The organism is Bradyrhizobium lupini, from assembly GCF_040939785.1.
In the GTDB taxonomy this organism is placed as follows: Bacteria; Pseudomonadota; Alphaproteobacteria; order Rhizobiales; family Xanthobacteraceae; genus Bradyrhizobium; species Bradyrhizobium canariense_D.
This window is the reverse complement of sequence record NZ_CP162553.1, coordinates 2,494,156-2,551,826: the sequence shown is the minus strand read 5'-3', so window position 1 is coordinate 2,551,826 and position 57,671 is coordinate 2,494,156. Positions and strand designations below refer to the sequence as shown.

General features: G+C 57.6%; 47 protein-coding genes and 8 pseudogenes (1 of these 55 running past the window's edge). 40 read left to right on the top strand and 15 right to left on the bottom strand.

Translation table 11 applies throughout. The annotated features are described in order from the left end of the window. Both istA and istB read left to right on the top strand, forming a co-directional pair. Window positions 1-423: the end of an IS21 family transposase gene (istA, locus tag AB3L03_RS12220; RefSeq protein ID WP_368508674.1), read on the top strand. The gene continues 828 nt to the left of window position 1, outside the view; 423 of the gene's 1,251 nt are visible here — the last part of the coding sequence; its start codon lies beyond the left edge, outside the window; the stop codon is at window positions 421-423. 49 nt (window positions 424-472) lie between these two features. Continuing rightward, entirely contained in the window at window positions 473-1,282 is an 810-nt protein-coding gene (gene istB / locus AB3L03_RS12215) for an IS21-like element helper ATPase IstB (RefSeq protein ID WP_368508673.1), read from the top strand. A gap of 150 nt (window positions 1,283-1,432) precedes the next feature. On the opposite strand, the pseudogene AB3L03_RS12210 reads toward istB, so the two are convergent. Next, a pseudogene (locus AB3L03_RS12210) lies at window positions 1,433-1,674 on the bottom strand (LLM class flavin-dependent oxidoreductase); the annotation flags it as partial. A 9-nt stretch (window positions 1,675-1,683) separates the two neighbouring features. Between AB3L03_RS12210 and AB3L03_RS12205 the strand changes: the two are divergent. Further along, window positions 1,684-3,006: pseudogene (locus AB3L03_RS12205) on the top strand (tyrosine-type recombinase/integrase). Here AB3L03_RS12205 and AB3L03_RS12200 read toward each other — a convergent pair. From AB3L03_RS12200 to AB3L03_RS12190, 3 genes are all read right to left on the bottom strand, one after another. After that, window positions 2,887-3,246 carry a hypothetical protein gene (locus AB3L03_RS12200; protein WP_368509143.1) on the bottom strand — a complete coding sequence of 120 codons (360 nt, stop codon included), beginning with the start codon at window positions 3,244-3,246 and terminating at the stop codon, window positions 2,887-2,889. The pseudogene AB3L03_RS12205 and the gene AB3L03_RS12200 overlap by 120 nt on opposite strands. Before the next feature lie 522 nt (window positions 3,247-3,768). After that, window positions 3,769-4,074 (bottom strand): hypothetical protein, encoded by a 306-nt coding sequence (locus tag AB3L03_RS12195; protein WP_368508672.1) that lies wholly within the window; start codon window positions 4,072-4,074, stop codon window positions 3,769-3,771. A gap of 88 nt (window positions 4,075-4,162) precedes the next feature. Then, on the bottom strand, window positions 4,163-4,312 hold the full coding sequence (locus tag AB3L03_RS12190) for a hypothetical protein (RefSeq protein WP_368509142.1): 150 nt from the start codon (window positions 4,310-4,312) through the stop codon (window positions 4,163-4,165). Between AB3L03_RS12190 and AB3L03_RS12185 the strand changes: the two are divergent. From AB3L03_RS12185 to AB3L03_RS12170, 4 genes and pseudogenes are all read left to right on the top strand, one after another. Next, a pseudogene (locus tag AB3L03_RS12185) lies at window positions 4,260-5,054 on the top strand (NtaA/DmoA family FMN-dependent monooxygenase). The gene AB3L03_RS12190 and the pseudogene AB3L03_RS12185 overlap by 53 nt on opposite strands. A 216-nt stretch (window positions 5,055-5,270) precedes the next feature. Beyond that, window positions 5,271-5,501, top strand: a complete 231-nt coding sequence (locus AB3L03_RS12180; protein WP_368508671.1) for an NUDIX hydrolase N-terminal domain-containing protein — start codon at window positions 5,271-5,273, stop codon at window positions 5,499-5,501. A gap of 11 nt (window positions 5,502-5,512) precedes the next feature. Further along, the gene (locus tag AB3L03_RS12175) at window positions 5,513-5,893 is read left to right on the top strand and encodes an NUDIX domain-containing protein (protein WP_368508670.1); all 381 of its coding nucleotides are present in this window, start codon (window positions 5,513-5,515) and stop codon (window positions 5,891-5,893) included. Window positions 5,894-6,090: 197 nt separating this feature from the next. Beyond that, window positions 6,091-6,528 (top strand): hypothetical protein, encoded by a 438-nt coding sequence (locus AB3L03_RS12170; protein WP_368508669.1) that lies wholly within the window; start codon window positions 6,091-6,093, stop codon window positions 6,526-6,528. 1,266 nt (window positions 6,529-7,794) lie between these two features. Here AB3L03_RS12170 and AB3L03_RS12165 read toward each other — a convergent pair. From AB3L03_RS12165 to AB3L03_RS12135, 7 genes are all read right to left on the bottom strand, one after another. Further along, window positions 7,795-8,691: a hypothetical protein gene (locus AB3L03_RS12165; protein ID WP_368508668.1), complete on the bottom strand. Its 897-nt coding sequence runs from the start codon at window positions 8,689-8,691 to the stop codon at window positions 7,795-7,797. Window positions 8,692-8,963: 272 nt separating this feature from the next. After that, entirely contained in the window at window positions 8,964-9,635 is a 672-nt protein-coding gene (locus tag AB3L03_RS12160) for a hypothetical protein (RefSeq protein WP_368508667.1), read from the bottom strand. A gap of 117 nt (window positions 9,636-9,752) precedes the next feature. Further along, window positions 9,753-10,373 (bottom strand): DEAD/DEAH box helicase family protein, encoded by a 621-nt coding sequence (locus AB3L03_RS12155; RefSeq protein ID WP_368508666.1) that lies wholly within the window; start codon window positions 10,371-10,373, stop codon window positions 9,753-9,755. 320 nt (window positions 10,374-10,693) lie between these two features. After that, window positions 10,694-10,921 carry a hypothetical protein gene (locus tag AB3L03_RS12150; RefSeq protein ID WP_368508665.1) on the bottom strand — a complete coding sequence of 76 codons (228 nt, stop codon included), beginning with the start codon at window positions 10,919-10,921 and terminating at the stop codon, window positions 10,694-10,696. Between the two features lie 614 nt (window positions 10,922-11,535). Then, window positions 11,536-12,099 (bottom strand): hypothetical protein, encoded by a 564-nt coding sequence (locus AB3L03_RS12145; RefSeq protein ID WP_368508664.1) that lies wholly within the window; start codon window positions 12,097-12,099, stop codon window positions 11,536-11,538. Next, complete coding sequence (locus AB3L03_RS12140) at window positions 12,096-12,932, bottom strand: AAA family ATPase (RefSeq protein ID WP_368508663.1); 837 nt, start codon at window positions 12,930-12,932, stop codon at window positions 12,096-12,098. The genes AB3L03_RS12145 and AB3L03_RS12140 overlap by 4 nt, the downstream gene beginning before the upstream one ends. Further along, on the bottom strand, window positions 12,910-13,806 hold the full coding sequence (locus AB3L03_RS12135; protein WP_368508662.1) for a hypothetical protein: 897 nt from the start codon (window positions 13,804-13,806) through the stop codon (window positions 12,910-12,912). The genes AB3L03_RS12140 and AB3L03_RS12135 overlap by 23 nt, the downstream gene beginning before the upstream one ends. A 234-nt stretch (window positions 13,807-14,040) precedes the next feature. Between AB3L03_RS12135 and AB3L03_RS12130 the strand changes: the two are divergent. Both AB3L03_RS12130 and AB3L03_RS12125 read left to right on the top strand, forming a co-directional pair. Next, window positions 14,041-14,328, top strand: a pseudogene (locus tag AB3L03_RS12130) (thermonuclease family protein); the annotation flags it as partial. A 67-nt stretch (window positions 14,329-14,395) separates the two neighbouring features. Further along, a complete protein-coding gene (locus AB3L03_RS12125; protein ID WP_368509141.1) occupies window positions 14,396-14,794 on the top strand; it encodes a hypothetical protein in 399 nt (132 codons plus the stop codon). A gap of 721 nt (window positions 14,795-15,515) precedes the next feature. Here the strand turns inward: AB3L03_RS12125 and AB3L03_RS12120 are convergent. Both AB3L03_RS12120 and AB3L03_RS12115 read right to left on the bottom strand, forming a co-directional pair. Further along, window positions 15,516-17,633: a DEAD/DEAH box helicase gene (locus AB3L03_RS12120; RefSeq protein WP_368508661.1), complete on the bottom strand. Its 2,118-nt coding sequence runs from the start codon at window positions 17,631-17,633 to the stop codon at window positions 15,516-15,518. Next, window positions 17,630-18,553, bottom strand: a complete 924-nt coding sequence (locus tag AB3L03_RS12115; RefSeq protein WP_085348224.1) for a DUF1837 domain-containing protein — start codon at window positions 18,551-18,553, stop codon at window positions 17,630-17,632. Before AB3L03_RS12115 ends, AB3L03_RS12120 begins: the two co-directional genes overlap by 4 nt. A gap of 790 nt (window positions 18,554-19,343) precedes the next feature. On the opposite strand from AB3L03_RS12115, the gene AB3L03_RS12110 reads away from it, so the two are divergent. The 10 genes and pseudogenes from AB3L03_RS12110 (at window position 19,344) to AB3L03_RS12065 (ending at window position 30,915) form a co-directional block, all read left to right on the top strand. Further along, the gene (locus AB3L03_RS12110) at window positions 19,344-20,315 is read left to right on the top strand and encodes a D-2-hydroxyacid dehydrogenase (RefSeq protein ID WP_368508660.1); all 972 of its coding nucleotides are present in this window, start codon (window positions 19,344-19,346) and stop codon (window positions 20,313-20,315) included. A gap of 1,606 nt (window positions 20,316-21,921) precedes the next feature. Beyond that, window positions 21,922-23,262 (top strand): annotated as a pseudogene (locus AB3L03_RS12105) (IS5 family transposase). A 32-nt stretch (window positions 23,263-23,294) separates the two neighbouring features. Further along, on the top strand, window positions 23,295-23,729 hold the full coding sequence (locus tag AB3L03_RS12100; RefSeq protein ID WP_368508659.1) for a hypothetical protein: 435 nt from the start codon (window positions 23,295-23,297) through the stop codon (window positions 23,727-23,729). 918 nt (window positions 23,730-24,647) lie between these two features. Continuing rightward, entirely contained in the window at window positions 24,648-25,019 is a 372-nt protein-coding gene (locus AB3L03_RS12095) for a RidA family protein (RefSeq protein WP_085349028.1), read from the top strand. Between the two features lie 145 nt (window positions 25,020-25,164). Further along, entirely contained in the window at window positions 25,165-25,365 is a 201-nt protein-coding gene (locus tag AB3L03_RS12090) for a hypothetical protein (protein ID WP_240543936.1), read from the top strand. A 22-nt stretch (window positions 25,366-25,387) separates the two neighbouring features. Next, window positions 25,388-26,155, top strand: coding sequence for an extracellular solute-binding protein (locus AB3L03_RS12085; RefSeq protein WP_368508658.1), 768 nt, complete (start codon window positions 25,388-25,390; stop codon window positions 26,153-26,155). Between the two features lie 356 nt (window positions 26,156-26,511). Continuing rightward, window positions 26,512-27,606 carry an ABC transporter ATP-binding protein gene (locus tag AB3L03_RS12080; protein WP_085349065.1) on the top strand — a complete coding sequence of 365 codons (1,095 nt, stop codon included), beginning with the start codon at window positions 26,512-26,514 and terminating at the stop codon, window positions 27,604-27,606. 106 nt (window positions 27,607-27,712) lie between these two features. Then, window positions 27,713-28,756: an ABC transporter substrate-binding protein gene (locus AB3L03_RS12075; RefSeq protein WP_368508657.1), complete on the top strand. Its 1,044-nt coding sequence runs from the start codon at window positions 27,713-27,715 to the stop codon at window positions 28,754-28,756. Between the two features lie 75 nt (window positions 28,757-28,831). Continuing rightward, the gene (locus AB3L03_RS12070; protein WP_368508656.1) at window positions 28,832-30,079 is read left to right on the top strand and encodes an ABC transporter permease; all 1,248 of its coding nucleotides are present in this window, start codon (window positions 28,832-28,834) and stop codon (window positions 30,077-30,079) included. Window positions 30,080-30,084: 5 nt separating this feature from the next. Beyond that, the gene (locus AB3L03_RS12065) at window positions 30,085-30,915 is read left to right on the top strand and encodes an ABC transporter permease (protein ID WP_085349026.1); all 831 of its coding nucleotides are present in this window, start codon (window positions 30,085-30,087) and stop codon (window positions 30,913-30,915) included. A gap of 508 nt (window positions 30,916-31,423) precedes the next feature. On the opposite strand, the gene AB3L03_RS12060 is transcribed toward AB3L03_RS12065, so the two are convergent. Then, window positions 31,424-33,349: an MBL fold metallo-hydrolase gene (locus AB3L03_RS12060; protein WP_368508655.1), complete on the bottom strand. Its 1,926-nt coding sequence runs from the start codon at window positions 33,347-33,349 to the stop codon at window positions 31,424-31,426. Between the two features lie 542 nt (window positions 33,350-33,891). Here AB3L03_RS12060 and AB3L03_RS12055 point away from each other — a divergent pair. The 5 genes and pseudogenes from AB3L03_RS12055 to AB3L03_RS12035 all read left to right on the top strand — a co-directional run. Then, a pseudogene (locus AB3L03_RS12055) lies at window positions 33,892-34,741 on the top strand (acyl-CoA dehydrogenase family protein); the annotation flags it as partial. Window positions 34,742-35,000: 259 nt separating this feature from the next. Further along, window positions 35,001-35,270, top strand: coding sequence for an SDR family NAD(P)-dependent oxidoreductase (locus AB3L03_RS12050; protein WP_368508654.1), 270 nt, complete (start codon window positions 35,001-35,003; stop codon window positions 35,268-35,270). Beyond that, a complete protein-coding gene (locus AB3L03_RS12045) occupies window positions 35,267-35,464 on the top strand; it encodes an SDR family NAD(P)-dependent oxidoreductase (RefSeq protein ID WP_198959213.1) in 198 nt (65 codons plus the stop codon). Before AB3L03_RS12050 ends, AB3L03_RS12045 begins: the two co-directional genes overlap by 4 nt. Before the next feature lie 391 nt (window positions 35,465-35,855). Then, complete coding sequence (locus AB3L03_RS12040) at window positions 35,856-37,409, top strand: AMP-binding protein (RefSeq protein WP_368508653.1); 1,554 nt, start codon at window positions 35,856-35,858, stop codon at window positions 37,407-37,409. Window positions 37,410-37,706: 297 nt separating this feature from the next. Continuing rightward, window positions 37,707-38,579 (top strand): SDR family NAD(P)-dependent oxidoreductase, encoded by an 873-nt coding sequence (locus AB3L03_RS12035; RefSeq protein ID WP_085349064.1) that lies wholly within the window; start codon window positions 37,707-37,709, stop codon window positions 38,577-38,579. 595 nt (window positions 38,580-39,174) lie between these two features. On the opposite strand, the gene AB3L03_RS12030 is transcribed toward AB3L03_RS12035, so the two are convergent. Next, window positions 39,175-39,357: a hypothetical protein gene (locus AB3L03_RS12030; RefSeq protein ID WP_368508652.1), complete on the bottom strand. Its 183-nt coding sequence runs from the start codon at window positions 39,355-39,357 to the stop codon at window positions 39,175-39,177. Window positions 39,358-40,154: 797 nt separating this feature from the next. Between AB3L03_RS12030 and AB3L03_RS12025 the strand changes: the two genes are divergently transcribed. The 16 genes and pseudogenes from AB3L03_RS12025 to AB3L03_RS11950 all read left to right on the top strand — a co-directional run bounded on the left by AB3L03_RS12025 (window position 40,155) and on the right by AB3L03_RS11950 (window position 57,094). Further along, complete coding sequence (locus tag AB3L03_RS12025; RefSeq protein ID WP_085349020.1) at window positions 40,155-41,039, top strand: acyl-CoA thioesterase II; 885 nt, start codon at window positions 40,155-40,157, stop codon at window positions 41,037-41,039. A 386-nt stretch (window positions 41,040-41,425) separates the two neighbouring features. Next, window positions 41,426-42,790, top strand: a pseudogene (locus AB3L03_RS12020) (3-hydroxyacyl-CoA dehydrogenase NAD-binding domain-containing protein); the annotation flags it as partial. A gap of 20 nt (window positions 42,791-42,810) precedes the next feature. Beyond that, window positions 42,811-43,316, top strand: a pseudogene (locus AB3L03_RS12015) (transposase); the annotation flags it as partial. A gap of 920 nt (window positions 43,317-44,236) precedes the next feature. After that, entirely contained in the window at window positions 44,237-45,811 is a 1,575-nt protein-coding gene (locus AB3L03_RS12010; protein WP_368508651.1) for an ABC transporter substrate-binding protein, read from the top strand. A 19-nt stretch (window positions 45,812-45,830) separates the two neighbouring features. Continuing rightward, the gene (locus tag AB3L03_RS12005) at window positions 45,831-47,081 is read left to right on the top strand and encodes a serine hydrolase domain-containing protein (protein WP_368508650.1); all 1,251 of its coding nucleotides are present in this window, start codon (window positions 45,831-45,833) and stop codon (window positions 47,079-47,081) included. Window positions 47,082-47,151: 70 nt separating this feature from the next. Then, entirely contained in the window at window positions 47,152-48,093 is a 942-nt protein-coding gene (locus tag AB3L03_RS12000; protein WP_368508649.1) for an ABC transporter permease, read from the top strand. A gap of 41 nt (window positions 48,094-48,134) precedes the next feature. Beyond that, window positions 48,135-48,968, top strand: a complete 834-nt coding sequence (locus AB3L03_RS11995) for an ABC transporter permease (RefSeq protein WP_240543934.1) — start codon at window positions 48,135-48,137, stop codon at window positions 48,966-48,968. A gap of 8 nt (window positions 48,969-48,976) precedes the next feature. After that, complete coding sequence (locus AB3L03_RS11990) at window positions 48,977-49,990, top strand: ABC transporter ATP-binding protein (RefSeq protein ID WP_085349014.1); 1,014 nt, start codon at window positions 48,977-48,979, stop codon at window positions 49,988-49,990. Next, window positions 49,987-50,988 carry an ABC transporter ATP-binding protein gene (locus AB3L03_RS11985; RefSeq protein ID WP_085349013.1) on the top strand — a complete coding sequence of 334 codons (1,002 nt, stop codon included), beginning with the start codon at window positions 49,987-49,989 and terminating at the stop codon, window positions 50,986-50,988. The genes AB3L03_RS11990 and AB3L03_RS11985 overlap by 4 nt, the downstream gene beginning before the upstream one ends. A gap of 369 nt (window positions 50,989-51,357) precedes the next feature. Beyond that, window positions 51,358-51,630, top strand: a complete 273-nt coding sequence (locus tag AB3L03_RS11980; RefSeq protein WP_368508648.1) for an SDR family oxidoreductase — start codon at window positions 51,358-51,360, stop codon at window positions 51,628-51,630. A 45-nt stretch (window positions 51,631-51,675) separates the two neighbouring features. Continuing rightward, the gene (locus AB3L03_RS11975) at window positions 51,676-51,948 is read left to right on the top strand and encodes an SDR family oxidoreductase (protein WP_085349011.1); all 273 of its coding nucleotides are present in this window, start codon (window positions 51,676-51,678) and stop codon (window positions 51,946-51,948) included. 908 nt (window positions 51,949-52,856) lie between these two features. Beyond that, window positions 52,857-53,732, top strand: coding sequence for an ectoine/hydroxyectoine ABC transporter substrate-binding protein EhuB (gene ehuB / locus AB3L03_RS11970; protein ID WP_368508647.1), 876 nt, complete (start codon window positions 52,857-52,859; stop codon window positions 53,730-53,732). A 240-nt stretch (window positions 53,733-53,972) separates the two neighbouring features. Next, window positions 53,973-54,758 (top strand): ectoine/hydroxyectoine ABC transporter ATP-binding protein EhuA, encoded by a 786-nt coding sequence (gene ehuA / locus AB3L03_RS11965; protein ID WP_368508646.1) that lies wholly within the window; start codon window positions 53,973-53,975, stop codon window positions 54,756-54,758. Between the two features lies 1 nt (window position 54,759). After that, window positions 54,760-55,416, top strand: coding sequence for an ectoine/hydroxyectoine ABC transporter permease subunit EhuC (gene ehuC, locus AB3L03_RS11960; RefSeq protein WP_085349008.1), 657 nt, complete (start codon window positions 54,760-54,762; stop codon window positions 55,414-55,416). Between the two features lies 1 nt (window position 55,417). Then, window positions 55,418-56,101 (top strand): ectoine/hydroxyectoine ABC transporter permease subunit EhuD, encoded by a 684-nt coding sequence (gene ehuD / locus AB3L03_RS11955; RefSeq protein ID WP_368508645.1) that lies wholly within the window; start codon window positions 55,418-55,420, stop codon window positions 56,099-56,101. A gap of 105 nt (window positions 56,102-56,206) precedes the next feature. Beyond that, complete coding sequence (locus AB3L03_RS11950; protein WP_085349006.1) at window positions 56,207-57,094, top strand: polysaccharide deacetylase; 888 nt, start codon at window positions 56,207-56,209, stop codon at window positions 57,092-57,094. The last annotated feature ends 577 nt before the right edge of the window (window positions 57,095-57,671 follow it).

Below are 57,671 nucleotides of genomic sequence, written 5' to 3'. Positions count from 1 at the left end.
ACCGGCGAAGCACCGATCATCCGCTTCGCACGAGACGAGGCCCACCGGTTAAAACCGCTCGGCGGGCGGCCCTCGTTCGGATCATTGCGCGAGCTAACCCGGATCGTCGGCAATGATTGTGCCATCGAGATCGACACCAACAGTTACTCGGTACCGTGGCGCCTTATTGGTGAGCGGGTCGCGGTGACCGTCGCGGCCGGCGAGGTGCGGATCCGCCATGGCGTGCACCAGGTCGCGGTTCACGAGCAATCGAAGGGGCGCCGGCTGCGGATCGTCGATCCGATCCATCTCGATGGTGTTGCCGGGCGCAATGGCGCGGTCCGCCGCCCGGAGATCGCAGCGGCGGTGCAGGAATCGTCTCCCCCGCATTCATTGTTGCGTCCGCTTGCCGAATACGAAGCCGTGATCGGGGGAAGCTTCTGATGACGCGCGCAAAGAAGGCAACCGAAGCACCGACTGATCCCTTGATGCCATGCTGGCGCGATTGCAGCTCTCCGGCATCCGCGATCAGCTTGATAGTTTGCTCGACGAGGCTGCGCGCGCGAACCTGTCGGCGCGTGAGACGCTGATCCTGCTGTGCGAACGTGAGATCGCGCGCAAGGATCATCGTCGCATCGATATGGCGCTGAAGCTTGCACACTTCCCGGCCGTAAAGGAGCTCGCAGGCTTCGACTTCGAGGCGCAGCCCTCGATCGATCCCAAGCAGATCCGCGACTTGGCCGCGTCACGTTGGATCGCCAACGGCGAGAATGTGCTGCTGCTCGGCCCGCCGGGCGTCGGTAAGACGCACTTGTCGATCGCACTCGGGCGAGAAGCGATCCTGGCCGGTTACACCGTGCAGTTCACCACGGCGACGACGCTCGTCGCGGGCCTGGCCAAGGCGCATGGCGAGCGGCGCCTGGACGAGAAGCTGCTCGCGCTGGCGAAGCCAAAGCTGCTTATCGTTGACGAGCTCGGCTATCTGCCGCTGGAGCCGGACGCCGCGCATCTGTTCTTCCAACTGGTCAGCTGCCGTTACGAAAGCGGTGCCATGCTGATCACGTCGAACCGCAGCGTTGCCGAATGGGGCACCGTGTTCGCCGATCCCGTGGTCGCCACCGCGATCCTCGACCGGCTCCTGCACCACAGCCACGTGCTGACGATCCGCGGCGACAGCTACCGGCTCCGCGCCAAACGGAAGAGCGGCCTCATCAAGGCGCCGCCCGCCGGTGACGGCCCTCCGGTCGGCTCCGCCTCCCTCCGTCCCGTCACCGGCGGAAACAACCATCAAACGACATCATGAAACCGAGGGTGGGGGCAGTTCTTCATGACGCAAAGGGGGCAGTTCCGGATGGCGTTTGACATAAATGCCCCTCGCTTACGCCTTAGCCGTCCAGCGACCAATGAAAGCGACCCGATAGGCTTCTGTTGCGTCATCGTCCAATCAGTGTTGTCAGGCCAATTTTGCCATCGTCTGAATGGCGTTGGAGAAGATGCTGGCCGGCCGGCTCAGGCCGTAATGATCGCGCAGCGTTGTGCCCGTGTAGTCGTGACGGAACAGGCCGCGCTTGCGCAGAATGGGCACGACCTGCTCGGCGAAGATGTCGAACCCGCCGGGCAGCCAGGCGGCATGACGTTGAAACCATCGGCTGCGCCGTTCTCGAACCAGGTCTGGATGTTGTCGGCGATCTTCTCAGAGCCGAAGTGACGACAAACTACCTGAGGCTCACTGACGCGGCGATACGTGCAGCCACGCTGCCACCCGTCAAGTCGCAGTTCTATCTGCACGACACAGAGCAGCCGGGGCTTGCCATCAGGATGCGCGCGACTGGCGGGCGGACTGGGTCTTTCTGTTTACGAAGCCTGGGACGAGAGGCACCCAACGCAAGACGCTGGACGCATGGCCCAAGTTCAATGAGAAGGACGCGCGCAAGGCCGCTACCGTCGCCGCCCGCCGAGGTAGTCATTGGGGTCGATCCGAACGAGCCCAAACGCGAGGCAAAGCGGCAACAGCTGGCAGACAGGCAGTGCACCACGCTGGCGCCCCTGATCATTGAAGATGGCCCCTACGAAACGTCCCTGACTGGACGCTAGGTCGTCAATTGGAGACCGTCAATGTCGGCGTCGCGATGCGGTCTCAAAGATCACTTCGATCTCGCCATCGGCGAGTTGACGCGACGGCAAATCATGGCGGCGGTGGACAGGATCGCCAAGACCGGTAAGCGCGGCGCAGCCAAGGACGTGCGCAAGCACACGCACACCTTCCTCGAATGGGGCGTCGGCGAGCGTTACGTGGAGCACAACGTACTCGCCGGCTATCGCGCGTCCAAGGAAACCCGTGCGCAGAGAGTTGCGCGCCGAACGAAGGGCCGCGCGCTGACCGATGAGGAGATCATCAAGGTCTGGCACGCATCCGGCAAGCTCGGGGCTTTTGGGCAATTAGCGCGCATGTGCCTACTCGGTGGCCCGCGTCGCAGCGAGCCAACCATCATCGAATGGCAAAAGCACATCATGGATGACCGCATCACCTTCGATGCGGCATGGACCAAGATGGGCCTGCACCACCATGTGCCGCGCACCCACTCGTGACGAGGTGCTCGCGGCCGCGAAACATTTCCAGTGCGCGACGTCCGACTATGTCTTCCCGTCACCGAAGACCGGCGGCCAGATGTCGGGCTTCACCTAGATGGTCAAGCGTCTGATCAAGGAGGCGGATATTGCCAAGTTCACCATGCATGACCTAAGGCGGAGCTTGCGAACCATCATGTCTCGTTGCGGCTACGACAACGAAATCCAGCGGCTGTGTGTGGGGCAAATGCCGCGTGGAATCGATCAGTTTACAATCACGACGAACAGTGGATCATCCGCAAGATGGCGTTCGAAGCGGCTCATGACTACATCGCGCAGTTAGTCGGCGCGGAACGGGTCGGTAAGGTGGTGCGGCTGCAGCGGACGAATCCGCTCGACCCCATCAAGGCCGAGCTGCTCGGCCGTCTCCGCGAGCATTATGCGGCTGGGGCGGCTTAGTGGTCTTGGCCAAATAATCGCGCGCCGCATCGACACGATAAAGCGGGCGGCCATAGACGTAGCGCCGTTCAGCGGGTGGTTCGGATCACCCCGCCACTGCTCCAGTGCTCCAGCCGTGCGCCGGATAACGGCGGCCGCCTCTAGTCCCGTTAAATTGGAGCTGGCCGGCAGCGCATCGATATCGAACGTCTCGGGCGGCGGCACGCCACGATTTTTGCGACGCCACTTTGTGGCAGGCATCTCGGCTCCAAAGGCCGGGCGCTTGAGGCCTCCCGAAAACAGGCACGATTCGTCCTATTTGTACGCCACACCTACCCAGCAGCCATACCTGCGCCCTCGATTTCTATATTGCTGCTGAGGTCTGCGATCTTATTGCCTCAAACCGAATCCGGGTTTGGGGCGGAGGCATGAACGGTGAAAACGAAAAGCTTCCGACCGAGGCGAGTGGAACGCCGAGTAGTGGTGAGATGCCGGAATTTGGATGGAGAGGCAGCGCCGCTCGTGCAGCTGCTCGACGAAGAACGCGAGGAGCAGATGTACCAAGCCTAGCTTACCTCGAGCAGCACACGCGTTTCATCCCGCGGGAGTTCGTAATGCTCACGGGATTGGAGCTTCGGAACTCGATGACGCTATGTAGGTCGTCTTCTGGCAAGAGTATAGATCGATCGCGTCCTCTAGCTGAAGCGGCCAAAGCCACGGCCGGCATGACGCGCAAAGTTGGAAAAGAAGCCTGCGAAGCCATCTGTCCTACGTGGCTTCACTTCAACGGATTGCGGGCTCGTCGATCAGATGGGGGATATAAGCGCGAGCCAAACATAACGTCAGTTGTTCTCCGCGGGTGCTGAGCCGGTCGATCCACTCCCTTTGCATTGCGTTGAAACCGGTCGGATCCAAATGAGCGTCCACCAGGTCGGAAAGTGGGGTCGGCCGGTTTTTGTCAAGTTGGCCGAGATAGGCGAAAATGAAGTGCTTGATCTGCCCGGAGCGCTGCGCCTCGTGTAGGTGGATCGAGGCATTCTGCGCGCGGTCGAACAGCGCGCCGAAGACGCTCGACATCCGCGCGAGCATGGACTGGCTCGGAGGGTCCTGCCGCAGGCCTTGCCCGCCGAACCGCAGATGATCGTGTCGACGGACGTCACGTTCATCCGGAGATCTTTCAGGACAGGGCGGCGCAGGCGGCGATGATGCGGTCGCAGGCGCGGGTGAGGTCCTCGAGCGAGGAGGCGTAGGAAATGCGGATATAGGGAGAGGCCATGAAGCCGCTTCCGAGTACGACGGCTACGGTGAATGCGTCGAGCAGGTACATGGCGAAATCCGTGTCGGTTTCGATCACCTTGCCGCCCGGTGTGCGCTTGCCGATAACACCGGAAGCGGACGGCGATCTGCTGTCAGCCCCGTATTATCAGAAGATCGGGCGGCTGCTGGAGGAAGGGCGCTTCGATCTTCTGTTCATTGCCGACATCCTTGCAATTCGGGACACGCTGGGCGGCAGCCTCGACAGCCAGCTTCGCTACCGCGCGCTGCGGCTCGATCCGCTGGTGTTGCTCTCGATCATCGCGGGCGCGACGAAACATCTCGGTCTCGGCGCGACCATTTCGACAACCTACGCCCAGCCCTATGTACTGGCGCGGGCGCTCGCAACGCTCGGTCATCTCTGCGGCGGCCGCGCCGCCTGGAACATCGTCACCTCGTTTCAGGAGGCGGAGGCCCGCAATTTCGGCCTGACCGAGCAGCTCTCATGCGAGGAGCGCTATGAGCGTGCCGACGAATTTCTCGAGGTGGTGACCAAGCTGTGGAACTCGTAGGAGGATGGTGCGCTGGTCCGAGATCGCCAGAGGCCGCTGTTCGCCGACCCTCCGCGGGTGCACCGGACTGATCATTCCGGCAAGTGGTTCAATGTGCGCGGCCCCCTCAATGTCAGCCGGCCCCCGCAAGGACGTCCGGTCTTCATCCAGGCCGGCGCTTCAGATCGTGGCCGCGATTTCGCTGCGCGATGGGCCGAGATCATCTTCGTGACGCCGGACCTGACCGATGAGGCCCCCTCTTGAGTCTACCAATTTGGCGTTGCCAATGGTGCGCACGCTATATGCGCCTTCGCTGAAAAACGGCGCGTTTCCCTCTGAGGTGGCTGAAATAGTGCTGTTCGTCCTGGAATCCCCGCGGACTTCGACCAAATCCTCAAGCGTATTGCACGAGATGGCATGTGCTTTCGTCTTTAGCCATCGTTTGTTAGGATCTCATCGTAATAGAAATGGAGTGGCACTATGGAGCCTCAGTGGCTTACGTATGGCAAAAGGTTGCAAGCTATTGCCTCTAGCGGGCTTCATTTTGCGCGAGATCAGTTCGATCGACAACGATACGAGGAAATTGCTCTCATAGCCAATGAGATGCTTGCCAAATTGGGAAACGTTCCCATCGAGAGGATAGAGGGACTCATCTCCGATTTCGCGCGCGGCTATGCGACCCGAAAGTTGATGTGCGCGGAGCGATCGTAGAGGGGAACAAGGTGCTTCTGGTGCGCGAGAAGAGCGACGGCCTTTGGGCCTTGCCCGGCGGCTTTGCCGAGATTGGCCTTTCTGCGGCCCGCAACATTGAAAAGGAATTGTACGAAGAAGCTGGATTGAAAGTGTCTGTTTCCCGTCTCTATGGTGTCCGACACAAAGCCAACGCCTCATATTCGCCTGATGTCCGTGAATTTTACAAGATGTTCTTCCTTTGCGACCAGCTCCCGGGTCAGAAGGTGCAGCCGACATTGGAGACGAGCGAGGCGCTCTTTTTTCCAAGAGATCAGTTGCCGGCCCTATCGCGAGGCAGGACAATCGAGAGTGACGTTGACGCGGCTTTCGCGTTCGCAACTGACATGAACAGGCCTGCGTTTTTCGATTGAGAACGCAAGCTGGATGTTGGTGTGAAAGCTAGCGCCGCAGGGGCGCCTGGTCTTCATGCAGACCGGGGCTTCCGATCGCGGGCGTAACTTCGCCGCGCGATGGGCCGAGGTCATCTTCGTGACGCTCGGCCTCATCGATGTCGCTGTAGAATTCCGCAACGACTTGCGCGCTCGCGCGGTCCGTTTCGGCCGCGACGGTGATACAGTCAAGGTGTTGCCCGCCATCGTCCGGTCATGGGCACACGGAGAAGCAGGCCAAGCCGCTACGCGACCAGCTCCACGAATTTTCGCATCCACAGTCCGGTCTCTCGACCTTGTCCTATCATCTCGGCTTTGATCTCTCGCGCTTCCCGCAGGACGAGGTCCTGCCTGAGAATCTCGATGTTCCCGGCCTCGAAGGGCACTACCGTGAGGTCGCCGAACTGACGCGGCGCTCAGGCTTAAGCGTTGCTGAGCTAGGACAGCGCTACGGCGCGGGGAGGACGATTAGCGGCTTTGCCGGCAGGCCCAGCACGGTGGCTGATCGCATGCAGGAGTGGTTCGAGGCGGGGCCTTGCGACGGCTTCATGTTGCAGGTCCCATATCTTCCAGGCGACTTGGAGGAGCTGGTCCACAGCCTAGTGCCGGAGCTGTAACATCGAGGACTGTTCCGCACTGAATACGACGGCTCGGCGTTGCGCGATTCGGTCAGCTTGCACCGGCCAGCGGGCTGAGGTCGCCCATACCCGGCTATGCGCTTCACGCACTCCCACCATACACAGCTCAATACGGCGTGAAAAAACGTGCGTGCGACCGGCAAGTCATTGAATGCTCAACGCGCATATAACTCTCCATCAGTGGCTGGTCAGCGTCCACTCAGGCAACAAGCGCAGGAGATAGGGTGTTGCGCCTCCTCGCAACCAAAGAACAAGCCCCTGAAAACGTGCTTTTTTCGAGGGTTTTTTCGTTCTCCGAATTTCAGCGGAAAATTTCTTTCGTGAAGCGTCTGGAAGCGGCAGCGAAAGTCGCAGCGCCAGGTTGGCGAGGTGCGACGGGGCGCTATGACTCAATTGCGATCGTAGGCTGATGGCGAAGGCCGCAACTCACTTCAGGTCACGCTCGCCTATATGCATGTTGGCGATGATCCTGACGGACATCGCATGACGCGGCACCTGCGGATCCCAGGCCGTCATCGCCATTGCAAACGAAGCGGGGCTTAGCGTTCATCGCTGTCCGAGGCTGGTGGCCGCTTGCAACCGAAAAAAAGTGGGCGGCGAGCTACTTATCTTGTCCTCTCTTTTAGCCGGTCCGTGACTACGGCGCACAGAATATCCGCGTCTTGGCGCCGACACTCCCTGCGGCAGCTATCGTCGTTTGTAACAGGTGGTTCAACTGGAGAGTCTCTGGTGCCGGCTTGTCGCTGCGTAGGCCATCATACAAGGTCTTAGCCGAGAGCATGTTGCCCAGAACAAGCCAGATCTCACGCGTTGTCAGTGGATTCATTTAGCGTTGCCCAGGCACCCGCCGCAGTCTCCGAAACCGGCTTACGAATCCTCTTTCGAACGGTGAGCTTAACCCTGTTGTCGCCTGAAAACTTGTGCGCGCGATTCCACAAATTGATATTGCCTGGCTTTTGCAAGGAATAGGTTGAAAAAAGAGCCATGTTCTTCTGAGCCTGAGCGCATACTTCCTGTACGGCAGAGGCAGAAAATTCGCGAAACTTGTCTGACGCGTTTGCATGCACAAGGACGACTCGACGATTGGACCAAAATGAAATCTGCGCTTTCCTTGCTCATGTCATCACAGATGCACAAGGAGGGGGCAAATTTGACATGCTCAGGCTGGTAAAGGCTCACCCAATCAGATGAGACCTTTAGCTTCTTGCTATCGAACCCGTTTTTCCAATTGTCGATGAGGCCGAATTAACTGGCGGTGTCGTATTCGTCATTGGAGACGGAAGCTCCTTTCTCCGATGAGATGTTCCTGAATGTCTCAGAGGGGTAGAGGCAGTGACCGACAAAAAAGCCCGTCGGAGTAAATCGTGATCCGAACTTTAGTCCTGGCGCGTAGAAGCGGCCATGGACGTAAATGACGTTAATATCGTCAGGGATTATGCTGAAAGACTGTAGATCATTCAACGCGCGGCAGAGTGGTCGCGTTCTCGCTCCCGTACTCACGAATGCCGTGTCGAGAGAGGGCGATTTGAGCTTGTATCGCTGGGAGCCCGGGTTGAAGATGGCGTCCACCAAATACGTTTCACCATTGATCGCTATTCTGAACGACGAGGAAAGTTTTCCGTCTGAAGCCGCGGACGTGCCGGTGCGATCGACGCACAGGTCGTCGCTGCTCATAAGATCGCCAGTGTCTTTGTGCCTGTATTGGTCTGAGATATCGAAAATATCGAGCAGCAGATTCCTTGCCGCTCCGTTGGCGACGGCGGACGCCGAGAGCGCCGCATAGCGATCGTAAACGGCGTCGTAGCGGGCGCCGGTATCCATCTGGTCAGTAAGCGATCCGACCCATTGTCGGACTGCGTTCAGGCGGAGTGGCGGGCCCTGTTCAGAAACTCTTCCGCTCCCAATCCCGATATATCGCCGGATTAAATCTGCGGGCAGCGAGGTGCCCACGTTCGTGGCCGCGGGAGGCGCGATGTCCACTATGTTCATCTCCTCATCGACGAATTCACAGTACTCCAGATCGTCGACGACTTTCGCGGCGGTTCCATTGTATCCGGTGACAGTTGAAACGATATGGCCGTGTTCATCCAAAATGGGGGGAACTTCCGCGATTGAGGGCGCGGAGATGATGCGCCTGCGCACCACGCGATTTCCTAGATTGGTGTTCTGGGATGACGCTGCTGATGCGACCCAATTGCCCCGGCATGAGGAGACATTCAAGCTTTTCCGGCCCTATCGATTCGAGATGGCCCAACCCCTCCGAACCGGCACTCGAACCCGCTCCGGCTACGGCGAGCATCTGGTACTTCGGCAGGTGGATCAAGAGCCGGGCACCATGCCGCACTTCGGCAAAGTACAGCGTGTTTAGAAAGTCCGGGCTCGCCACCTTGGCGTAGACGAATAAGACAGCTTCCTTACCAAAGGGGTATTGCTTGAATTCGCAATCCTCGACGACCAGTTCCTCTTCGACTTGTTTCGCAAGTGATTTCAACGTATCGGACGCCAGAGATGCGTTTGAACACGACGCGTCGGTCGAACAGAATTTCATTGTCTGCCGCAGCAATTTTGTTGAGTTCGTGGCGCTCCCTGAATTTCTTCGAGATGTAATCGATCTCGGGCTGAACAGCCGCAAATTTTTCCAGGTAGAATTTGGACATCGTCTTGGTGAGATATTCCGGGCTGATCGATTTGTCGTATGAGCTGAAAAGCTCCCAGGCCCGACTTATCCGTCCCTGGAAATGATCAAGGACAAATGCCGGCTCCACAGATTCGCCCGGCGTCAAGCGGATAACGCGACCGACCTGCTGGACTATCGATCTGACATTTCCAAGCGGATCGAAGAACGCTAAAATTCGAAATCGGTGATCATCGATACCTTCCATCAATTTATACTGATGTATCCAAATTTGGGCGTCGGTAGCCTTGGCGGAGGCACCGATCGATGCTGCCGACTGATGGTCGGCGCCTTTCGTCGAATAGCGGTCGTGTATTGCGACCAATTTCCCGCCGAACCCATGGGCGATGAATCGCTCGCCAAGCCTCGTGATGCGCCCATGTCCTCGCAATGAATAATGATACGAGGCCACTTCGAGCGATCAGAGCCAAATTGTTCTTCTGCAAAGTTGATGACATCCAAGCAAAAGACCTCTGCATCGGAAGTCCGCGGCCGTTGGATTACTTCGACTTTTCGTATGATTTTATCGTCAACTGCTTCGGAGAATCTGTAGAGGTGAATGCTGCTCTTTTCGATACTGAACGGTTTCAGATCGTTGCGGAAAGGGGTGGCGGAAAGCAGGATGATCGGCTTTACAAGGCCGCGGAACAGCCGCACTGTACTTGGCCGCCGGTTCGTAATGTCCTTCGTCGAACACTATCAGATCAATGTGGTCACGAAGAGCTTTGTAGCAAGCCCCGCGGATATCGAGTCCGATGAGCATCTGCACGGTCATAAGCATGATCGAGCGGTTTTTGCTAAGCTCGCCAAAGACGATATTCCCCGGGTCTTCGACAAGCCGGTCGAATTGCCGCGCAGAGAAGTCCTTCAACTTGGGAGAGAAGTGCCTGATGGTAGCCTCGTGGAGCTCTTGCACCTGCCCTTCCAGTATCCGGCTCTCGTTAACGACATACGTGTTCTTTGCGAGCCGTATCTTGGGACCAAGATTGACTTTGTCCTCTTCTATAAAAATGTTGCCGCTGATCTCGCGCGTGAGTTGGTCACGTATCGCTTCGCGCGTCGTCAGGACCAAAACATTCCCTATCTCTGGGGATGCTTGCGACAGACCGGCAATAACCGCCGTTTTGCCCGTTCCTGTCGGATGGCACACGAGAAAAGCCCGGGCGCCGACTTTCCAGCTGAGACTGCGTTAAGAAAGTTGCCCCGGTAGCGCCGGGCCTTCTGAATAGCTGCTCGTTGGTACTGCCGAAACTCCTTCGAATACCTTAGTTCCGGAAGCTGATCTCCTGCGCTCATCTTCGTCCAGCCCTTGGCCTGCTACGGTGGCAGCAGTGGGATGACCCCACAAAGCTGCCAGCTCGGCGGGCTTGCTTCAAAAAATTAGATGCGGCGTATTAACCGAGAGGTACGGAGTATTCGACGAACAACGGTACCTCGCCGTGCACGGAAGGCGGACCCTCGCTGACGCGACTAAAAAAATTCCTTCCAATCATCTTCGCTGAGCTCGCCGGCCTTTCCCGCTCTTTTGGCGCTGTCCGCTTTGAGATCTGAAAGCGATCTGTCCGCCCTGAAGACGCGGCCTTTGGTTTTTTCAAGAAGTCGGGCCAAGAGTGATGGAAAGGGCATATTCCAGTGCTTAGTCTTGCGAGCAAACTCCTCTTGGACAGGGATCATCGCGACAAGGCCCGGATTTGTCATTAACTCCAGCCCTGCGGCCCGCAGGGTGGCGTTGTGACTGGCGTGGTGACCAACCTTGTAGAAAACCGTCGATGCGCCGCCGTTGGCGTGGTGCGTTTCAGATCCGCCGTATATCGGAGGCTCTCGCCGGGTTTCCGATTTGCATGCCGATTAATTTGCGGACCGTCGCCTTCGACCAGACCCACGTGTCGACCTCTCAGACGTCATCGGGAGGAATGGTCTAATTGCCGAGGTATCGATCGCTGACGCACACGCCGGCTTTTCGAGTTCATCCGGCAACAACGCCAACTGACAGGCAGCCGAGTGTCCCTTTATTCCCCCAGGGAGCACAGGTGTGGTCAATGAGGCTCAGAGAACCAACTTTGTAAGTGTCGTCGCTTGTGCCGCAACGAATGCCTGAGCCGGCAAGTCCCCCAGCAGTCCGCGGTGGAACGCAGCTAACCAGGCGTTTCGTCCCGTCGTGATATAATGATAGCTCACGAGCTTGATGAGCTCTGCACGGATATCGGCGACAGAAATGAGGCCAGCCGTGGGTCCCATGTTGCGCATATGTTGTGGTAGCGTCGCCCAAGCGTTCGTACAGGCGCGCTGAAACTGCTCACCGAGCACATACTTCAAATGAAAAGCGATACGCTTTTGCACGGACGGTGCATGGTGAGAGCTGGGAATAGCTTCAAAACGGCTGCCGGATACGGTTGGATAATCCGTATCTCCCAGAGGTCGGAGTTGGCCAGCGTGTCGAAGTAAGGATGAATGAGCCACTCCTCCGGGCTTTCACCTTTATAGGTACTGCCCTTGACCGATGAGTTGCAGCTCGTGCAGGCCGGAACGAGGTTCGCCGCCATGACCGAAAACTCAGGAAAGGTTTCCTTTGGCAGAAAGTGGTCCAGGGCGCCCGTGACCGAAGACCCACACATGGGACGGCTGGCGACTTGCTGGCTGCGCAGGTTCTTGAAGCGAGTTACACTCTTTCGGTTCTCGTAAAGCCTCTGCTGAACCGTGCCCATTGCCGCCGGGAATTTCGAGCCAACGATCGACCACGGATTGCCGCCATGTACGCGATAGGCCTGATAACATGATGCCCACAGGCCAAGGTAATTAGCCCAGGCCGGCTCCGCACAGATCATGTTGAGGTAAGCATCGTCCTCCGCAGACGATGGAGCGGTTAGCGCTATCATTGCTGTCGCATGCGAAGGAGGTGGGCCACACAAGAGAGTGTTTCTGGATTCAACCTCTCGCCGTGCTCCTGAACAATGCGCTCGATCGTCACTTCGGTGCCGAGACGATTGACCCAATCTACCAGCAAGTCCTGGTAACCGTGGGAGATGTCGCTATCGCCGAATACAAACTGGGAAATGCTCTCAATGCTCGCTCCGAACGTCTGGAGCCTAGGTTGATCGATCGAAATCACTCTCTCTTTCAGTGATAATATTCGGACACGCTGCCGAGGGACTTCCCTTACGATATAAGCAGAATGTGTCACGATAATTGCCACGGATCTCGTCGCGGCCAGCAGCGTGTGCAGGATCGACATGAAGTCCGAAACATAATTCGGGTGGAGGTGCGTTTCCGGTTCGTCGAACAACAGCATACTGCCTTGTTCGATCGACCCAACGGCCTGGGCCGCAAACCTCAGCATCGCTTGCTCTCCGCTGCTGATTGTACGGGGCGCTTCGCCCAGGCCGAACGTCACCGGCGATCTGGACCAATCGACCATGCGAACCAACTGCAGCTGGCGCTGCTCGTTCAACGATCTGAACAGGGGAAAATAGGCTCTACCCTGCCAGGTTCTCACGTCGAACAGATCGTGAGGCTCCGATTGATCCCTGAGAGGCAGGTGGATCGTCTTTGAAAAGGACAGGGGGGCTAGCGACCTTTCCAGCATGTTCAGCCGACTCGGTCCGCTAAATGGCATACTTTGGGAGAAAGGCTCAAACTGCCTGTGATCGCGCAGGCAATCGATCAATGCGCCGGTCGATGCATCGGCCTCAGTGTCCGTATTGGCAATCATCGAAAAATACTGATAGTCGACGCCTTCCCAAGGCGGGATCGATCGTGGGTAGGAGTCCGACGCCACAGATGAAAAGACCATCAATCGGCTGAACGTTGGGGTGGTTTCGAAAGCGGTCGAGACTGCTGGCTCGCCGACTTGGGGAGATCGTTGCGAATGGATGAGGCTTAGCAAAAGCTGGGTCTTGCCGGTTTCCGTTTCGTCCAATGAGGACCGCGACACGATCACGATTAAGTTCGTCCGATCGAAAGTCGAAATTGATGTCATAGGGATTGTCGGCCGCAAGCAGGTTCGTCGCCATGTGGAAGCTTGTCGCCGCATCAGGGACTGGAGCTTGCGGTTCGGGCCGCAAATAGCGACGCCCGTGGCGGAACGCGACATAGTTGGAGCTGGCCCTTAGCGCGCCCAGGTGAAATCGGTCTGTGTCGAAAAGCGCCAGACGTGCGGTATCCGTGCCCTCTGTCCGAAGAACGACCGCGTCACCGAGCAATCGCAGTGACGTCATAGCGCGCGCGAAGCCAAGCAATTCAATCAGCGAGCCGTATGACTCAATGCTATCGAGAATGCCAACGTAGCTCGCATTCGCAAGCTCGATCGGCACCCAAGGTTGGTGAAGAAGGAGTTGCTTGAAGAAGTCGTCAGTTCGATCGAACCCAGAAACCATAAAATGCATATCGAACGGTACGGGCTGTTGTTGCGGCAGCAGCACCAGCAGGCGCGCGGTGAAATAGTAGGTGAAATCATTCCAGGTACTGTATTGTGGTATCACCGCGACTGCAGGTCGTGCGATCGGAGCAAGCGCTGCCGTATTCGCGTCGCGCGCAAATATAACGGGAACCGGGGCGTTTGCGGGAATGGGCTCTGCAGTGCTCACGATGCGCGGAACTATAAGGAATCGAGAATCGGGCGACAATCCTCGATCGAGAACTACAGCAATTGCGCTTTGTGGCAACCCAAGCTTTCGGGTACCGAATAGCTATTTGTCATTCAGTCCGCGAGATTTGCGATAGCTACAAGGTCAAGGGAATGGGTCGAACCTCTGTCGCGCTGATTCTCGCCATTCTGTCGAGTGTGGCGCTGGCCGACGATTTTTGTCGGACAGGCCAGCATGATCGACGGCGACACCCTGGAAATGCATGGCGTGCGCATCCGGCTTTGGGGCGTCGATGCACCGGAGAGCAGGCAGCTGTGCCGCGGCGAAGACAGCTTACAGTATCGATGTGGTCCGCAGGCCGCGAACGACCTTGACGCCTTCATTGCCCGCCGTCCCGTCAATTGTGTTCCAATCAGCCTCGACCCATATGGCCGCACGGTCGCGACCTGCTCGGTCGCAGGCAGGGACCTCGGGGAATGGTTTGTACGCAACGGCCTTGCGTTGGATTGGCCTCAATACTCGAGGGGCAGATATCAGGAAGCTCAGCGCGAGGCTGAGCGCGCGGGCCAGGGTCTCTGGAAGGGCAGCTATGTCGAGCCGTGGCTCTATCGTGCATGCATCCGCGCAAGTGGAAGGCCGTCCGCCTGTTCAGATGATGGAAATGCCCATCCTTGTTGCCATCCCAGCAAGGCGCCAACCCACAAGGCAATTGTTTATCACCGCATTTGGGCCGATGGCTCTGGCGCGGATTGGGCGACTCACGCTACCGATCACTCCAGTCACCTCACTGCACAATGGGAATGAAATGGTTGCAGCCACCCGTGAATTGCCGGCCTCTGGTTACGCGTTTGAGTTGGACGGCCGGTTCAAAGCTGAATTTGCAACCAGAGACGGCGCCAGAGCAGGTGGCGAAGAACTGAAGAAGCGTTTTCCCATGCTTCAGATCAGGATCTATGACGCGCAGACGCATGCGCGCGAGGAAATCTAGGTCCGCTGATTCAAGTTTTGGTGGAGTTGCTCGGCCAGAGCGCGTGCGGCGGCCGCCGCACCGCTCTCGTTGAACCGAGCAGCTTTGCGTCTCGGCCGGGCGGTGTCGATCCCTCGCGCAAAGGGATGCGGAACTCCTCGCCGGGGGCACTCGGAAAAGGGGCTCGCCTGCGGCGATCGCTATCACTGCCCCGTTCCCGGGTGCCGCTATTGAACCGGTCTCGTCGTTGCACTCGGACCCGCGTGCCCCTTCGGGCCGCTATGCTCACGCTCTCCGGGTGCCATTTTCCGTCGCGGCGATGCGCCCCTGGCGCACGCCTGGCCGGCCCTGCGGCCCTGGGTAGCTCAACGCAATTCGGCGGCCATATGGTCGGTGGCCAGCCGGACGCCATGCGACGTCACCGTATTGAGCATCTTCGTCAAAGATGGCAGATCGAGATCGAGAACACCCCCTCCTCGCCTCCATCGCCTTAATTCAATCGACGAAGCTGCGCATCACCATCACGAACGATGCAACATTTCTTCTGGTTGCTCTTCGCTTCTCATAAGGGTGCTTTGCATTCAGAGGTTGCCGTCCAGGGCGCCAACGCGTCGGAGGAAACAGTTCGCGCAAGGGGCACAACCGACGATCGATGTCGAACTCTCCAATTATCGCCCGCACTCTAGGGGTGAATTGAGTGGTGCCGCCTGGGCTGTATTCGGCGTCCCTTGAGCGCACCATGCTATGAAGCGTCATCCGGTGTCTGGGACTCGTCAGGAGTAATCCCATCGAAAAAGAAGCGCACAACGTAGCGATCAAAAGGCCCTAGAGATTTGATCGCTAGTACGGCGTTAATCCCCAAAAACTTGAATCGGTCGAGTGCCCTGAGGAGATCCATGTCAGGATCTTCAAAATTGATGAGACCGGCCGCTTGGATCTTCTTCGATATCATGCGCGGTAGGCCGTATTCCTCAAGATGGTAGACTGCACTAGGAAGGAACGCGCGGCTCATCCTGCCTACGAACCCTGAAATATCAACAGCAGGGTTCACGATGATCTTATGAAGCTCATTTGTGTCGCCGAGGAGAGCAGACAATTTAAATGTAACAGTCCGCTCCAGTTTGAAGAAGTCCTCTATGCTAATACCGTTTTGCCTCAAGGTCGAAATAATCTGGGACAAATCATCACGCCAATTGTGCGCAATCTCCTTGGTCACATTCACCACGTTAGACCATGTTGTATCCCAACCGCCGGGTTTGAGCTTGAGCACTTTGTACAGCATGGAGTCCCACTGGGCTGGATTTGACGAGTTGAGATAGCCGAACCCCTTCCAATCCTCTGGAGCGTCTCTCATGTCTTTTGCCAAGCGCAGCAGAAAGTCTGCGTCGCTGTCCTGCAGAACACTTTCCCTCTTGAGACGTGCGAATTGTTCCTCGCCAATGATGTCGGACATTTGGGTTCTGTACTCGACGATCCTTTCAATTTGACGGTCTGTCAGCTGGTCTGCATCGCCATCTTCGTCGAGAGTTCCCAGCATGTTATCTGGGAACGAGATTTCGAGTTGGGCATCTTCCGATTTTGGCGGCGCATCTAACAGAAAGATGTTGCCGACGAAATACTTGAACATGCGCCCGCCGCGGCCAATAATATTCTTGTAGGTAAAATCCTTGAGGTTAGTCCTGCCAAGCTTACTGCGCCATACGATCACATTCTGAGCAGAAGTATTGACGCCCTCAATGATGGAAGACGTGGAGACAATGCTGTCAAAGCCGTCCTCATACTCAAACAGCCTGATCTGCAGCTGGCTCAGGCACCTGTGCATGCTGCCATTGTGAACCCCGACTGCCCGCTCCACCAGATCGGCCAAGAGCCAGTCTTTTTCGTAATTTTCCCTCAGCCACTTGGCGAACGCTGAGGTGTAAATCCGATCTACGGTTGGCAGGTTCTTGATGACAAGGTCGGCTATTTTTCGGATTTCAGTGTAAGTACCAGCGTAGATGAGTGATTTTTCATCGCCCGGAGAAATCAGCTCAATCAACTTCGCGCCCTTCTTGGCGGCGTCTCCTCCAAATTCCTTGTACGGTTCTTGGATATTCAAGTACACGGTATTGAAATCGAGGAGTTCAACAAACTCCATGTCGCGCGTGAACGCATTATCGTTGAGTTTCTTGATGTTCGGTGCAAGGTAGTACCGCTGGCTTGCCTTCTTCGAAAGTTTTAAGATCGCTTTTACCAGAGAGGAGGCGCGCTCGGGATCGTGCTCTTGGCTCGCCTTGTAGAATTCATCGACGACGAGAAGGTCGATCGTTTTAAGGGATGCCAGGTATCCGAAGGCGCGCTCCTGTGGAAAGATGAGGATGTTCTTAGGTCCGAGCCGCGTATCCGGTGCCGTTATGATCGTGTAGTGTTCGGAGAATTTCTTGAACAGTCGCCTTCGTGTTTCGTCCATGAGCGCGATTGTCGGGACGATGATCACAACCGTGTCCGGATGCTTTGCGGCTATAAATGCGTCAATGATAAAGCTCTTTCCGAAGCTCGTTGGGGCGCTTACCGCGATGCTCCTCCCGTTCAGAAGTCTGGCAAGGACAGAGGATTGCTCTCGGTGTAGGGTTGCCAATCGGCGGCCAACGTCAACCTCAAACGCGTGATGTACGTATTTCTGGTCCCACGACGCGCTCTCAAGCTGCAGGTAGGGAAACAGGCCCGTCGCGCGGATCATATGGTTCACCAACTGCGGGTAGGGCGTCTTGACCCGATCCAGGTCTGCCAGCAGCTGTATCAATAGATTTCTGGCAGCCAGCTCATTCTGGATCGATAGCAGCCTGTTAATCTCCTGACAGGTCTCAAAAATCTCCATCATTTCTGTCCTTTGTAGAAGGCGACGGCGTGGACAAACGCATCAACGATCTTCTTCTTGCTTGGAACCGGAAAGAGTATGATGTGGAAGTTGAGATCATCGTATTTGTGAACCGAACTGGATTTTGCGAGCTGCTTTGAAAAGTAAGACTCAGCCCGTTCCTTGTGAAAGGCGGCCAACTCCGTCTTGTAGGTCTCCGATAACTCGCTGGCAGCGGCCGTCGTGAGGCATTCGTGTAATAGAAGGATCGGTATATGAATCTTCGCCTTCAGCTTGTCGATCGACTCGCGGTTGCTCAAAGCGGCTTTGATCTTCTCTCGAAGGCGTGCGGGGATCGGCAGTCCATCCAGGTCCGAGACGCTGGTGATGATCGCGTTTTCTTTCTTCAGCTTATCGGTCGATAGTGAGTTCAAGACGGAGGTCACTACTGCATCGAGGCGAGCATCAGCTATGGAGTTGTAGAATTTCGCTTCGCCGAACCACAGTGTGAAGTCGTCGCCCTTCACTACAATGTGTACGCTGTCTGCTCCCTTGGCGTTGTCCTGAACATTCTGTTTGTAAAATATCTTCGGAACGACAGGCAGAGCGCCAAAACGATGGCGCATTAGGCCATACAAGAATACTTCGGCTATTTCGCTTCCCTGACCCACCTCGTCCTTGTCAGTCAATCTGAGGTTCTGAGCCGCTGCTATGAGGCTGCTGTGACTCTGATCCACAAGTGCGGATCGCTCTCTTTGGGACAATGCGGTTTCAGCTATATTGTCCCAGAGGTAACTCTGGAATTTGAGATACCGCCACTCGGTGTCTTCGAAGTCGTTAATTAAGCTTAGAACGCGCTTGTTTACCAAAGTGGTGAGCTGAGACACGGAAGTGATGCCGGCAAGGGCGTCATCAATAAGGATTTCGAATGACAGGCCGGCCATCGCTATATTTACCCCCAAAAACTTACACATATTTCAGATTCGTACAGGTTCCTACTGCACATTCGTAGGTAGAGGGGGAATGCTGGTGCATTTGCTCGGCTATTTTATCCGAAAAGGTAACCGGTCTCGTCGCTGCACTCGGGGTCGCTTTCCTCACGCTCCTGCAGGTGCGCTTTTCTGCTGGGGCGATGCGCCCTTGCCGCCCGCCTGGTAGGGCCTGCGTCCGTGGCGCCTCAAGGCCAACTCCCATGAAGAATCGCACAAAGGGCCAGCCCCCTCGCAGATTCACATTCTCACTTCGATGGACCTCGTAACCAGCCTGCCTCAAACTCGAAAGTGCACACTTCGTCTCGACCGCGCCCGACGCAGATACGTCTTATTGCGCCGCTGTCGCAGAAAATCGGCGATGCAAGCAGGTTCTGACCTCTGACCAGGCACACCAACTTGCGATCGCTTATCCGTGTTCGGGACTCCAACTGCCTTATCACGGCGTGAACTCGCAGGGTTTCTTGGGTGAAGCGACATCAGGCGCAGCAAATCTGCAATACGACGCCCTACATCGCGCGAAATCCAAACAAGCGGGTTGGTACTATCTAGGTAAGGCATCGAGCTGTTGGCTAGCATCACTGAAGGGTGCCGGCGAGAACTCGCGTGCGGAAGCTCGGCAGGCGCCGGCAGCAAACGAGTGAGCAACAAGAGATCCGTTGCCACTCCACCGAGCGATCACGCTTCGCAATCACTTTCAGTTCATTATGTGCACTCATGCACAGTAACGAGGACAAGACGAGTAATGACATCTTCCATATCTACAGCTAGCGATACGGTCACTGTTCTGGTCCATGGTTCCGAAATTGCTCGCCTCGCCCGTGAAGGCTTTCCGAATCTGCGCGTGCTGAGCGCCAAGGATCTTACATCGCTAGAAGACCAGGTGGCGGATGCGGATATCATCGTGGGCTCCGGCATCGATTTCCCCGTCCAGTTGTTCGACAAGGCACGTCGACTGCGCTGGTTCCAGTCGACCTCCGCCGGCATTGACGCAATCTTGCCGATCCGCGACCGCGTTAGCGACCTTATCGTTACCAACGCTCGGGGTATCCATGCCGATTCCATTGCGGATTTCGTAATGACGGGTATCGGCATGATGCACTGGGACTTTCCGCGGTTCATGCGGGAGCAATCTGGTCGGGAGTGGCACATGCGACCAGTGCAGCCTATCTCCCACAAGACGCTGGGCGTGGTCGGGCTCGGATCCATCGGCGTCGAAATCGCTCGTCGCGCCAAAAGCGCTGGGATGACTGTGATTGGCTCGAAACGCGATCTGACCAGCCCACTTGAAAATGTCGACAGGCTCCTGCCGCCGAAAGACATCGCGGAGCTTTTGCGACTCTCAGACTTCGTTGTGCTTGCCGTTCCCCACCTTCCAGAAACGACCAAGCTCATGGGTCGTGAGCAGCTTCGTCAAATGCGGCGCGGTGCCTTCCTGATTAACATTGCCCGCGGGTCAGTAATCGCGGAAAGCGAACTCGTGGAGGAACTCCAGGCAGGCACCATCGCTGGAGCCCTCCTCGATGTGTTCGAACGAGAACCGCTCCCGACCGACAGTCCGCTCTGGACGATGCCGAACGTGCTGATCACGCCACACGTCTCCGGCTATCCCAGCGACTATACCGCCCGCGTATTCGAGATCTTCGGCGACAACCTGCAGCGGTACCTTGAAAAGAAGCCGTTGCGGAATGTGGTCGACCTGACGCGAGGCTACTGAGGCGAATCGCGCTAAAGAATTGCCTGGACCAGAATGTTCGTCCTCGCACGCGGGACCCAGGATCCTGATTGTTGCTCCGCAAGAATCAGGGATCAACGAGCCTCGCGTGTGCGACGATGCCGCGCCAATCATTACCACGCACGCCTCGCATCCAGATTGCCGCGCCCAGAACTTTTTAGCTCCGTCAGGTATTCGAGCGCTAGTTGGCTGGATGGAGTGAGTGCACCTCGAGGAGCCGCGCAGGGCTCCACGAAAGCTTCTCGTTGACAGAAAAATGTGGCTACAAAGCCCATCCGAGCTCAACGCAGCTTCATCGATGACACCGTCTAGCCCAAGCGTAGATGCACTGCCGCTCAATCGTAACCCGCGGAAATGCCGGCTTCGGCGTTTCCGATGGCGTCGGCATCACGCTGCGAATTCCGGCGCGCGAGGTGCACTGCGCGCTGATCACTCCCGGCGCTTTGCCGATGCCAAGCAGTTTAGGCGTGCCGCCAGCGCCTTGAAGACGCTTACGACTTACTTCGGGCGTATTGCCCGCGAGTCCGCTCGCAAGATTGAAGGCAAGGCTGACGTGCTCGGCCTGTTTGTTCCGCGCATCAACCGCCGATCTCGGAAAGCGAGGCGTTGATCGGCAATAGCATCTAGCGCGCATCCTCGCTCAGAATGGTTAACAGGCCACAATGCCGCGTCCGGATTGCAAGTCAGCTATTCACCGCCAAGGTCTTCCAACGATGCTGTTCTCGCCCCAGGCGGCCTAGCTAGGACTTCCGCTACTTCGTTTAGTGCTCACGCGTCCTGCAGCAAGTCCTGGCGACGTCCGACCCTAGTCAAGCCGGCCCGAAATCAGCGTATTTCAGGGACGACCACGTAGTCGAACTCCACGACTTTCGATTGGTTCGCGCTTGCCGGAGGAGTTCCAGCGAACATGCGGCTACAAAGCAGGATTTCAGCGCGAGTGCCAATCCAATTGCAGGATTGAGTATCGACGTGTCGTTACGCTCGGTCTTGGGACGAAGGCTGGGTGCGCTCAAGGGGCTACTCTTGGACGAGCGGCGAGCGGGAGGTGCATGATGATCGAGCGTGCATCAGGTTGCATGGGTTATCGTGCGCTCAATCGGCATTTGATGCCGTCTTCGCCAATCATGTCGTATTATAGCATCACTACTGGCGAGCCGACTGCTTCCGCGCGCAATGTGCCGATCTGCCCATGTGTGTGCCAATCGATCGATAAGCCCGCGAGCATGGCGACTGCTATCGGATAATCATGTGTGGCGCTGGCTCGACGTCTCTCGTCGCCAACTCAAAGGATAGAGAATGGTGACTCGGCCAGAGGTTGCAGCCGCTCTATCGATGAAATGAAAGTTGGAGAGGTATGTCATAGCCAGTTCTTTTCAATGTGGGGTACCAACGGTCCGGCCTTACTCGCAGGAACGTCTTAGTCGTCCGTGAACAAGGCTCTAAGCGATTGAGCAGGAGTCAGTTTTCCGGTTGCGGCGGCATTTGAGATTGCAGGGATTGGGGGCTTGAGGCCCCCAAACCTTGCAATTTTCGTTTGTGGATTCCCTTTCGCTGCGGACCATGATTCTGTGGTGCATCGGAGGGGCCGATGCGACCGAAGAAGCACAGGACGACGGGATCGAACGATCTGTTCCGGGCGCGGCTGGACCAGATCATCAACATGAAGCACGAGCTGGTTCAGCTGGCCGGCAAGATCGATTGGGACTGGATCGACGGCGAGGTCGCGCCGCTCTACAGCGAGAATGGCCGGCCCGGGATCGAGACCCGGTTCATGATCGGGCTGCTGTTGCTCAAGCACACTTACGGGCTGTCCGATGAGGGCGTTTGCGAGCGCTGGGTTCACGACCCGTATTTCCAGTTCTTCACCGGGCAAGAGTTCTTTCAGCATGCCTTCCCGCACGAGCGCTCGGACCTGAGCCATTGGCGCAAGCGGCTCGGCGACAAGTTGGAGCTGCTGCTGGCGGAGAGCCTGCGGGTGGCGCACGAGGCCGGCGCGTTACGCGGCCAGGACCTCAAGCGCGTCACCGTCGACACCACGGTGCAGCCGAAGGCCATCACCTTTCCGACTGATGCCAAGCTGCTTCATGCGGCTATCAAGGGGCTCAACCGCCTGGCCAGAAGGCACGCCGTCAGGCTGCGGCAATCCTATTCTCGTGGGCCAAGGCCGCCGCGATGATGGCGGGCCGCTACGCCCATGCCAAACAGTTCAGCCGGCATCAGCGGCAGTTGCGCATTCTGCGCAGCCGGCTCGGCCGTATCATCCGCGACATCCGCCGCAAGATCGAGGGCCAGCCGGCACTGGAGGAGGCATTCGCCCTCCCGCTTGGCCGGGCCGTGCGAATCCGCTCGCAGCAGCAGCGCCAGCGCGGCTGGAAGCTTTATTCCTTCTATGCCCCGGAGGTGGAATGCATCGGCAAAGGCAAGGCCGCAGCCCCTTACGAGTTCGGCGTGAAGGCCTCCATCGTCACCAACAACCGCCGGGCGCCCGGTGGCCTGTTCGTACTGCACGCCAGGTCGCTGCCCGATAATCCCTACGACGGTCATACCCTGCGGGACGTCATCGAAAGGGGCGCTCACCGGCTGTCCGATCGAGCGGGCCCATGTCGACAAGGGATATCGCGGCCACGACACGCAAAATCCCCGTCGCGTCTACATTTCGGGCCGGAAGCGCGGCGTGTTCGGCGCCATCAAGCGCGAGTTCCGGCGCCGCTCCGCCATCGAGCCCATCATCGGACATCTGAAGGCCGAAGGTCACCTTGGCCGCTGCTATCTCAAAGGCCGCGCCGGCGACGCCGCCAACGTCGTGCTCTCAGCAGTCGGCCACAACTTCCGCCGTATCCTCGCCTGGCTCAGAGAACTCTTGTGCCTCTTCCTGATCCAGCTATCGCATACGCTTGCCTGTCCGCTCCCGCTCAATTCGGCTTCTTAACGGACGACGTCTTACGGGCGGCGGCCGCCGCGATGACCATTCCCGTGGTCGCTCGCAACACCGCGGCCTTTGCGAGTGACAGGCTTGCAGGTTCCGGCGAAGTCATCGTTCAGTCGGTGGGAGGAGGGTTTACCCAGGGCATTCGCAAGTACGTCTGGGACCCCTTTACCAAGACAACCGGGATCAAGATAATCGACCTAATTGCCGACGTCGCCGAGCCTCAGGTCAAGGCGATGAACGCAGCAGGACGCGTCGATTGGGACGTTGCCTTCATTCAAGGCTCGCAATATCCAACGATGGACGCAGCCGGCATGTTCGCGCCCATTGACTACAGCGTTTGGGACGCCGAGTCCCTGGAGCGCGTACCCGCGGCGGTTCGTCTAAAGAACGGAGTAGCAGTATTTGGAACAGCGCAGTTGCTCGCCTACGGTGGACGTCGGGTGGCGAGCCACCGCAGTTGCTCATGAACCGGGAGCTTGCAATCACAAGCTGCTACGACGGTCGCGCGATCAATGCAATTCGTCAAGGCGCTCCCACAGGCATTGCTTGGGATGGTGCATATCTTGATTACGGGTACATAACAGTGCTCAAGGGGGGCGAACAGCGAGAATGGGCAGAAGCTGGTCGCTTTCTTAAATCGAGCTGCGATCGCTGCAGAAACTACTGTGGGAACCGGATATCCTGGCCCAAACACACACCAGCTCGATCATTTGCCCGCCGATCTGGTTCCGCTGCTCAGTATTAGTCCGGGAATGCCGCCAAGGTCTTGTACGAGGACTCCGGTTGGCTTGCGGCCAAGCGTCTCGATGGTGCGACGAATCTCGAGCACATCGGGAAACGTATGCTGGAATGGCGGGCCCAGTAATCTTTGCGCCGGCATTGGGTTTATGTGCGGCAATCAACCTTTGCAAGAGATTGCTTCTGCCCGCCGGGCGCCACCATCGAGGGAGCTCTTCGTGCGAGCGACAAACATCCAGTGCCCGTCGACTCCAGCAGACCCAAATCGGCGGGGCGGCACGGATCCGCGACGTGGCTGATTGCTTCAGGCTGACGAGGTCGCGGTTGCAGACAAGCATCCGTCAGCGTCTGAGGTTCGGTTCATCCGGACGACACCAGTGCGGCAGAAGGGGCGGTTTCCGTCGGAGGCATAGCCGAGCCGCTCGCTCCAACAGAATAAATGGGACGGCGCCTCGAAACGAATTGCGCGAGCGCGTGACGAAACTCTGTTCAAGCACGCAAATGCGCTCGAAAATCAGCTAGAGCCCAGAAAATTCGCTGAAATTCTGCGCGATACGCGGAATAGCCTACGCGGAATGTTGATCTCTTGCGATCTCATTTCAGTTGCTTCGCACGCCAGTCAAAACATATGAGGAAAGGTAAGCGCTATGCTTGACCCTACGGTTACTTGGCGCGAGGCGGTGTTTGCCGGCGATTTGGTGTTTGTTTCGGGGCAGTTCGGCCTCAATATTCCGAATCGCTCCGGCGCAGGTGAATCCCGAGAAGAGCGCGTCGCTGCGCAGACCAGGCAGTCGCTCAAGAACATAGCGGGCGTGCTCTCGGAGAATGGGCTGACGGTATCGGACGTGGTCCGGTGCACTGTCTCCTTGGCCTCGCCGGCCGACTACAACGCGATGAACCAGGAGTACGCGAAAGTCTTCACCAATAATCAGCCTGCCCGGACGACGATTGCGGTGCAGCTGCTGGTGCCCGACGCTTTCGTTGAGATCGATTGCGTGGCTTATCGCAAGCGCGGGTGATGATCGTTTGACGCCTCGGTGAGTGTCATCGAGGCGTTGAAAAACTGAGGATTGCCGGGCACTCGATCCACACGATGCTATGTCGGGGCAGTCCAAATAATGTCGCTCCTATCCCGGGGCATACACGGGAGAAAGGAAGACGGCGATGACGACCTTCCTAGTAAATGCTAGCGTCCTGGCCCTGACAGTCTTGGCGTCGAGCGCGTTGATGCCGGCAAACCCTGCTTTTGCGGACAATCAGTTGACGATCGTCTTTTGGGGCGGGTCCGTGCAGATGAGCGAGGGGAACTCTTATTTCGAGCCGTTCTCGAAGGCAACCGGCATAAAGATCATCGAGGACGAATAGAGCGGCGAGATTGCCAAAGTCCATGGTCGAGTCCAAGGGCGTGAGCTGGGATGTGGTCGACAGCAGCGGTAGGCAGGCCATCCAAATGTGCGCCGAGGGTCTTCTCGAGACCATCGATTGGAAGATGCTGGGTCTTGACCGGACCAAGTTCATGACCGGTGATCAGCAGGACTGCGGTGTGCCGTCACTGGCGTCTGCCACCGTGATCGCCTATGACAAGGCTAAGTTGGCGAATGGCCCGACGACAATTGCCGGCCTGTTCGACACAAAGAAAATCCCTGGCGCCCGCGGACGGAACAAGACCCCTGTCGGCAACCTCGAATGGGCACTGATCGCCGACGGCGTGGCCATTGAGGACGTGTATAAGCTCCTCAAAGCGCCCGACGACGTCGACCGCGCCTTTAAAAAGCTCGACAAGGAAGAAGGACGCTGTCTGGTGGACGTCCGGCGCGCAGCCGCCGCCGCTACTCGCCGACGGCCAGGGCACCCGCCGCTACCTTCTCACCGACCAAATCCCGGTCATCACAGTCAACGCCATCCTCGGCCGCCTAGACCTACCGCATCGAGTTCAATGGCGACAACAAGCGTAAGCTGTGCGGGACAGCAGCTACAGATGAGCTTCACGGCTCCCGTCGCAAACTTCAAGGTGACCCAGGCGCGGAGCGAAATCGGTCCGGGAAGATCGAAATCCCGTCCGGATAATTCGAAATGCCTGGTCGGCATCGTGCCGAAATCAGTGGCCGGCGCATCGGAATACGCATGGTGTCGGGCGGTGCTCGGGGCAACGTGAGCCAAGCTATCGTATCCTAATGGTTCAGAAAGGGCCTTTGAGACGAATCTTCGCATCCGGTCTATTCGGCGCAGCATTTCGGCCAATCAAGCAGTCATATTGACTGAATTCGCCTCGAGTAGCCCGATAGTACTTCACAAAGAAAAAACCCCGAACCCTAGGGACGTGGGTCAAGAAAGCAGATTGGAAGGAGCGCAGGTTGGGAGAAGATAATGAATAGCGTCATGCCGGCCCGTCTCCGCGGCGTGGGCGGCGCACGCAAGAACCTGCAGTTCATCAAGAAGGAGATTGTGGTCGGCTCATCCACGAGTGCCGCAACCGACGCCGCGCCACGGGCCGCGGAGGGAAGAGGGGTGATGCTAGGCGCGAATGATATGTTTGTGGCGTTTCGTGGCGTTCAAAAGACATACGATGGCGATACGCTGGTCGTTAAGGATCTCAACCTGGACATTGCACGAGGTGAGTTTCTGACGATGCTTGGGCCTTCTGGCTCTGGCAAGACGACCACCCTCATGATGCTCGCCGGTTTCGAGGCTCCCACCCATGGCTCGATCCTCCTGGCTGGGCGGTCGATCGACAATATGCCGCCGCACAAGCGCGACATCGGTATGGTGTTCCAAAATTACGCGCTGTTTCCGCATATGACCGTCGAGGAGAACCTCGCCTTCCCACTTAAGGTGCGAAGACTTGGAAAGCTGGAGAGAGAGGCTAAGATCAAGCGGGCTCTCGAGATGGTCCGGCTTGGCCCTTATGGCGGGCGCCGGCCTGGCCAGCTTTCAGGCGGACAGCAGCAGCGCGTCGCGCTCGCCCGTGCGCTCGTATTCGATCCCAAGCTCGTGCTGATGGACGAGCCGCTTGGGGCGCTCGACAAGCAACTGCGCGAACATATGCAACTCGAGATCAAGCATATCCATGAGGGTCTCGGCGTCACCGTAGTTTACGTGACGCACGATCAGAGCGAGGCCCTGACCATGTCTGATCGCATAGCGGTGTTCAATGAAGGAGCCATCAAGCAGCTCGCTGCGCCCGCTGAGCTCTACGAGCGGCCGCGGAACGCTTTCGTCGCCCAGTTCATCGGCGAAAACAATCGGTTGCACGGCAAGGTCGTAACGATGAATGGAGCGAACTGTGAGGTAGAAATTCCGGGCGCGGGCAACGTGCACGCGCTGGCGATCAACGTCGAGGCGATCGGCCAGCCGACGGTGCTGTCATTGCGACCGGAGCGGGTGAAGTTGAACCCGGCGCCAGGCTCGTTGCCCAATGTCTTCAGCGCGCAAGTTGGGGAAGTGATCTATTTGGGTGACCACGTGCGCGCCCGGGTTTCGGTCTGCGGTCATGATGATTTCGTGGTGAAGCTGCCGAATTCGGAAGGGGCGGTACTGATCGAGCCCGGTGCGGTGATTACCATCGGCTGGAAAACTGAGGATTGCCGGGCCCTCAACGTACCGTGACGACGGCCGAGGCTTCGTCGGAGCACGCTGGTCGAGGTCTTCGGCGGCGCCGCCTCCATCCGGTGGCGGCATAGAGGGGAGAGAATAGACCATGAGGAAGTCATTGATGCGTATGAGCGTCCTGGCCTTGGTTGGCCTGACAGCGGGTATGCTCGCGCCCCCGAATCCCGCGTTTGCGGAGGATCAACTCACGGTCACAGGTGGCGGCGGGTCCTTTCAGAAGGTCCTGCGTAAAGTCGTTTTCGACCCCTTCTCAAGGGCGAGCGGGATCAAGGTCAATGAAGCCGAGTACGATTACGGGCTCGCCAAGATCCGCGCGATGGTCGAAACCAAGACCGTGAGTTGGGACGTGGTTTACGCCACCGAGTCGGGGGTCCGGCAATTGTGCGCGGAAGGTACTATCGAAACGCTCGACTGGAAGAAGCTGGGCCTCGATCCAGACAAATTCGAGGACGCCAACTACACGGAGTGCGGAGTGCCGGCCGGCGGCGCTGCGACTATTGTTATCTATGACAGGGACAAGCTATCAAATGGCCCGAAGACAATCGCCGATTTCTTCGATCTGAAGAAATTTCCTGGCAAGAGAGGACTGTACAAGAGTCCTCCCGTCGAATGGGCCTTGATTGCTGACGGTGTGCCCATCAAGGATGTCTACAAGGTTCTCCGCACGCCGGAAGGCGTGGACCGCGCTTTCAGCAAGCTCGATACGATCAAGAAGGACATCATCTGGTGGACGGCCGGCGCCCAGGCACCGCAGCTTCTCGCCGATGGTCAGGTTGTCATGACTGACTCCTGGACCACTCGAGTCTATGATGCCAACAAGAACTCGGGCAAGCATTTTGAGATCATGTGGGATGCTGCGGTGCTGACCGGGAACGCCTGGGTTATTCCGAAGGGCAGTTCGAGACTAGACGCGGCCTACAAATTCCTCGCTTTCGCCGGTAGGCCCCAGCCACAGGCCGACGTGGCGAACAACACCGCATCAGGAACGGGCAACAGGGACGCGATCGCACTTGTTGATCCGACCATGCTGCCTAACCTTCCGAATGCGCCTCAGCATATGGATAGAGTTGTACTGAGCGACTCAAGCTTTTGGAGCGAGAGGGGCGACGAACTGCGCCAACGCTTTACCGCCTGGCTCGCAAAGTAACGGGAAAGAATAAGAATGGCGGGGAGGGCGTCAGTCTTCCTCGCCGTCTCCAATGGTCGAACTGAGAGAGAATCGATGGCGACGATAGCCGCCCACACCGGCAATCTAGAAGACGTGCCTCTGCGCCTAAAGCTGCGGCGGGTCGAGCGCCGCCAGAAACTCAAAGCCTTTATCCTCGTTCTTCCGCTTCTGCTGTTCGTCCTGACCACCTTCGTCTTGCCAATCGGCCGGATGATGTTCAACGCGGTCCACGATAATACGCTCCTGAAGCTTATGCCACGAACCATGAGGGCGCTTGACGCCTGGGATGGCTCGGATCTTCCAGGCGAGGCTGTCTATGCCGCCTTGGCGGGCGACCTGAAAGAGTCTTCAGCTCAGAGGACGGCGTCCGTGATTGGCAAGCGCATAAATTATGAACTACCCGGCTCTCTCAGCGAGGTGATATCGAGCGCGCGCAAGGTGAGCAAACTTTCCGACGGCCCCTACAGGGAGGCGCTGATCGAAACCAGCCCACTCTGGGGCCAGCACGGCGTCTGGAGCCTGCTCAAGCGCGGAACCTCAGCCTATACAGGCTATTACCTCCTGCGCTCCGTCGACTACCAATATAGCCCCGACAGCAGGATCGTCGCCTCGCCCCCGGAGAACGCGATATTTCGCGACGTTTTCTTGCGTACCCTTGGCATCAGCATCGCCGTAAGCGTTGTGACCTTGCTGCTCGGCTTTCCGGTGGCGTATCTTCTCGCGACATTGCCGCGCAAGTCCAGCAATCTTCTGATGATCCTGGTCGTGTTGCCGTTCTGGACATCGGTGCTGGTGCGCACCACCGCTTGGGTCGTGCTCCTGCAGCAGCATGGCGTTGTCAACGACACGTTGATGGCCCTGCACGTCATATCGCAGCCAGCCGAGCTCATATATAACCGGATCGGGACCATCGTGGCTATGAGCCACATCCAGCTGCCCGTGACACTCCTCCCGATCTACAGCGTTATGAAGACGATCTCACCGATTTATGTCCGTGCGGCTCGCTCGCTCGGCGCGGGACCCTTTTACGCCTTTTGGAAAGTCTACTTTCCCCAGACTCTGCCAGGCATTGCCGCCGGCTGCCTGCTGACCTTTATCCTATGCTTGGGCTACTACATAACACCCGCGCTTGTCGGGGGACCGGCGGACCAAATGGTAAGTTCTTTCGTCGCTCACTATACCAACGAGGAACTCAATTGGGGCATGGCCTCAGCGCTCGGCGCGATCCTGCTCACTGCGACGCTGCTACTCTACTACTTCTTCAATAAGTTAGTCGGTGTCGACCGGATTAAGATGGGGTGAGAACGATGGCTGCGTCCGCCTATGCTTCTCCGATGGAGAAGACCTGGTACTGCCTGCACCGGATGTTGTGCGCTATGGTGCTGTTATTTCTGATTGCGCCGATCTTCGTGGTTGTCCCGCTCTCATTCAATTCCGTACCTTTCTTCACTTATCCGTTGCCGAGGCTCTCGCTGCGGTGGTATCAGGACTTCTTTCTTACCGTCCGGTGGCAAGGCGCGCTGTACAATTCGATCTTCGTCGCTGTATCGGTGACACTGCTGTCGACCGTGCTAGGCACGCTGGCCGCGCTTGGGCTTAGCCGGCCAAAGTTTCCCTGGCGAACGGCGGTGATGACCGTTCTGATCTCGCCCATCATCGTGCCGATCGTGATCACAGCGGTCGGGATGTATTTCTTTTATGCCGATGTGGGATTGCTCAACAGCTATGCTGGATTAGTACTGGCGCACACCACCCTGGCCACACCCTTCGTTGTCATCACAGTGCTTGCGACGCTGACGGGTTTCGACCACTCGCTGACCCGAGCAGCCGCTGGGCTCGGTGCGACGCCGGTCACCGCCTTCCTTAAGGTCACCTTGCCTCTCATACTTCCGGGGATGATCTCTGGTTCGCTCTTCGCCTTCCTCACTTCGTTCGACGAGGTTGTGGTCACTCTTTTTGTCGCTGGCGCCGAGCAGCGGACCTTGCCAAAAGTCATGTTTTCCGGCATTCGCGAGGAGATCAGCCCGACGATCATTGCCGCCGCGACCATACTAACATTGTTCTCTATCGTCGTGCTGACCACTATCGAGCTACTGCGGTGGCGCTCGGAGCGCCTGCGTGGAATCCGCAATACTTGACCGCCCTCTAGCACCTTGCGTGGTTCGAAATTTGGTCTTGCTTAAGGTCAACGGCGTCACCAAGAGCATCGATACGTTCGAGCGCTCCGTCTGCGCGGGCAATACCATCGTCGTCCTCCAGAGACCAGAGGTGGGGGAGGTGATCACGGTTCAAAAGACCAGAGTCGACCTGGCGCCAATATCGAACACTCTACAGGGCTGCAGATGCCCGCCCCCGTCGCCGAGCCGGCCAAGAGAACGGTTCGAAGGCTATGAGGCTGCCAATGACGACAGACTTGATGAGCTTACGGCTGTCTGATGATTGTCCCGGGTGTTCACGTTGGGCTTTAGCATGATGAATGCCACGAACGCCATGACGCTAAGGATCTCCAGGTTTAGGCCGAGCGAGAGCCGGGATCGTCACTTACTAGTCGAAGAACGCGATCTTACGCGACATTTCTCTGAGTCCGGGTCGGCCCAAACACTGGCATCTAGAATAGATGCTCGGTGGCTTCCTCAGTTCCTCAAACTAGGTCGTCGTCACTCTCTTGCTCCCTTTCGCCGAGCGGCGGACCTGGCGGATTTCGCCGGAAACCGAGACGAGGGCCTCGCAGATTGGTCCCTGCGACACACCGTCGATCAGGATCTCGGCGGTGATGAGTCTCCGCCGCGGTTCGGTCTCTGACGGCGCTGTCGTCCAAAGGACTATCTCCACCTGCTTTCCCGGCTGAAGAACAGCGCTTACCGTTTCTCCGTGCGATGTCCAACCGAGCGGCGGAAGAAGGCGAGCGCCGTAGGTCGCCGTGCGTTCCAAGTTGTTGCGAATTTTGATCGTGTACGCGACTTGGCGACCCGGATGAACATCAGAAAGGTATGGTAGCATCCTCGCCCAAAATAGATCGATAAAATGGTTTGCGGGCTCCGCTACAATATCTCGGAAGGCTCTTTCCTTGTGTTCGATGTAGTTTGTGTACTCCTCGACCCTCGATTCACTCATCGCAATCAGACCTCCGTGCCCCGGGCAAACGAGATCAGGCATTGTTGCCCGCATCACCTCCGCGCAGCGATGATGCATCTCTAACTGAAAGCTGTTGCGCATGACCGTGCTCTGGACAAGGATTTCGCGATCAATCCCTCCTGACCGAGGATTGAAGAGAAATAGATTGTCCCCTCCAAAAACGACACGCTTGCCGTCGATTTCGCCCAAGATAATTGAGTGAAATTCTGTTTGCCCTGGGGCATAGTGAACTTGAAAGTCGAACCCTCTCCACTGAAATGCCTCGCCATCCCTTAAAGTCCGCTGCACTTTGATCGGTTTGTCAAAAAGGCACGGCGTACTTGCCCACGCAGCGGGATCAGCGATGACCTCGGCTACACGATCGAGCGCCCAGCACTGCGTGCTGAAATGCTTCTGCAGGAAAGGTATTCCGCAGACGTGGTCGTCATGAATGTGGGTCGGTACGACAAGTTCGATATCCTTCACTCCAAAGTCGTCACGCAGCTGATCAATGTGATGCTGGACGAAACGTACCGCCTGCGGACTGTCATGGTCGCACGACGCATGGAGATGTCCTACAGAGGACAATCCGTAGTCAATGAGCATTGCATGGCCGCTTCCACTTAAGACGATGTAAAAATTGGAGCAGGTGTATGGCCCTGCCCACAGCAGGTGCTCCGAAATCCGTTGCAGTCTGCTCTCACGGATGGTCTGCATGTCCCCAAAACTGCTGGTCCGGCCTGACGTGAAAATCCTGCCGACGCCAGCGAGTACCTCTAAACGCGATTCAAGGGTTGCAATGTCCGCGTTTACTTCGTTGATAGGCGATCCGTGCGACGGAAAGGCAATCTCGATTTTTTCTCTTTTCAGGGCGAGAATCGACTGCATCGTAAATTCAATACCAAGAAGGTCGCCATAGCAGTATTCCATCGCGTGAAGTTGATACAGCTTACCGCCGCTGCTCATTAGGTCACCTGTAAACGCGACTTTCCTGCCATCCACTTCTGTGATTAGGCTTACCATGCCATACGTATGGCCCTTTGCCGGAAGCACGCGAAATTCGTACTCTTTCCAAATGAAAGTGCTGTAGTCCTCCAAAATTGCGTCGACCGAAAGATTTTCGCCAAGTGAGAAGAACGTGTTGCTATCATTATAGTTGTCATAGATGCGCCGCGCCTGCCAATATGCCTCGACGTTGTCGAATAGGTGGCGTTCGTATTCGGGAACGGCGACTTTCGCTCCGGCCTTCTGAAGAATTGGTGTTCCCCAGCACTGGTCTCTATGGTGATGTGTATGAAGGATCCAGTCGACTCGCTCGATCCCGAGGGCGGGAAGATGCTGCATAACTGCGCCGGATCCCGTGTCGATCAGCAGGCACTCTGCGCCACTTTTCAAAACGTACACATTACAGGTATCCTGAAATTCCCAAACGTTTTCGGAGCGTCGGATCAGAGACATTTCATTCCTGTGGGTGGAGAGACTATATTTTCGGTGCTTCGGGGACGCCAAGGGACATGGGCGTCGCTAGTCTTAGAAGCTGAAGCTCTCTTGGCTCGCTTTATTTGCATATGCAGAACCAAAGAGTGGCCATATCCCGGTTTGGTCGGTTCGCTCAATGCGCTGGGCCAGGCTGCGTCATTTTCGCCCGAACGAGCTTATATCCAGCCCCCAAGGTAATGATGTGCGGATCTCGAAAACTGCAAAGGATCCCAAGCCACGCCTAAATTGTGCGTTCGGGCGTATCTTTCGAGGGTTTCGCCGCTGCCAATGAACATCACGATCACCGACGGGTAGCATGTCGTATAGTATGAGAAGCCCGATCAGCGGAGAGGACTTCCGTTCTCCTTGCTATCTCCGCTAAGCGAACTGAAAGCAAACTAGAGGGCGATCATGGCGCTCACGCCGCCAGCAGCCCTGCGGCTAGTCCCGAACACCGGCAGTCCTTCATCGTCGTTTAGCTCCCGCGCCGGCCCGATTGTCCTGGGATGGCGGTGCTAATTGCGACAAAGAAATATCGTCTGCCGCGGATTGCAAACGCTGATGATTGGTGGTGCCAGGGCCTCTCAGAGCCAGGTGCGGGCTCAGATCTTGCCTCATTGTAGACCCGGGCTGCGCGGAATGGCGACCACTTCATCGTCAATGGCCAGAAGACATGGACGACGCTCGCACAATATGCCGACTAGATTTTCTGCCTGGTCAGGACCAATCCAGATGTTAAGAAGCAACTGGGCATCTCCTTTCCTCCTGATTTACATGAAATCGCCCGGCATCACGGTGCGTCCGATCCAGCTGATTGACGGCAGTTACGACCCCGCCGAGAATCTTGTCGGTGAGGAGAGCAAGGGCTGGGAGTGTGCTAAGTTTCTCCTCGGGAACGAGCGGTTCAGCATCGCCAGCGTTGGCTCTCCAAAAGAACGCATCCGGCGCATCAAGCACCTAGCCGCGCTGTGCCGTGTCAGCAACGAGAGGCTGATCGATCGGGGTGCCTTCCGCGAGAAGCTCGCTGCAATTGAACTGCAGCTAAAGGGGCTGGAGGTGACCCAGCTTCGTGTCGTCGCCCACGCGTCCAAACGGCAGGCTTCCACCGCAGATCCTGCGAGCGCCATTCTCAGAATAAAGGGCTCGGAGATTCAGCAAGCGATAGCGGAGCTTCTGCTCGGCGCCGCCGGCTCGCACGCGCTGCCGTCTAGGTCGGAAGAAGATATCGAGAGCCATAACAAGACGCCGACCGATCCTGATTGGGCTGCACCGATCGCGCCCGCCTATTTTAATGTTCGGAAGGTATCGATCTACGGCGGCTTCGATGAAATCCAGAAAAATATCATCGCCAAGACCATCCTCCGTCTCTGACGCTTCGCCGCTCGAGAAATATGGCTTCCTCCTCGATCTCTCGCCAAGCCGTCGACTGCTTCTTCTTCTGATTCTGCCCCGGATGGGGGCCCAGGCGTCCCCGGATCACCCGACATTCCGGGAGGGAAAAAGTGAGTGACTAGGCATTTTCGCTGCCCAACTTTTCCATCGATCTGAAGGGGCAGACCGCGCTGTGACCGGAGCATCGTCAGGACTCGGTCTCCGATTTGCCAAGACGCTCGCGTGATGCGGTGCTCAGGTGGTGTTGACAGCGCGGCGGACCGGGCGTCTCGAGAGGGTTGCTGCGGAGATCAACGTGGCCGGCGGCCGGGCGATACCGCTGCAACTCGATGTGACTGATGCGGATCAGTTGACGAAGGTTGTTGCAGAGGCAGAACGGCAATTCGGTCCCGTGACAATCCTGGTCAACAATCCGGGTATTCCAGACGCCCAGCGCGTGACCAAGATACCGATGGACCTGAATGTGCGAGCGCTCTACGTTCTGTCCTGCCAGTCGCGCGGCGATTGATCGCGGCAAAGCTTCCCGGCCGCATCGTCAATATTGCGTCATCGTCCGCCTGCTTCTATGCCGGCAACGGGGCTGCGCTATATTCGATTAGCAAAGCCGCCGTTGTGCGCATGAGCGAAGTGCTCGCAGTCGAATGGGCGAAATTCAACATCAATGTCAAACGATCGCGCCAGGCGCGTTTTCGTCCGAGATGATGGAGGGCTTGCTCCAACGCGTTGGCGTCATCACCAAGGAATTTCCGCGGCCCCGCATAGGCGTCGATGACGTTCAGGACGGAAGGTAATGCAGCAACTTCAACAAAGATCCCTCGCCAAGCAATTCTGCCCGCGAGAGAGCGGTGGACGGGATCACTCTCAACCAAGGCAATTGATCACAGCGATATGGCATGATCGAATCTGACACTACGTCCTGTCTCGGTGGGCCATCGAGAGTTTAGGGTAGCGATATTCGGGCTGCACGGCGCAAACGCGATTGAGCCCGATGACCTTCTGCACCAAAGCCGCAAATCCCGCCTGATCTATGCGTCGCAGGGGCAGAACTTGGAGATATTCTTCTGCAGGGTAGCGTAGATCTCATTTCTCCTCCGTGTTGGTACTGCGCGAATGCTCGCGCAAGCAGCATGGGTCGAACAGAATCGAGGTCTATACCGAAATGGCTGAAGACATGATTCCTTTGGGCGAGAAGCTACGCCGTCGGGCTCGGGCGACGCCGGACGCGCCAGCAGTCAGTTGCGGCGAAATCACTCTTACCTGCGGGCAGTTAGAGGCGCGGGCCAACCGAATTGCTCGCGCGCTGCATCGGCTTGGCGTTAAGGTCGGTGACCTGATCACCATCGGCTTGCCCAACGGAACCAACTTCGTTGAAGCCTGTTGGGGCGTCTGGAAGCTGGGCGCGACGCCGCAGCCGGTATCGTTCAGACTGCCGAGTTCCGAACTCGAGGGCATTGTCGACCTCGCCGCCCCACGCCTGGTGATCGCCTTGGAGGGCATGGAAACCAACCGGCGGCGTGTCACAGTGGACGACCTGCTCGCGTTGTCCGACGATGACCGACCGCTCGAGCCGCGCGTCGCTCCAATACTGAAGGCCGCGTCCTCGGGCGGCTCGACAGGTCGACCCAAACTGATCCTCTCCGGCTCGTCAGGCCTCGCTCCAGCCAAGGCGACTGATTACTCCGGCGGCTGGCGCTTCGGGCTGGAGGAGACTGCTCTGATTCCCGCACCGCTCTATCACAATGGCCCGTTCGGATGCGCCCTCGAAACGATAGTTCAGGATGGGCATCTGGTGCTAATGCCGCGATTCGACGCGGAGGGCGTGCTGATTGAAATCGAACGCCGTAGGGCAACCTGGGTTTATATGGTGCCCACCATGATGACCCGCATCTGGCGACTGCCAGAAGAAGTGCGAGCCCGGTACGACGTCTCATCGGTGAGGACTCTCTGGCATTTGGCTGCTCCTTGTCCGCCTTGGCTCAAGGAGGCTTTCATCGGCTGGTTTGGACCCGACGTGATTATGGAACTCTATGGCGGCACCGAAAGCCAAGCGTGGACCAACATCACCGGAAGGGAGTGGCTCGAGCATCGGGGCTCGGTCGGGCGCGTCATCGTAGGTGAAATGAGCGTCTTCGATGCGGACGGCAAGGTGCTGCCGGCGGGCGAAATGGGTGAGGTCTACATGCGACGTTCGGAGGGCTCGCAGCCCTCTTACCAGTATCGCGGCGCGACTGCCCGCGCCTTGCCTGGCGGCTGGGAGAGCCTCGGAGACATCGGCTATTTCGACGCAGACGGCTACCTGTACCTCGCTGACCGACGCACAGACATGATCCTTGTTGGCGGCGCCAATGTTTATCCGGCGGAAGTCGAGGCGGCGATCGATGAGCACCCGCTTGCGTTGTCGAGTGCCGTAGTCGGCCTACCGCACGAGGATTTGGGCTCATCCATTCACGCCATCGTCCAGGCTCGACCGGGGCTAACGGCTGAGGCGTTGTTGGCGCATCTGGCTGACCGACTGGTGCCTTATAAGTGTCCTCGCACTATCGAATTCGTCGAGGAGCCCTTGCGCGACGATGCGGGCAAGGTTCGCCGCACTCGGTTGCGGGACGAGCGCCTCGTCCGGCTGAAGATCCGCGAGGGACGGACGTAGAGCAGAGCTGTAGCAGCAATTCAAGCGGCGGGATTGACGCTGTTCTTTGAAGATACAGCTCGTGAATTGACGATAGTTGCTGACCCTTCGATGACGCCGACTGCCGACCGAAGTGTGGCTTGAGCAGTCAATGGATGACAAGGCCGAACAGGAAGGCGAAAGCTACCGACGAATTCAATTTCGTGGCTGGTAGGGCGCCGCTTGGCTCGCGGCGAGCAGCGAGATCGATTTCGAGTGGTTTAACGGTGCTTCGGTAACACCGCGGTGCTCACGATGCAGACAGTTGAGGAGGACAGGATGGGACTGCTGGACGGCAAGGTGGCAGTTATTACCGGGGCTGGCGGAGGGCTCGGTGAGGCTTATGCAAAGCTGTTCGCCAAAGAGGGGGCGGCGGTCATTGTCAACGATCTCGGGGGCACGGTGGATGGCTTCGGCACGAGCGTCGCTGCTGAAAAAGTCGTGACCGATATTATCGCGGCTGGCGGGCGCGCGGTGGTCAATGGTGATGACGTGTCCACCCCAGCCGGGGGAGAGAATATCCTCAAGTCTGCGATCGACGCTTTCGGTCAAGTTGACATCTTGATCTGCAACGCCGGCATCCTGCGCGACCGGACGTTTGCCAAAATCTCGGAGGAGGATTGGGATCTCGTTACCAAGGTTCATCTGAAAGGCACTTACTGCTGCACGTTGCCGGTTTGGAAGTGGCTGAGGGACAATGGTCGGCCGGGTGTAATAATTATGACGTCCTCTACGTCGGGGCTCTTCGGGAATTTCGGCCAGGCCAATTATGGAGCGGCCAAGGCCGGCATCTATGGCTTGATACGAGTGCTCTCTATCGAGGGCCGCAAGTATGGCATCCGCGTGATGGGCGTGGCGCCCAACGCGGTCACCCGTATGTGGGCCAACGTCCCAGGTACCCGAGATGGCGAACTCGATTCCATTCTACGACCCGAGAACGTGGCTCCCGGCGTGCTCTTTATGGCTTCCGAATTGGCGGCAGATCATTCCGGCAAGATCCTAGCCATATCGGGCGAAGAGGTCGCGGAGATCAAGATGTTGATGACCGAAGGTTATCATCCCAAAGGATCCTATACCGCGCAGGACGTGGCGGCCCATGCATCCTCGGTGTTCTTTCCAGCGGAGCTGAAGCGACTACGCACGGAACCTTGAGTCGGAGGCTTGGCGTTGGCGTAGCCTCCCGTAGGCCATCAACGCCTGCTAGGCTAGCATTGCCATTCGTCTTACACCTGCAGAGCTGAAGTGATTTAGGCTGGCGCTTGACCTCTAGCGTCGCTTCACCGGGGACTTGGCGGAATGCCCTCGCTGATCGTGGCTGCTGCGCCTCTCAGGTCCTCGGCGGGCGAAGCTCGGGATGATCAAATTTATGATCGAAGGCTTCGCAAAGGACCTGTTTGAGAGGTCCGGTAGCGTCCAGAGATCGAGCAATCTGATCTCAAATCACCTTCCTCCCTCTACCTCAAACAAGACGTACGGCTCGACCACATTACGCTACTAAGGATCCTTATCGGCCAAGGAAAGGCCGCAAGGCCAATTTTCGGCGCGTTCCCAGGCAAGAGGGATTGCCATTGGCGTTCGTCGCCGGATCCGGAACGAGAACACCTATCCACTGGCACTTGCACCCAGATCAATCGTAATGCACTCGCCCTTGATTCCTGAGGCGGACGGGCTAGCAAGAAAACCAATAGTCGCCGAACATCACACACTTCAACAAAGCGATTACCGGGTTGCGATGCGCGGAAGGCCGTCATGAGCTCATGCCGCGATTCTTCGCTTGAGCATCCAGTTGACCACGCATCAATGCGGTATCCATCCAGACTGGCGCGACGGCGTTGACGGTAAGGCCATGCGGACCGCCTTCCAGTGCGGCGGTCCGCACGGTGGCAAGGTTCTGCGTGGAAAACACCGTCGCCAACGATGTCCACGCCATGCACGTCTGCTCCGCGTTCGGATAGTTCTGCCGCGATCGCCTTTCCTCCGGTCGCTCCAGTTACGAGCGCCACTCGGCCCTTCAGCGGCCACCCCCGGGGTGGGACTGCTGTTTCCGGCTCTCATTCTCGAACTTGGCCATTCGTTTCTCTCCTACTTGTTAGCTCATCAAACGGACGCGATCATGCTTCAACAGAGGCTCATGCTCAGCATCGCAGGAAACATTAATGCCGGCCACTGCCGTTGGCATCGGCTTTCGCTCATCTGCAGGGCATCGAAGATCATTGGAGGATAGCGCCAGCGATGGGAGAGTGCTGCCGGCGGCGAGTTCGAGGCCAGACGTTCCGACAGCACGAAAGGATATGCCGCCATGTGCGTTTAATTCCCCAAAAACAGGTCGCGTATTGCATAAGTCGTGCATCAAACCGGAACTCGAAGTTTGTCCGCGGTCACGCAAAGGATTCTCAGATGCCTCATGAGACCCCGGATCCTACAATGCCGACCGCTTCCGGAGTTCGGTTTGCACACTTCAGAGGCGCAGCGTGGAATTCCTTAAGCGCCGCCACTCGGGCGCAGGATTTCAGCGAAAGAACGCCGCTCGTTGCATGAATCGGGATAAAATATCGCCTAAAGACAATGTGAGCGAACCACTCCGATTGAGTGCGACGCTTCGAAAGAGGGCGCACATCGGAGTCATTCGCTCAGAACGAGTCGAAGGGGCCGACTTAAGTTTTGGCCTCTCTTGGTTATGACGCACCGCCCAAGCTGAGGGCACATTATGTCTGCTGAGGGCACTTTATGTCTAAAGGCGTGGCCAAGCTGCTAGCCATTCTCGACCTAGAGCCGATCGGGCGGAACTTGTTTCGTGGCAGTAGTCCGAGTCCAAGCTGGGACCGGGTATTCGGCGGGCAATTGATCGCGCAAGCAATGGTAGCGGCTTCCCGTACAGTGGAAGAGCGCATGGCGCACTCGCTACATGCCTGTTTCGTCCAGCCCGGCGACCCAATGGTGCCGATCTTCTATGAAGTGGAGGCCCTGCGGGACAGCAAGAGCTATTCGACCCGGCGCGTGACTGCTATGCAGCGCAACCGAGAAATCTGCTCCGTCTTCGTTTCGTTTCACACGGGCGAGCAGAGCGCCCTTGGCCACCAAAGCAAGATGCCCGACGCGCCACCGCCTGAAGAGGTGACCGCCGAGACTCTAGCGAGGCATCCGGGGTTTCAGGAATTGCCGAAAGCAGTTCGCCACTGGTACGAACCTAATCGCCCGATAGAGCTACCCCACCCTCCGATTGAATTGCGCCCTGTTGAGTTCGGGCACTTTCTAGGCCAGAAACTTTGCGATGATCGTATTCATTTCTGGATCAGGATTGCTGAGAAGCTTCCCGACGATGCGGCGCTGCACATTTCCGCTCTGGCCTATGCCTCTGACTGGACACTGCTCGATGCGGTGCTGGCACGTTATGGCCGCACGGTACTCAATGGAAATAACATCTTGGGAGCTAGCCTGGACCATGCCATGTGGTTCCATCGCCCGTTCCACGCCGACGACTGGCTGCTTTACGTCAAAGAGTCGCCGAGCGCGCAAGACGGTCGCGGTCTAGCTCTGGGATCGCTGTTTCGGCGCGATGGCGCCCTGGTGGCAACCGTCGCCCAGGAAGCCGCAATCCGCGAGCGCCGCTGATTTTCACGTAAGCAATTGTGTGTGGAATGCCGCAGTGCTGGATCGCTCACCATCGGAGCGCCAATTGCCCAGAATATTCGATCGCGGCGAGATCCGGGTCGCTGGCGTCTACACCGGCTTAAGTTCGCAAGATCTCATTGCGAACAACCTTGAAAGTACATCGACCGAACCGATGCGTGAGATTTACTTGCGTCGGGCTATGTTGCGGGAAGCATCTAACTTTTACCGATCGGCCAGATCTGCTGCCGGATTACGAAGACTTCCGTTTGTGGGTATGAAGTGTGACCATAGACGACAGCTTCTCTCGAAGAATCACCCGTTGGCTGCCCAATCCTGGGTCGTACTATCGCGAACGCCAGAGCAAATACAACGCAAGGAGACCCAGCGTGATTGAGGTAGTCAAATTCGAACGTCGTGACATGATCGCCACTATAACGATCAACTATCCTCCTGTTAACGCGCTGAGCGCTGTAGTGCGCCGCGGCATCGTAGATCATATGAGTGCCGCGATTGCCGATCCGGAGGTGAACGCTATGTTCTGACGTGTGCGGGCCGTACTTTCATTGCAGGGGCGGATATCACCGAGTTTGGCAAGCCGTCGGAGGCGCCGAGTTGGGACGAGATGATGGCCAAGCTCGAAAACTCGCCAAAACCCGTCGTCGCTGCGATCCATGGCAATGGTCTCGGCGGAGGGCTCGAGGTGGCGTTGGTCTGCCATAATCGGGTCGCGACCAAAGACGCCTTGCTCGGTCTACCCGAGGTCAAGCTTGGCCTTCTTCCGGGTGCCGGTGGTGGTACACAGCGCCTGCCGCGCGCGGTTGGACCGGAACTGGTCGTCAAGATGATTGTCGGCGGTGATCCGATCAGCGCGGCCGACGCGTTGAAGAACGGCTTGATCGATGATGTGGTCGGCGGATCCGGCTTCCGGTGGTGAGGCATTTGCCCGCAAGATCTTGGCCGAGAAACGGCCGCTCCGCCGGCTACGCGATGACGACTCCAAGTTTGCCGCCGCCAAAGCGGACCGCTCGATCTTTAAAAACGCGATCGCTGCGATGGCCAAAAAGGCGCGCGGTCGGAAAGCGCTGTTCGTTGCGGCGGACGCGGTGGGTGCGACGGTCGACTTACCATTCGACGAAGGCATAAAAGAGGAACTCGAGGGCTTCAATAGGCTCCTCGCTGGCGATCAATCAAAGGAACAGCGCTATGCCTTCTTCGCCGAGCGCGAGGCCAAAAAGATCGCGGGCGTTCCTGAAGGTACTAAGGCGCGGCCCGTCGAGCGTGTCGCTATCCTCGGCGCCGGCACCATGGGCGGCGGCATCGCGATGTCCTTCGCCAATGCCGGCATTCCGGTGACCCTGATCGAGATCGGCGAGGAGCAACTCAAGGGAGGCATGAGGATCATGCAGAAAAACTGGGAAGCGACCGCGGCGCGTGGCGGCATCCCGGCGGATGCGGCCGCCAAGCGCATGACGCTGATTAAGGGCATCGTCGGCATCGAGGATGTCGGTGACGCTGACCTGGTGATCGAAGCCGTGTTCGAAACCATGGCGGTCGAGAAAGAAGTGTTCGGCAAGCTCCACCAGTACGTCAAGCCGGGCGCGGTGCTGGCTTCCAATACCTCCTACCTCAACATCGACGAGATCGCGAAGTCCACCAGGCGTCCGCAGGACGTGCTCGGCATGCACTTCTTCTCGCCGGCCAACGTCATGAGGCTGTGCGAGATCGTGCACGCGGACAAGACCGCGCCGGAGCGAGCCACAATGCACATGGAAAGTACCAAGGTCGCGTCGAAGCCGAGCGGCGGTCTTCATCGACGAGACCTAGACGCGGACGGCACCGTTGCAGGGATCGGCCCCATGCGGGCATAGACTTACCGCTAAGGTTCCTCACGGCCGCTGGAAAACCGTGACCAACCTGGCGGCCCTACGCCATGACCGGATCGATGCGCCATGGTTCATCGAGGGACCAATCGATGGCGTAAGCTTTCGGATCTATGTCGAGAAGGTCCTCCTGCCGATATTGGTCCTGCCGATATCGTAGTCCTGGACAATCTCGGCAGTCACAGAAGCAAAGCCGTGCGCCAGCTCATCCGCTCCGCCGGAGCCAAAATACACATCGACCTGAACGCGTTCGAACAGGTCTTTGCCAAGCTCAAAAATCTGCTCCGCAAGGCAACGAACCGTCGATACGGTGTGCGCCGCAATCGGCGAGCTCCTCGACGCTTTCACACCCGAAGTATGCGCACGCGACCTCAAAAACTCAGGCTCTCGAAGCTAATGCCATGGCGCTTTAGGAGTTTGCCGCGACGTGTGGTGTCGATGATGGACGCGGTTGTCAAGCGATCTTCCGCGAGAAGGTTGCCGCAGTCAAACCGCGCCGTTAATGCAAGCGCTTCCAAGCGGCAGGCCAATGAGCTCGCGTGCGCCGCGCGTCGGCGAACGATCGGCAAGGGCAATTGAAAGAGCCTACGTGGCGCAAGGTGCCAATTTGGAGCCCGCCGTCCCACTTCGCAAGCCGATCCAGAGGGCAAGAAGTTCGGCGACTTCAGACCGCCGTAGCGCCACTCCACTGTAAACCATCTAGTCGCTCTCGTGCTTCAAGCCGCAGCGAAGATTCGCAATAAATGCTTCGCATTTGCTTTATCCCGCGCAGAATTACTGCTCTGTGACGCTTCATATTGCGCAAAAGCGGATGCCGAGGCTGATATTAATAATCCAAGAAACAAATCTATCACTGACGCGGCCGACTTGATCGGCCAAACCTCAGCGATCGCAGTTGCATGCTTTCCGAGGTAATTATCCTCTTTCGGGATACGGTGGGAGGCGCCGCACGAGAGCAGAAGCTCAACCCGAGATCGCGAAGTCCGCCGTTGACGTCCCGATAGCAGGAGCACCGGGGTTGGCACCCTCACGTTAGCAATCTTGACTACTATCAGGCGTGCTGGATGCGGGGCGTATCAGGAGATGTCGCGTATTCAGGAGTGAGCTGTGGAGCGTAATAAATCCAACAAGCCCCGAAAGCTGACGCGTGACGCTGATAGCGATCTCTCCACGTGGCGCGAAGCCAGAGCATGGCTGTCGCATACGCCGCGTGCACTGGAGGATTGTTCAGGAAGCCGGCGCTTGGTCGAAACGCAGCGGGCTCGATCCTCTGATATGGGACCGTGAAATACTAATTTTTATATGGGAGATGATAACATGGATGAGTTCACGCGCCGCGCGATCATTCAAGCCGGTCTCGCTGCCGTCGGTACGGCAGCCACCCCTCGCATAGCGATGGGCCAGGGTCGCAAGATTATCAAGGCGGTCGGCAAGATCGATGTGTATGACCCGGTTGTGGGTACATCTTACGCCACGTCCCGCCACGCCTGCCAAGTCTACGACACGCTCTTCGGGTTCGACCAGCAAGGAATTCCGCGGCCGCAGATGGTCGGCAAGTACGAGGTTTCGAACGACAAGCTCACCTGGACCTTCGAATTGCGCGAGGGGCTCAAGTTCCACGACGGCACGAGGGTCACCACGGCAGACGTCATTCCCTCGATCCGGCGTTGGGCGGAGCGGTCTGGATTAGGTTCCGCGCTATTGGAGTCCCTGAAGGACATTACACCCAGGGACGATAAAACCTTTGCGCTTGAGCTCAAGGAGCGCTTCGGTCTGGTCCCGGATGCGCTCTCATGGCCATTCATCATGCGAAAGAAAGAGGCCGAGACCGACCCGACGGTGAAAATCAGCGAGATCGTTGGCTCGGGCCCCTTCAAGTTCAACGAAGCCGAAACAAAGCCGGGAGCGCAATATGTCTATGACCGCAATCCGGACTATGTGCCCCGCAATGAGCCGCCCAGTGGCATGGCTGGCGGCAAAGTCGTCAAGATCGACAGGTTTATGTTTGTGCACATCCCGGATCCGCAGACGGCTGTCTCCGCGGTGCAGGCGGGCGAGGTTGACTTCCTCCCCGAGACGCCAATGGACTTGCTGGACCAGCTTTCGAAGGACGAGAACGTTAAGCTAGAGGCCCTTTACGGCGGAGAGATCGGATTCTACCGATTCAATTTTCTGCAGCCGCCTTTTGACAATGTAAAGTGTCGCCAGGCGGTGCTGCACCTCGTCGACCAGTCCGAATTCCTTAACGTGAATTTCCCCAATCCTGGCTATTACAAGACCTGCGCGTCTTACTTCGCCTGTGGCACCGCGATGGAAAACGATGCCAATACCGCCTGGTTTAGGGACGCGCCCAACGTGGACAAGGCGAAGCAACTCCTGAAGGAAGGGGGGTACGACGGACGTCCCGTTGTAATCCTACAACCGACCGATTGGCTGAACGGAAAAGTTGCTGCCGAGATCCTCGCCGCGCAGTTGCGTCGCGCCGGCGTCAACGTGCAGCTCCACGCAATGGCTTGGGCCGGGCTCGTGGCGCGCCGCGCCGTGAGGGGGCCTCAGGACCAGGGCGGCTGGAACATCTTTCCTTCCTCGATAGCGGTCGCGGACGCTGCCTTCCCACTCGGTGTTATCCAGCAGGCGAACGGCGAGAAGGGTATGTGGGGTTGGCCGAGCGACGCGAAGCACGAGGAGCTGCGTAAGAAGTGGGGGCAGTCCGACGCAATGGACGAGCGAAAAAAGATCGCTCGTGAGATGCAGGACAACGCCTGGAATTACGTGCTCTATGCCTGGTACGGCCAGTGGGTCCAGCCGTCCCTGATGCGCGCCAACATCAAAGGTATGCTCAAGAGCCCCTCGGGCTATTTCATACCTTGGTGGAACGTGGACAAGGTTTAGACTCAACTGTGGAGCTCCAGTGACTCTTCCCGAACAAATGTTCGAATTCGACAGCAAGCAGTATCCAGATCCACACGCGTCCGATCCACGCGAGTGCGGCTGGATGCTCGGTTCGCCACCACCGGACGACAAGCGCATTTCGTTCGCAAGCGGCAACTTTAGGGGGTTTCCAAGGAGGCGTTGGTCGTTTTCGCACATGCGCGAACTTGCACCCACGGTAAACGTGTGGCGCGGGCCTGGCGCGCCTTCGCTGTTCGAGCGCTACGATCGTGAAGCCGAGATCGACGAGATGAAGTCCACCGACGCTGAGGGCCGCACTCGCCGATTTGACGAAGCCCTCACCGATACCTATGCCGACGGGATCGTGGTGCTGCACCGTGGACGCATCGTGTACGAGCGGTACTTCGGTGCGCTCGAGCCGCACCTGCCACATCACTGCATGTCGATTACAAAGTCATATGCAGGAACGCTCGCCGCCTCGCTCCTGCATGAAGGCGAGCTTGAGGGTGGCAGGACGATCTCCCACTATGTACCGGAGTTGCGGGGATCCGGCTGGGCGGACGCGACGCTACGTCAGGTGATGGACATGCAGGTCGCAGTCGACTACCGCGAGGACAGAATCGAGGGCTGGTCATACGCGAGCGGTAGCTGGCCGCGCCCGGCCGACTACGCTGGGCCGGTCACCTTATGCGATTACATGCGCACGGTGAAGAAGGAGGGCGAGCATGGCGAGGTCTTCGACTACAAGACTGTCAACACCGACGTGCTGGCGTGGGTGCTGGCGCGCGTGACCGGCCGTTCGTTCACGCAATTGCTTCAGGAACGCTTATGGGCGCCGCTTGGCTGCGAGCAGGACGGCTACATCACGGTGGATCCAGCTGGAACGCCGAGCGCCGGCGGCGGTCTGTTCGCAACGCTGCGCGACGTGGCGCGCTTCGGCGAACTCATGCGGCGAGAAGGCGACTGGAATGGCAAGCAGCTCATTCCCGCCGCGGTCGCATACGACTTAAAACGAGGCGGCGATCCGGCTAAGTTCGCGAGGGCGGAGTATACCCTACTGCCCGGTTATTCCTATCTCAGCATGTGGTGGATTTCGCACAACGAGCTAGGCGCGTTCGAGGCTCGGGGTTCCTACGGCCAGCGCCTGTACATTGCACCGAAAGCAGAAATGGTGGCGATGCGATTCTCGTCGCATCCTATCGACAGAGGGGCTGGCGACGGATCCTTCATGCCACATCTGCTCGCGTTGGCCCGCAGGTTGCGCGAATAGGTCAGCAATAGCGAACAACTCTAAGCAACCTCACAGCTATCGGGTCGAGAAGGCCGGAGGCATCAAATCCATGTTGAGCTATATTATTCGGCGTCTGCTTTCGATTCTTCCTGTCATGCTGATCGCAGCAATCATCATCTTCGTTCTTCTACATCTTGCGCCCGGCGACCCCGCGGCAGTCATGGCAGGCAACAGCGCAACACCGCAAACCATCGCGGAGATGCGCAACAAGATGGGCCTTGACGAACCGCTTTGGTGGCAATTCGGTGTTTGGGCTCTCAACCTGCTACAGGGCGATCTCGGCCAATCGATCCTTTGGGGGACGCCCGTCACGACGCTGCTCGCGCAACGCATTGAACCCACCCTCTCACTCACGATCACGACCACGTTCTTTGCAGTATCCCTGGCGCTGCTACTCGGCATAGCGGCCGCCGCAAAGGCCGGCGCAGCGTTCGACCGGCTCGTAATGGCGTTCGCGGTGCTGGATTTCTCGATACCGGTGTTTGTTGTCGGGTACGGGCTCATTTATATTTTCGCAATCAAGCTGAAATGGCTTCCTGTACAGGGCTATTCGTCTATCGCAGACGGCTTGGGGCCGTGGCTGCGCAGCCTAGCGTTGCCGACGCTGACTCTCGGCTTAATCTTCATCGCGCTGATTTCCCGCATTACCCGTTCCACTCTGCTCGAGGTGCTCGACGAGGATTTTATGCGAACGGCGCGTGCCAAAGGCGTCGCGGGTGGGCCGCTGCTGCTGAAGCACGCGTTGAAGAACGCGGCACTGCCGATCGTCACTGTGATTGGCATGGGGCTTGGTTTTCTCATCGGCGGAGCCGTTATCACCGAAACGGTGTACAATATTCCGGGCATTGGTCGGCTCCTCGTCGACGCCATCTCCCAGCGTGACTATCCGGTGATCCAGGGCGTCACACTTGTGTTCTCGGCGGTGTACATGCTCGTCAATCTCGTGGTCGATCTTTCCTATCCGCTATTCGACCCAAGGATCCGTTACTAATGTCCGCGTTCGTTAACGAAGGTGCTGCGGCAGCGCCGCGAGTGCGCAACGGCATCGGCGACTTCGTGCGCCGCAACCCGACGATTATGGTAGGCATTGCGTTGCTCGCGTTCGCCGGCGTGGTCGCCATTACCGCGCCACTGATCACTGGAGATCCTCTCGCCATCTCCACCGTCAATCGCTTACGAGCGTCCGACGCCGAGCATTGGTTTGGTACCGACACGCTCGGCCGGGACGTCTTTGCCAGGACGCTCTATGGTGCGCGGATCTCGCTCGCGGTTGGGCTTTCGGTGGCGGTGCTGTCGGTTATCCTCGGCCTAATGATCGGTCTAATCGCTGGCTATTATCGATGGATCGACGCCTTCATCATGCGGTTCATGGATGCGATGATGGCGATCCCATCGATCCTGCTCGCGATCGCGCTCGTCGCCGTCACGAAGGGCGGTCTGGCCGTCGTCGTTATCGCCATCACCATTCCGGAAATCCCGCGCGTGGTGCGCCTCGTGCGCTCGGTTGTGCTGTCGACACGCGAGTCGGCCTTCGTGGAAGCCGCCGTTGCTTGCGGCAGCCGCGACTTCAAGATCATCCGTCGCCATCTTCTACCCAGCACGATTCCATCGTTGGTCGTGCAGGCAACCTACGTCATTGCCGCAGCGATGTTGTCCGAGGCGGCGCTGTCCTTTCTCGGTGTCGGGGTGCCCCCCGAGATTCCAACCTGGGGCAACATGATCTCGGAGCACCGGCTCTACCTAGCTCGCGCGCCATGGACCATTTTTTTCCCCGGCGCGTTCCTGACCATCGTGGTGCTCGCCGTTAACCTCTTGGGCGATGGGCTGCGCGACCGCCTCGACCCCCGCCACGCCCGCCGGATGTGAGCCAGACCATGACTGCAACTGTCACCACGCCCGTAACGCCATCCATTCTCAGCGTCGAGAATCTTCGCACCCATTTCTTCACTCGAGATGGTGTCACGCGCGCAGTAGACGGCGTGAGTTTCGATGTCAAAGCTGGCGACACACTCGGCGTAGTCGGCGAAAGCGGTTCCGGCAAAAGTGTCACAGCACTGTCGATAATGCGCCTGCTGCCGCCTAAGCTCGCGCGCACCGTCAGTGGGCGCGTGCGACTTGAGGGGCAGGATATTCTGACACTCAGCGAAGCCGATATGCGCGAAATTCGCGGCAACCGCATGGCGATGATCTTCCAGGAGCCGATGACGTCGCTTAACCCAGTGCTCACCATAGGCGATCAGATTGCTGAGGCGGTGATGATCCACCAGAAGCGGGCAGAGCCGGAGGCGATGGAGCGTGCGGCCGAGATGCTACATCTTGTGCGCATTCCCGATGCCGAGCGGCGCCTGAAGGACTACCCGCATCAGTTCTCGGGCGGCATGCGCCAGCGCGTGATGATCGCCATGGCACTGTCCTGCAACCCGAAACTGCTGATCGCCGACGAGCCTACAACGGCGCTCGACGTAACTATCCAAGCGCAGATTTTGCGCCTGATGCTGGAAGTGAAGGAGCGCATCGGCGCCGCTGTTATGCTTATCACTCACGATCTTGGCGTCGTCGCCGAGACCTGCCAGCGCGTCATCGTCATGTATGCGGGGCAAAAGGTCGAGGAAGCTGAGGTGAAGGAACTCTTCGACCGACCGCTGCATCCGTACACGCGCGCGCTGATCGCGTCGCTTCCGCGGCGGGGCAGCGCAGGGCGATCTAAACGTCTCTTCGAGATTCCCGGTATCGTACCGACGCTCAATCAGCCAATACGGGGCTGCGCGTTCGCCCCGCGCTGCGCGCATGCCACCGAGCGTTGCCGTGCCGAGGCGCCGCCGTTTGAGCCGCAGGGGGAGACGCATTTCGTCGCCTGCTGGGAAGCAGTAAGAGTGTTTGCGGCATGAATACACCAGCCCTCGAAGTTTCCAACCTCCACAAGTACTTCTCCGTGCACCGGGGGATCCTGCGGCGCGAAATTGCGCAGATCAGGGCGGTTGCCGGAGTCACGTTTTCCGTCGCGCGCGGCGAAACACTTTGCCTAGTCGGCGAGAGCGGTTGCGGCAAGTCTACTGTGGCCAAGCTCGTCATGCGCCTCTCCAAACCCACCGCCGGCACCATACGGCTCGATGGTAAGGATGTGACGAACCTTGACGAAGGCGAAATGCGGAAGCACCGGCGACACGTGCAGATGGTCTTCCAGGACCCGTACGCATCACTCAATCCTAAGATCACCGCCAGCACCATTGTGGGCGAGCCGATCGAGAACTTTGAGCGTCTGTCCGCCTCCGAAAGAGAAGAGCGGGTGGCGGTTATCCTGCAGAAGGTGGGTCTGCGCTCAGATGCGATGCGGCGCTACCCATTCGAATTTTCGGGCGGACAGCGACAGCGCCTCGCGATCGCGCGCGCGTTGGCGGTAAATCCGGGCCTTATTGTTGCTGATGAGCCAGTGTCTGCACTCGACGTATCGGTGCAGGCGCAGGTGCTCAACTTGTTGATGGACCTGCAGGACGAGTTCAAGCTCGCCTATCTGTTCATCAGCCACGACTTGGGTGTGGTCGAACACATCGGCCATCGGATCGCGGTGATGTACCTGGGAGGCATCGTCGAGACCGCCCACAAAGAAGCGATTTTCGGCGAGCCGCTGCACCCCTACACTGAGGCGCTCATCGATTCGGCGCCAATCGCTGACCCGCGCGTGAAACGCGAGCGGCTGTTGATTGAAGGGGACGTACCCAGCCCAATGAATCCGCCTTCAGGCTGCCACTTCCACACGCGCTGTCCATACGTTACCTTAAGGTGCCGCCGAGAGGACCCGCAATTGCGTGAAGTGGTGCCAGACCACTTCGTCGCCTGTCACCTGCGTGAGGACGGCTATCGAGGGCCGCTGCCGCGGCCCGCGTAATCGCGTTGAAGCGACCTGGAGAACCAGCCAATGCTCCTCTTCGCTGCATCGCTCTCTAGCGAAAAAGAACTTCGCTTCACGCGAGCCGAACCAAATAAGATCTTCGTGCGGTTCGATCAGGATCTAGCTACTTCAGGCAATGCCTGAGGCTGCGTCCCATCGAAACCGAGCCCTTATGCACGACGACGTTTGATTCAAGAATTTGGGTAGGCACATGACGGATGGCCCCAAAAGATGCGTATTGGAGGTCGCGGAGAAGAGTTGGGAGCGCGCTTCGCCAAAACCAACAAGCAGTAGGCCGATAACTCTATCTGGGAGCGAGGGAGGGATCGGTTCTGAAATTGCAAACCGGCTCTTGCTTGAGGGCGCATGCCTGGCGCCATTGGTCACCGAGAGGTCGCCACAAATGGCGTGTTGGTAGACTTCAGGGATGATCGCGATCTCGCGGCCGGTGTACGTAGTATCGGTGGTCCACTAGACGGCATCGTTTTGGCACATGGTTTGTTCAGAGGCGGGAAGCTGCGCGAGATCACTCACGCAGATTGGAGAGAGGTTCCAGATGCCAATTTGAACAGTGTGTTCACGATTCTTCATGCCGCTGATGAATTCCTTCGAGACGGCGCGAGTATTGTCATCATCTAGTCTACTGCCGGACTAGATCATAGCTACACCGGCGGTGCTCAATATATCGCAAGTAAGTGGGGAGTGAATGGCTTAGTCCGTCACCTTTGCTATGAACGAGCCCAGCGACAAATTCGCATCAACTCTGTTTGTCCAGGGACGATAAACACCCCCATGGGCCAAATAATTGGTGAAGAAGAAGCAGAGCGCATACGCGGCGTCCCACTGAGGAGGATGGGTGAACCAACCGAGATCGCCGCAGTCGTATCCTTCCTGCTGAGTCCTGGCTCGAGCGACATCACCGGCGCAAACATTCCTGTCTCAGGCGGGTTTATCTGAGCAAGCATGCTGGCAGGACGACCTTGCGATGGACCATCCACGCTTGAACCACTCACGAAGTGTTTGGGCAACGGTTTGTCGCGCTTGTTCGGATAGCGAATGTAGCTAGTCGCGGAAAACGTCTCTCTTAGCACTGCGCCGAAGTCAGCGAGACTCATAGTATTGAGCGACGGACGCAATCATCTCTTGGCCGCAACGGAGTCTCGGCGAAAGGGATACGATCGAGGTTCGAGGCTACTTGTGCGATGAGATTGCAGATCGAGTAGTTGCCAGCGGCAATCGATCGGCTGCGCGAGGTCCTCGGATTTTATCTCAGTATGCCGACGAGCGCGTCCTGCTAGCGCGCCGATGAGAAGATCGTCTTGATCGCACCAGCCATGTTGCCGATCTGGCGGCCATATTGAGGGAGTGACCCAAGACCAAATAGCGGCACGGCACCACCACGCGGTTCGCTCCATGAAGGTCCTGATGGCCCGGTCATCTCCCGGGAACCGCTATTATCATCAGGAGCTTTCACCTTCGTGCGCCACATCCATCTAGGCAGCAAACGGCCGCGCCTTTGTTTCCATTGAGGCCATGCGTTCCTAGTGCTCAGGCCTTTTGCGCGCAGGAATCCTGCGTTGCGATATCAAGATTGCACATTTTTCCTTGGCAGCCGGGCATTAAGAAGATTTTGCGCCTCCGAGACGCGCTAGCGTCCATATAGGAGAGGCAACGCTCTACGATATTGGATCGGAATGAACAGGTTGCATGCATCATTACCTTTACTGGCTCAAAAGGTCCGCCTCTTCTTCAAAACTCGGGCTCAAAAGACAATGATGTTAAAGGATATCGGCCGTCTTTGACCTCCACGAGAATGCTTTTTGTCAATTTCACGACCAGCCAGGCTTAACCAGGGGGACTTCAAAATGCCGACATCGATTAGGGTGGCTCTCGGCAACTTGGCGCGGGTTTTAGGCGTTAGCGCTATCGCTGCGACCTGCCTTGTCGCGGGGGCGCGGACACTCCGTGCTCAATCTACTCTCGATCGGCTGCGTGGCGGTGAAAATGTTGTTATCGGAATCGCCAACGATCCCCCATTCATGAGCTTGACCCCGGACGGTAAGCCGGCCGGCATCGGCCCAAGCATTGACAAAGCTGTCTTGGGACAAATGGGCGTTTCCGCTGTGGCGGCGCAAGTCATGGAGTACGGGGCACTTATTCCCGCGGTGCGCGCCAACCGAATCATTTTCGCCTCGGGAGGAGCCCTGAATATAACACCGGAAAGGTGCCAGGCGGTTCTCTTCTCGGAGCCGACCACGTGCATGGGCGATGCCTTCGTAGTACGAGCCGACGCTGGGCAATCCGTCACGACATATAAAGACCTTGCAAATCGCGGTCTCAGGGTCGGGGTCTGCGGTGGATGCACGATGGAGAAGTTCGCTTTAAGCGCTGGTGTGAAACGGGAAAACCTCGTCATTTTCCCGGACGACGTAAGTGGCTTTAAGATGTTGCTCGACAAGCGTATCGACGTCTTGGCGAGCGGCGCGGGTCCCATGGCGCACGTCCGAGCGACGTCCAGCAATCCCTCGTTAACCGCGTTGATCCAGGTCAAGGATGCGCCAGTGAGTTGTACAGGAGCCGTGTTCAGGAAGGACGACGCCGAATTCCGCAATGCATACAACGTCGGACTCAGAAAAATCCAAGAGACTGGCGAATATAGCGCCATCCTTAAGAAGTTTGGAAATGAAGAGCTAGCAACCCTTGTCACTAGCCGGTCTACCGCTCAGCTCTGCCAACAGTAAGAAATCTGCGGGGACTTTCGCGACGGCGACTGCTGCTTCTTGCAACCCTAGTTGCCGTCGCGATTCTTTGCATGACGCGCGATGCAGTCGATCTCGCGTTCGCCTGCTCGCCAAGCCACTATGAATTCCTCGCGAACGCAAACACCTGTTCACGCGTTGGCTAGCTTGAGCGTCCTTTTGCCAGACAGCCGCCTCGTCCTGCGTCGTCGGCATTCCCGCGATGAGTCTTCTGGAGCCGACATGATCCCCACAATGGTTCAGTTTGATGGTGTTCGAAAACTCTACGGCGCTTATCCTGTTTTAAGCGATTTAACTTTCAGCGCGTCACTTGGCGAAAAGTTGGCATTGATCGGCGCATCCGGCTCCGGCAAAACGACAATTCTGCGCATCTTGATGACCCTAGAGGCAATCGACGGCGGTAGCGTTACCGTCAATGGACGATCGCTGTTGAGTGCTGAGACGGTTAGCTTACGTCCACGGGAGCGTGAGGCTCATCTGCATGAGGTGCGCAAAGACATCGGAATGGTCTTCCAGCAATTTAATCTATTCCCGCACATGACCGTACTACGCAACGTTGCCCTCGCGCCTATCCTCACTCAAGGCCTCTCCAAGTCGGCTGCTGAAGCACTTGCCATGCATCAATTAGATTTGGTCGGTATGGCCCATAAGGCACATGCAGTACCGACAGAGCTGTCGGGTGGACAGAAGCAGCGCGTGGCGATTGCGCGTGCGCTTGCCCTAAAACCTAAAGTCATGTTGTTCGACGAAGTCACTTCTGCGCTTGATCCCGAACTGGTTGAGGAGGTGCTCAACGTTTTGCGCAAGCTCGCGCTGGATACGGACATGACAATGCTGCTTGTCACCCACGAAATGAGCTTTGCTCGCGATTTTGCCGATCGCATCATCTTTTTGGACGGCGGCCGAATTGTAGAGGATGGAGCGCCGGCTGAGATATTCTGCAATCCCCAGCAAGATAGGACCAAGCTTTTCCTACGCAAGATTGTCGCCGCGGGGCTGAGCTTATAAGATGGCGGAGTCTATCGAATATCTTCCTAACATTCTTGCGGGCGCGGTCCTTACCGTAGAACTCACACTCTTGGGTAGCCTCATCGCTGGGGTGGTCGCGTTCACAGTTGCGTTTGCGCGTCTTTCAAACTCCGCTTGGCTCCGTATTCCGGCCAGAGCCATTATGGAGTTTTTTCGGGGAACATCCATCTTCGTGCAACTTTTCTGGGCGTATTTTGTCCTTCCGTTGTTTGGCATTTCGTTCACGCCGTTTCAGGCGGGGGTCACCGTTCTCGGGCTAAACGGCGGTGCCTACATGTCCGAAATCGTCCGTGGCGCCATGCTGGCTCTGCCACGCGAGCAATTCGAGGCTTGTATTGCTCTCAACTTCAGCCCCTGGCAACGCTTGGGCTATGTGCTTCTGCCCCAGGCTCTACGGTTGATGATTCTGCCGTTCTCCAACAGCGTGGTCGAACTGATGAAGGCTACCGCGATCGTCTCACTGATTTCACTATCAGACATGACTTTCCGGGCGCAAACAGTCCGCACCCAAACCGGCGACGGTGCTTTGCCGTTTCTAACTATCTTAAGCGTGTACTTCGTCCTGGCGATCACCGTTTCCACGCTGCTGCGTCGGGTTGAGCTCCGTCTCACGCCGAACTCGGTCAGGGGAACCTGAGATGGATTGGGATTGGTCCTTAGTTTTCGAGATACTGCCCCAGTTACTCGAAGGGGTTGAGATTACTGTGCTTGCTAGCCTGCTCGGCTCTGCGTTAGCCATGATGTTCGGACTTGCGATCGCCATCGGCCGGCGATCTAGTTCACGACTTTTGCGGGCACTATTGCACTCTTATGTGGAATTCGTACGTGGGACTCCGCTTCTCGTTCAACTCTACTTCGTCTTCTACGTACTACCGGACATTGGTATTCTGTTGAGTCCTCTCAGTGCTGGCGTGGCTACGCTTGGAATCCACTATGCAACATATACCTCCGAAGTATATCGCGCGGGCATAGATAATGTGGATCGCGGATTCTGGGAGGCAGCCAAAGCTCTGAACCTAACAAGGCTCCAAACTTGGCGGTATGTCATCATTCCGCTAGCGGTTCCTCCGATGCTGCCTGCGCTTGGCAACTACGTCGTTTCGATGTTCAAAGAAACGCCGCTGCTGTCCACGATCACAGTCATTGAGCTGATGGCTCAGGCCCGCATAATCGCCAATGTGAACTATCGCTATGTTGAACCGATGACCATGGTTGGCATTTTCTTTCTTGCAGTCAGCATACCTTCCGTCATTGGCCTGCACTATCTCGAGCGTCACTACGGAACAGGCCGTGAGCGTCATCGCAACATGTCCATATTCTAAGCTGACGCCGCCATATGACGCCGCATAACCGCGGCGTCTGGAGGTCAGCTTCAATTTACTCAACTTCGAAGCGTGCAAATTGTAACCCCAATCTGGAGGCAGAAAATGCCAAACGTCCCGTGGCCCAACAACGCTAAGGTCGCCGTTAATCTGACTTTTGATTTCGATGCAGAAACTCTATGGCTGTCGCGTGACCCTGCCAATATCGATCGACCTGGAACGCTGTCACAAGGGACCTACGGAGCGAAAGTTGGCGTTCCGAAGATACTCGAACTACTTTCCAGCGAAGGCCTGCCAGCCACGTTTTTTGTTCCTGGGTGGGTCGTGGACAACCGAACCCACGTCGTAGAGAAAATCATCAAGGCCGGGCATGAAATTGCCCATCATGGCTATTTGCACAAAGCAGTCGATCCGAAGGACCCTGAACTGGAACTGGAAGAGCTCGAAACCGGTATTGAGGCGATAAAGCGTGTCGTAGGTATTGCTCCTGTCGGCTACCGCGCGCCGTCGGGGGAAACCAGCCCCAATCTGGTACGTCTTCTGAGTGAGCGCGGCTTCCTTTACGACAGCAGTATGACGGACGATGTTGAACCTTATTGCCACTTTCTGCAGGATGGATCCCCTAGTCTCGTCGAGCTACCTTGGCACTGGAGCTTGGATGACGCTCAGTATTTGTTAAGCAACGCCAAGACTCATCGCCCCATTCAGACAAACGAGCATATCCTTTCGATCTGGAAAGCCGAGTTCCACGAGGCCTATCTATCGGGCGGCTATTTCAATCTCCTTATGCATCCGCAGGTGACCGGACGTCCTTCTCGTGTTCGCATGTTGAGCGACTTCATTGCCTACGTAAGAAAGCACGATAATGTGTGGTTTGCGCAGAGCCAGGATGTCGCCAATGCTTGGCTACAGATTGGACCGAAACAGAGCGCCGAACCAATGATATCACCTTTCCTCAAGGTGGGTCAGGACGGCACCATTTCGCAGTGCTAGACCTTTTCACGCATTAAGTTGTGCAGCAGCACACCGTCCGACTCATTAGAAGGGTTAGAAGGGTTAGAAGGGTTAGAAGGGTTAGAAGGGTAGAAGCTCCCACTTGTTTTCGGGAGCTCTTACGTGCGATGGACTTGACCGGCTCCTCCAGCGTGATGGCGGGAACGCTGCGAGGAACCGGCGAAGCAAGCTTATCTGGATCGCAAGCTATCGGTTCATAGTCATCGCCGATCCCAGATGCCGCGGTACCCATCCCATCGGAAGAACGGAATTATGGAGCTTTCCGGTGAGCAGCCTCGTTTCGCTTTTTTGATCCCCGTAGATAGCACCATCGGTCTTTAGTTATAAGCTCCAGCCGTGTTGTCGATCCTCTAGATGGCGGATGCGATGAATCGGATGCATTGGGCTGCCCTGCCTACCGCCCAGGCAGCATTCGACCTTGAACAACGCGAGCGGTAGTCGAATCCAGACGTCGGTCAATTCATGCGATGACGGGCCTTTGTTGATGATTGCGACTGCCCGACCGCCGGAGTAGCCATTCGACGGCGTCGCGTGAGCGTTTCAAGGACCTATGGTC

Coding starts and splice junctions, on each gene's coding strand:
- AB3L03_RS12085 (WP_368508658.1), top strand. CDS start 25,388: ATGGTCGAGTCCAAGGGCGTGAGCTGGGATGTGGTCGACAGCAGCGGT.
- AB3L03_RS12120 (WP_368508661.1), bottom strand. CDS start 17,633: ATGATGGAGATTTTTGAGACCTGTCAGGAGATTAACAGGCTGCTATCG.
- AB3L03_RS12200 (WP_368509143.1), bottom strand. CDS start 3,246: ATGCCTGCCACAAAGTGGCGTCGCAAAAATCGTGGCGTGCCGCCGCCC.
- ehuA (WP_368508646.1), top strand. CDS start 53,973: ATGATCCCCACAATGGTTCAGTTTGATGGTGTTCGAAAACTCTACGGC.
- AB3L03_RS12090 (WP_240543936.1), top strand. CDS start 25,165: ATGACGACCTTCCTAGTAAATGCTAGCGTCCTGGCCCTGACAGTCTTG.
- AB3L03_RS12065 (WP_085349026.1), top strand. CDS start 30,085: ATGGCTGCGTCCGCCTATGCTTCTCCGATGGAGAAGACCTGGTACTGC.
- AB3L03_RS12075 (WP_368508657.1), top strand. CDS start 27,713: ATGCGTATGAGCGTCCTGGCCTTGGTTGGCCTGACAGCGGGTATGCTC.
- AB3L03_RS12195 (WP_368508672.1), bottom strand. CDS start 4,074: ATGCTCGCGCGGATGTCGAGCGTCTTCGGCGCGCTGTTCGACCGCGCG.
- AB3L03_RS12190 (WP_368509142.1), bottom strand. CDS start 4,312: ATGTACCTGCTCGACGCATTCACCGTAGCCGTCGTACTCGGAAGCGGC.
- AB3L03_RS12030 (WP_368508652.1), bottom strand. CDS start 39,357: ATGGCGTGGACATCGTTGGCGACGGTGTTTTCCACGCAGAACCTTGCC.
- AB3L03_RS12110 (WP_368508660.1), top strand. CDS start 19,344: ATGACATCTTCCATATCTACAGCTAGCGATACGGTCACTGTTCTGGTC.
- AB3L03_RS11990 (WP_085349014.1), top strand. CDS start 48,977: ATGACTGCAACTGTCACCACGCCCGTAACGCCATCCATTCTCAGCGTC.
- istB (WP_368508673.1), top strand. CDS start 473: ATGCTGGCGCGATTGCAGCTCTCCGGCATCCGCGATCAGCTTGATAGT.
- AB3L03_RS12060 (WP_368508655.1), bottom strand. CDS start 33,349: ATGTCTCTGATCCGACGCTCCGAAAACGTTTGGGAATTTCAGGATACC.
- AB3L03_RS12080 (WP_085349065.1), top strand. CDS start 26,512: ATGCTAGGCGCGAATGATATGTTTGTGGCGTTTCGTGGCGTTCAAAAG.
- AB3L03_RS12125 (WP_368509141.1), top strand. CDS start 14,396: ATGTCGAGCCGTGGCTCTATCGTGCATGCATCCGCGCAAGTGGAAGGC.
- AB3L03_RS12095 (WP_085349028.1), top strand. CDS start 24,648: ATGCTTGACCCTACGGTTACTTGGCGCGAGGCGGTGTTTGCCGGCGAT.
- ehuB (WP_368508647.1), top strand. CDS start 52,857: ATGCCGACATCGATTAGGGTGGCTCTCGGCAACTTGGCGCGGGTTTTA.
- AB3L03_RS12070 (WP_368508656.1), top strand. CDS start 28,832: ATGGCGACGATAGCCGCCCACACCGGCAATCTAGAAGACGTGCCTCTG.
- AB3L03_RS12010 (WP_368508651.1), top strand. CDS start 44,237: ATGGATGAGTTCACGCGCCGCGCGATCATTCAAGCCGGTCTCGCTGCC.
- AB3L03_RS12115 (WP_085348224.1), bottom strand. CDS start 18,553: ATGGCCGGCCTGTCATTCGAAATCCTTATTGATGACGCCCTTGCCGGC.
- AB3L03_RS12035 (WP_085349064.1), top strand. CDS start 37,707: ATGGGACTGCTGGACGGCAAGGTGGCAGTTATTACCGGGGCTGGCGGA.
- AB3L03_RS11950 (WP_085349006.1), top strand. CDS start 56,207: ATGCCAAACGTCCCGTGGCCCAACAACGCTAAGGTCGCCGTTAATCTG.
- AB3L03_RS12000 (WP_368508649.1), top strand. CDS start 47,152: ATGTTGAGCTATATTATTCGGCGTCTGCTTTCGATTCTTCCTGTCATG.
- AB3L03_RS12150 (WP_368508665.1), bottom strand. CDS start 10,921: ATGACAAATCCGGGCCTTGTCGCGATGATCCCTGTCCAAGAGGAGTTT.
- AB3L03_RS12025 (WP_085349020.1), top strand. CDS start 40,155: ATGTCTAAAGGCGTGGCCAAGCTGCTAGCCATTCTCGACCTAGAGCCG.
- AB3L03_RS11980 (WP_368508648.1), top strand. CDS start 51,358: ATGCCTGGCGCCATTGGTCACCGAGAGGTCGCCACAAATGGCGTGTTG.
- AB3L03_RS12180 (WP_368508671.1), top strand. CDS start 5,271: ATGGAGCCTCAGTGGCTTACGTATGGCAAAAGGTTGCAAGCTATTGCC.
- ehuD (WP_368508645.1), top strand. CDS start 55,418: ATGGATTGGGATTGGTCCTTAGTTTTCGAGATACTGCCCCAGTTACTC.
- AB3L03_RS12145 (WP_368508664.1), bottom strand. CDS start 12,099: ATGATAGCGCTAACCGCTCCATCGTCTGCGGAGGACGATGCTTACCTC.
- ehuC (WP_085349008.1), top strand. CDS start 54,760: ATGGCGGAGTCTATCGAATATCTTCCTAACATTCTTGCGGGCGCGGTC.
- AB3L03_RS12140 (WP_368508663.1), bottom strand. CDS start 12,932: ATGATTGCCAATACGGACACTGAGGCCGATGCATCGACCGGCGCATTG.
- AB3L03_RS12100 (WP_368508659.1), top strand. CDS start 23,295: ATGACCATTCCCGTGGTCGCTCGCAACACCGCGGCCTTTGCGAGTGAC.
- AB3L03_RS11985 (WP_085349013.1), top strand. CDS start 49,987: ATGAATACACCAGCCCTCGAAGTTTCCAACCTCCACAAGTACTTCTCC.